General features: G+C 63.6%; 36 protein-coding genes, 2 pseudogenes and 1 riboswitch (1 of these 39 running past the window's edge). Of the genes and pseudogenes, 6 read left to right on the top strand and 32 right to left on the bottom strand.

Annotation, left to right across the window (positions count from 1 at the left end; genetic code table 11):
• Positions 1–46 precede the first annotated feature (46 nt).
• From erpA to ACYVOC_RS05470, 9 genes are all read right to left on the bottom strand, one after another.
• Positions 47–409, bottom strand: a complete 363-nt coding sequence (gene erpA, locus ACYVOC_RS05510; protein ID WP_116002918.1) for an iron-sulfur cluster insertion protein ErpA — start codon at positions 407–409, stop codon at positions 47–49.
• Between the two features lie 58 nt (positions 410–467).
• Complete coding sequence (locus ACYVOC_RS05505) at positions 468–866, bottom strand: bactofilin family protein (protein WP_116002917.1); 399 nt, start codon at positions 864–866, stop codon at positions 468–470.
• Between the two features lie 52 nt (positions 867–918).
• The gene (locus ACYVOC_RS05500; protein WP_116002916.1) at positions 919–1647 is read right to left on the bottom strand and encodes a DUF6776 family protein; all 729 of its coding nucleotides are present in this window, start codon (positions 1645–1647) and stop codon (positions 919–921) included.
• A 176-nt stretch (positions 1648–1823) separates the two neighbouring features.
• Positions 1824–2216 (bottom strand): 30S ribosomal protein S9, encoded by a 393-nt coding sequence (rpsI, locus tag ACYVOC_RS05495; protein WP_116002915.1) that lies wholly within the window; start codon positions 2214–2216, stop codon positions 1824–1826.
• 11 nt (positions 2217–2227) lie between these two features.
• Positions 2228–2656 (bottom strand): 50S ribosomal protein L13, encoded by a 429-nt coding sequence (rplM, locus tag ACYVOC_RS05490; protein WP_116002914.1) that lies wholly within the window; start codon positions 2654–2656, stop codon positions 2228–2230.
• A gap of 219 nt (positions 2657–2875) precedes the next feature.
• Positions 2876–3517 carry an arylsulfatase gene (locus tag ACYVOC_RS05485; protein ID WP_461161113.1) on the bottom strand — a complete coding sequence of 214 codons (642 nt, stop codon included), beginning with the start codon at positions 3515–3517 and terminating at the stop codon, positions 2876–2878.
• Entirely contained in the window at positions 3514–6117 is a 2604-nt protein-coding gene (locus ACYVOC_RS05480; protein ID WP_461161112.1) for a TRAP transporter permease, read from the bottom strand. Before ACYVOC_RS05480 ends, ACYVOC_RS05485 begins: the two co-directional genes overlap by 4 nt.
• A gap of 92 nt (positions 6118–6209) precedes the next feature.
• A complete protein-coding gene (locus ACYVOC_RS05475; RefSeq protein ID WP_461161111.1) occupies positions 6210–7184 on the bottom strand; it encodes a TAXI family TRAP transporter solute-binding subunit in 975 nt (324 codons plus the stop codon).
• A gap of 38 nt (positions 7185–7222) precedes the next feature.
• Positions 7223–8563, bottom strand: a complete 1341-nt coding sequence (locus ACYVOC_RS05470) for an aspartate aminotransferase family protein (protein WP_461161110.1) — start codon at positions 8561–8563, stop codon at positions 7223–7225.
• A gap of 158 nt (positions 8564–8721) precedes the next feature.
• Here ACYVOC_RS05470 and ACYVOC_RS05465 point away from each other — a divergent pair, with 158 nt between their 5' ends.
• A complete protein-coding gene (locus tag ACYVOC_RS05465) occupies positions 8722–9963 on the top strand; it encodes a D-amino acid dehydrogenase (protein WP_461161109.1) in 1242 nt (413 codons plus the stop codon).
• Here the strand turns inward: ACYVOC_RS05465 and ACYVOC_RS05460 are convergent.
• Together ACYVOC_RS05460 and ACYVOC_RS05455 are read right to left on the bottom strand one after the other, a co-directional pair.
• Positions 9924–10919: a LysR substrate-binding domain-containing protein gene (locus tag ACYVOC_RS05460; RefSeq protein ID WP_461161108.1), complete on the bottom strand. Its 996-nt coding sequence runs from the start codon at positions 10917–10919 to the stop codon at positions 9924–9926. The two genes, ACYVOC_RS05465 and ACYVOC_RS05460, sit on opposite strands and share 40 nt — an antisense overlap.
• On the bottom strand, positions 10916–12892 hold the full coding sequence (locus ACYVOC_RS05455) for a serine/threonine protein kinase (RefSeq protein WP_461161107.1): 1977 nt from the start codon (positions 12890–12892) through the stop codon (positions 10916–10918). The genes ACYVOC_RS05460 and ACYVOC_RS05455 overlap by 4 nt, the downstream gene beginning before the upstream one ends.
• A gap of 229 nt (positions 12893–13121) precedes the next feature.
• Here ACYVOC_RS05455 and ACYVOC_RS05450 point away from each other — a divergent pair, with 229 nt between their 5' ends.
• On the top strand, positions 13122–14015 hold the full coding sequence (locus ACYVOC_RS05450) for a 23S rRNA (adenine(2030)-N(6))-methyltransferase RlmJ (protein WP_461161106.1): 894 nt from the start codon (positions 13122–13124) through the stop codon (positions 14013–14015).
• A gap of 31 nt (positions 14016–14046) precedes the next feature.
• Here the strand turns inward: ACYVOC_RS05450 and ACYVOC_RS05445 are convergent, their stop codons facing one another.
• From ACYVOC_RS05445 to ACYVOC_RS05425, 5 genes are all read right to left on the bottom strand, one after another.
• Positions 14047–14640 carry a hypothetical protein gene (locus ACYVOC_RS05445; RefSeq protein WP_461161105.1) on the bottom strand — a complete coding sequence of 198 codons (594 nt, stop codon included), beginning with the start codon at positions 14638–14640 and terminating at the stop codon, positions 14047–14049.
• A gap of 48 nt (positions 14641–14688) precedes the next feature.
• The gene (gene metF, locus ACYVOC_RS05440; RefSeq protein ID WP_116002908.1) at positions 14689–15546 is read right to left on the bottom strand and encodes a methylenetetrahydrofolate reductase [NAD(P)H]; all 858 of its coding nucleotides are present in this window, start codon (positions 15544–15546) and stop codon (positions 14689–14691) included.
• Positions 15543–16538 (bottom strand): TlyA family RNA methyltransferase, encoded by a 996-nt coding sequence (locus ACYVOC_RS05435; protein ID WP_461161104.1) that lies wholly within the window; start codon positions 16536–16538, stop codon positions 15543–15545. The genes metF and ACYVOC_RS05435 overlap by 4 nt, the downstream gene beginning before the upstream one ends.
• 70 nt (positions 16539–16608) lie before the next feature.
• Positions 16609–18045 (bottom strand): adenosylhomocysteinase, encoded by a 1437-nt coding sequence (ahcY, locus tag ACYVOC_RS05430; protein ID WP_461161103.1) that lies wholly within the window; start codon positions 18043–18045, stop codon positions 16609–16611.
• A gap of 65 nt (positions 18046–18110) precedes the next feature.
• A riboswitch (S-adenosyl-L-homocysteine riboswitch) is annotated at positions 18111–18192 on the bottom strand.
• A gap of 38 nt (positions 18193–18230) precedes the next feature.
• Positions 18231–19466, bottom strand: coding sequence for an MFS transporter (locus ACYVOC_RS05425; protein WP_461161102.1), 1236 nt, complete (start codon positions 19464–19466; stop codon positions 18231–18233).
• 178 nt (positions 19467–19644) lie between these two features.
• On the opposite strand from ACYVOC_RS05425, the gene ACYVOC_RS05420 reads away from it, so the two are divergent.
• A complete protein-coding gene (locus tag ACYVOC_RS05420; RefSeq protein WP_116005901.1) occupies positions 19645–21273 on the top strand; it encodes a peptide chain release factor 3 in 1629 nt (542 codons plus the stop codon).
• 1 nt (position 21274) lies between these two features.
• Complete coding sequence (locus ACYVOC_RS05415) at positions 21275–22111, top strand: HAD-IIB family hydrolase (protein ID WP_461161179.1); 837 nt, start codon at positions 21275–21277, stop codon at positions 22109–22111.
• Positions 22112–22131: 20 nt separating this feature from the next.
• Here ACYVOC_RS05415 and ACYVOC_RS05410 read toward each other — a convergent pair whose 3' ends face one another.
• Positions 22132–23340 (bottom strand): GGDEF domain-containing protein, encoded by a 1209-nt coding sequence (locus ACYVOC_RS05410; protein ID WP_461161101.1) that lies wholly within the window; start codon positions 23338–23340, stop codon positions 22132–22134.
• A 44-nt stretch (positions 23341–23384) separates the two neighbouring features.
• On the bottom strand, positions 23385–23816 hold the full coding sequence (locus ACYVOC_RS05405; protein WP_461161178.1) for an Lrp/AsnC family transcriptional regulator: 432 nt from the start codon (positions 23814–23816) through the stop codon (positions 23385–23387).
• A 135-nt stretch (positions 23817–23951) separates the two neighbouring features.
• Between ACYVOC_RS05405 and ctlX the strand changes: the two genes are divergently transcribed.
• Complete coding sequence (gene ctlX / locus ACYVOC_RS05400; protein WP_461161100.1) at positions 23952–24941, top strand: citrulline utilization hydrolase CtlX; 990 nt, start codon at positions 23952–23954, stop codon at positions 24939–24941.
• A 323-nt stretch (positions 24942–25264) separates the two neighbouring features.
• On the opposite strand, the gene ACYVOC_RS05395 is transcribed toward ctlX, so the two are convergent.
• The 14 genes and pseudogenes from ACYVOC_RS05395 to ACYVOC_RS05330 all read right to left on the bottom strand — a co-directional run bounded on the left by ACYVOC_RS05395 (position 25265) and on the right by ACYVOC_RS05330 (position 45699).
• Positions 25265–25900 (bottom strand): hypothetical protein, encoded by a 636-nt coding sequence (locus tag ACYVOC_RS05395; RefSeq protein ID WP_461161099.1) that lies wholly within the window; start codon positions 25898–25900, stop codon positions 25265–25267.
• Positions 25897–26535 carry an SCO family protein gene (locus ACYVOC_RS05390; RefSeq protein ID WP_461161098.1) on the bottom strand — a complete coding sequence of 213 codons (639 nt, stop codon included), beginning with the start codon at positions 26533–26535 and terminating at the stop codon, positions 25897–25899. Before ACYVOC_RS05390 ends, ACYVOC_RS05395 begins: the two co-directional genes overlap by 4 nt.
• A gap of 7 nt (positions 26536–26542) precedes the next feature.
• Entirely contained in the window at positions 26543–27160 is a 618-nt protein-coding gene (locus tag ACYVOC_RS05385) for a c-type cytochrome (protein WP_461161097.1), read from the bottom strand.
• 16 nt (positions 27161–27176) lie between these two features.
• Positions 27177–27815, bottom strand: coding sequence for a cbb3-type cytochrome c oxidase subunit II (locus tag ACYVOC_RS05380; protein WP_461161096.1), 639 nt, complete (start codon positions 27813–27815; stop codon positions 27177–27179).
• Positions 27805–29460: a cbb3-type cytochrome c oxidase subunit I gene (locus ACYVOC_RS05375; RefSeq protein ID WP_461161095.1), complete on the bottom strand. Its 1656-nt coding sequence runs from the start codon at positions 29458–29460 to the stop codon at positions 27805–27807. The genes ACYVOC_RS05380 and ACYVOC_RS05375 overlap by 11 nt, the downstream gene beginning before the upstream one ends.
• A gap of 270 nt (positions 29461–29730) precedes the next feature.
• The gene (locus ACYVOC_RS05370; protein WP_461161094.1) at positions 29731–30072 is read right to left on the bottom strand and encodes a hypothetical protein; all 342 of its coding nucleotides are present in this window, start codon (positions 30070–30072) and stop codon (positions 29731–29733) included.
• Between the two features lie 162 nt (positions 30073–30234).
• Positions 30235–30738 carry a hypothetical protein gene (locus ACYVOC_RS05365; RefSeq protein ID WP_116002887.1) on the bottom strand — a complete coding sequence of 168 codons (504 nt, stop codon included), beginning with the start codon at positions 30736–30738 and terminating at the stop codon, positions 30235–30237.
• A 156-nt stretch (positions 30739–30894) separates the two neighbouring features.
• A pseudogene (locus ACYVOC_RS05360) lies at positions 30895–31893 on the bottom strand (DUF3387 domain-containing protein); the annotation flags it as partial.
• 66 nt (positions 31894–31959) lie between these two features.
• Positions 31960–34152 (bottom strand): annotated as a pseudogene (locus tag ACYVOC_RS05355) (type I restriction endonuclease subunit R); the annotation flags it as partial.
• Positions 34153–34285: 133 nt separating this feature from the next.
• Positions 34286–36298 carry an RNA-binding domain-containing protein gene (locus ACYVOC_RS05350; RefSeq protein ID WP_461161093.1) on the bottom strand — a complete coding sequence of 671 codons (2013 nt, stop codon included), beginning with the start codon at positions 36296–36298 and terminating at the stop codon, positions 34286–34288.
• A gap of 86 nt (positions 36299–36384) precedes the next feature.
• Positions 36385–37746: a restriction endonuclease subunit S gene (locus ACYVOC_RS05345; RefSeq protein ID WP_461161092.1), complete on the bottom strand. Its 1362-nt coding sequence runs from the start codon at positions 37744–37746 to the stop codon at positions 36385–36387.
• A complete protein-coding gene (locus ACYVOC_RS05340; protein ID WP_461161091.1) occupies positions 37736–39316 on the bottom strand; it encodes a class I SAM-dependent DNA methyltransferase in 1581 nt (526 codons plus the stop codon). The genes ACYVOC_RS05345 and ACYVOC_RS05340 overlap by 11 nt, the downstream gene beginning before the upstream one ends.
• 45 nt (positions 39317–39361) lie before the next feature.
• Positions 39362–39736, bottom strand: coding sequence for a hypothetical protein (locus ACYVOC_RS05335; RefSeq protein WP_461161090.1), 375 nt, complete (start codon positions 39734–39736; stop codon positions 39362–39364).
• Positions 39733–45699 carry an alpha-2-macroglobulin family protein gene (locus tag ACYVOC_RS05330; RefSeq protein WP_461161089.1) on the bottom strand — a complete coding sequence of 1989 codons (5967 nt, stop codon included), beginning with the start codon at positions 45697–45699 and terminating at the stop codon, positions 39733–39735. Before ACYVOC_RS05330 ends, ACYVOC_RS05335 begins: the two co-directional genes overlap by 4 nt.
• 145 nt (positions 45700–45844) lie before the next feature.
• Here ACYVOC_RS05330 and ACYVOC_RS05325 point away from each other — a divergent pair, with 145 nt between their 5' ends.
• Positions 45845–46731 carry the start of an EAL domain-containing protein gene (locus ACYVOC_RS05325; RefSeq protein WP_461161088.1) on the top strand. The gene runs 2953 nt beyond the window's last position, so 887 of the gene's 3840 nt are visible here — the first part of the coding sequence; the start codon lies at positions 45845–45847; the stop codon falls past the right edge of the window.

Raw genomic sequence — 46731 nt, 5'->3', positions numbered from 1 at the left:
GGAGCCTGCGCACCCGGCGGCACGAGCGACCCTGGCAAAGCCAGGCTCAGGAGAAGCTGGAACCGCAGCCGCAGGTCGAGGTGGCACCCGGATTCTTGATAACAAACTGCGCGCCCTGCAGATCTTCCTTGTAGTCGATCTCGGCACCCACCAGGTATTGGAAACTCATGGCGTCGATCAGCAGCGAAACGCCGTTCTTGGTCATCACCGTATCGTCTTCGTTGGTGATTTCGTCAAAGGTAAAGCCATACTGGAAGCCCGAGCAGCCGCCGCCTTGCACAAAAACGCGCAGCTTGAGCTCCGGATTGCCTTCCTCGGCAATCAAATCTGCCACCTTGGCCGCCGCACTTTCGGTGAAGATAATGGGATCAGGCATCTCGGTGGGGATATTTTCGGCAACGGCACTCATGGGCGAACTCCAATTCTGGTTGGGTACGATGCTACTGCAATCTCCCCGTTTCTTCTGTTCACTGCTTGCTTGACGCCAATTTCAGTGTGGGCATTTCTTCCACCACCATATCGGCAGGAATCATCTTCCCGCAGATGGTGGCACCCTGGTGCATTTCCAAGGTTTTGTAGTGCACATCACCAGCAATACGCGCCTTGGGCTGCATCTCCAGCATGGTGCCCGCATGCAACGGGCCATTGATATGACCGTTGACGATCACATGGTCGGCATAGACCGCGCCGTCGACCCGTGCCGAGGCCGAGATGACCAGCAGCCCGGGTTTGTCTGAAGCGGCTCGCACGTCGCCCACCACTTCACCATCAATGCGCAAGCCATCCGTAAAGTGCACATTACCTTCGATGCGGGTGCCTTCGGCGATCAGGCTCTTGATGGGTGGTTGCTTGTTGCGGGAAAACATGGGTCGGACTCCTTGGCGTGCACGGGCACGCATTCGAACAAATCGGTGTGCATCAGTGCGCGGCGGCGGCCTGGCCCAATACTACGGTCTGCGTAGCATGGAGGGTGGCCCCCTCCATGACGCGAGCGGTGACGGTTTTTACCATGGCCCGCAGCGGCAAATCGACCACCCCCTCCAAGCGGCGGTACTGGCGCAACTGCAATACCGCTGCATCGGATACTGTCTGGCTCCAGGGCTTGCCGTCGCGCGTGCCAGACAGCACCAGCTCTAGCCGGCCCTTGAATTCCGGGGCATTCTTGGTTTGGCGCATCACCAGCACCTGCCAGCGCAGATGGGAGTCCGCCCGCATTTCTGCCTGCAATCCCCGAATGGCCATGCTAAGGCTGCCAGTGTTGGCGGGGATGAGCTTCTCAAAAAACCCCAAGTCTTCCCGCAGGGCCATGTTTTCAGCTTCGGCTTGCTTTAGACGGGCCATCAGTTGCTGCATCGCCGTGCGCTCGGCGACCAGCAAGCTGTCCGAGCTGTTAGCCACCGACTGCTGGAGCTGATTGTCTTCACGCAGACGGTCCAGCTCAGAACGCAATCGAATCAGCTCTTCACGGCTCACCGTGTCAATACCGGCAATGGAGCGTCCAAATTCAAAAGCCCACAAGGCCACGGCAGCACAAAGACCGAGTACGACCGCCAGAAACAACCAGCGCAGCGGCCAGGGCATGGCACTGCGCACCGCCATGCGGGGGGCACTGATGGTCAGGCGGCGGCGCAACAATCGCAAACGCATGGGGGCGTCGTTCTCCTGTGCAGTGGTTCGGGCTCGGGCAGTGCACGCCCTGCGAGGCGAGGCATGCGGCGCGTGCCGCAATATACCCTGGCTACTGGGCTCCATCCGCCAGAAAAGAAAAAACCGCAAACGGGATAACCCGGATGCGGTTTGGGGCAAAACAGTAAAAAAGCGGATTAACGCTTGGAGAACTGCTTGGCGCGGCGTGCAGAACGCAGGCCGACTTTCTTACGCTCGACTTCGCGCGCATCGCGCGTCACGAAACCAGCCTGGCTGAGGGCCGACTTGAGCGTTGCGTCATAGTCGATCAGGGCGCGGGTGATGCCGTGGCGGGCCGCGCCGGCCTGGCCGGACTCACCGCCGCCATGCACATTGATCATCACGTCGAAGGTTTCGGCGTGGTTGGTCAGCAGCAGGGGTTGCTTGGCGATCATGATCGAGGTTTCACGGCCGAAGTAGGACTGGATGTCCTTGCCGTTGACTGTGATCTTGCCAGAGCCTTTTTTCAGAAACACGCGGGCGACGCTGGATTTGCGACGGCCGGTTCCATTGTTCCATTCACCAATCATCTCAAGGCTCCTTACAGTTCCAGCACTTTGGGCTGTTGGGCGGTGTGGGGATGCTCAGCACCACCGTACACCTTGAGTTTCTTGATCATCGCGTATCCGAGCGGGCCCTTGGGCAGCATGCCCTTGACAGCCTTCTCCAGCGCGCGGCCGGGGTGCTTGGATTGCATGTCGCGGAAGTTCGTGGCCGTAATACCGCCGGGATAACCCGAATGACGGTAGTACACCTTGTCGATCGACTTGGTGCCGGTGACCTTGATTTTTGCGGCGTTGATGATGACGATGAAATCACCGGTATCAACGTGAGGCGTGTAAATGGCTTTGTGTTTGCCGCGCAGACGGAGGGCAACTTCGCTGGCTACCCGGCCGAGCACCTTATCGGTGGCGTCAATCACAAACCACTCGTGCACGACCTCAGCGGGTTTGGCGCTGAATGTAGACATGAGTTTTCTCTTTCGAGGGCTTGACCGGCCTAAAAAGGGGCCGGTGTCCTTGGCGCTCTTTTCCACGGTCGGCGTTTCTCTGAGCGGAAACCTCTTAGGTGGTACTTGCAAACACGGCCCAAGGACCGCACTCACACTTCGCCGCGGAGCACGCAAGCGCTGCGAAGCCTGTCATTATACAAAGACCGCGCGCTTATGCCAAGTGACTTTCAAAAGCAGTCACGCGAGGCGGGCGCGCAGCGCACGCACAGCGCTTTCTGGCGTTGTCAGAACCGGCAATCCCAGCGCATCGCGCACGGCAGGCGCAGCACGGGCCATGCTGAACTGCGCCAGCGCAATCACCGAGCATCCAGCTGCAGCCAGTTCCCGCGCCACGGCCACGACCGCCCGGTCATGCGCCGCCAGATCACCCTGGTGGAGGGACTCCAGAGCGGCCGCTGCCAGCGCACACCGCAGGTCAAGCTGCGCCGGAAACTCGGGCGGCATGCTGACGAGTGTCGGTGCGAACGACGCGACCAGCCCGACCCGCCCGCCCAGGTCCACAGCCTCCTGCACCATGGCTTCGTTGGGTTTCAGGACAGGAATGCCTGCATGCCTGCGTGCAACACCCTCAATGCACGGCCCAAAGGCTGAACAGGTGAACAAAATCGCCTGCGCGCCCGTACCCACGGCATAGTCTGCGAGCACCTCAAAGCGGCGATGCATCGCCGCATCCAGTCCTTGGCCGCGTTGGGCAAGGTCGCTTGAGAGACTGTCGTCGAGCAGGTTCATACGCTGTGCTTCAGGCCACGCTTGCGCCATCTCGTCATTGATGGGCGCCACCGAATGCGCCAGCGCATGGATGAGGGCAATCCGCGTCATGCCGCGCCCCTTGCCAGCTTGTGGTCCCGCAGCAAAAGTCGACGACGCTGAACAGCAATCACGAGTAACAGCAAGGCCAGCGCGGGCAGAAACATCCACTCTTTGTCAGGCCGATCGGCGGGTACTTCGACAGAGACGATGCGATAACCCTGCTCAATACCCAGCTTTTCTCCCACACTGCGGAACTTCACATTGGTGATGAGCAGTTCGCTGCCCTGGGCGATGGCGCTCACGCCGGTACTGCCCAGGCGCTCGCGCACCGTGCCCGGCGCGCCAAGTGGCAGCAGCACGCCTTTGCGAACATCCTTACCGTCCGTGTTAGTGCCTTCAATCCAGACGCGTTTACTCGCACCAGCAGGCGCTTCTTCAATCATCTGGCCCATCTGCGCCGCAGGCACCTCCTGGAACGGCGGATACACCATGTCCCACCAGAAGCCCGGCCGAAACAGTGTGAACGTAATCAGCAACAGGGCGATGGTCTCCCACCAACGGCTGCGCACCAGGAAGTAGCCCTGCGTGGCGGCAGCAAACACCAGCATCGCCATGACTGCGCTGATCACCGTGAGAGCAAAGTGAACCGGCCCGGTGATGCCGATCATCAGCAATTGGGTATTGAAGATGAACAGGAACGGCAAGATGGCCGTGCGCATGCTGTAGAGGAACGCGGTGATGCCTGTTTTGATTGGGTCGGTGCGCGCAATCGCCGCTGCCGCAAAAGAGGCAAGCCCCACCGGCGGCGTCACATCAGCCATCAACCCGAAATAGAAGACAAACAAATGCACAGCGATCAGCGGAACGATGAGACCGCTTTGCGCCCCCAGCTCAACGACCACCGGAGCCATCAGGGTCGACACTACGATGTAGTTGGCTGTCGTGGGCAAGCCCATGCCCAGAATGAGGCTGATGATGGCTACCAGGAAGAGCATCAGCATCAGGTTGCCACCGGAGAGCAATTCGACGATTTCCGTCATCACCAGGCCAATACCGGTGAGCGAGACCGTGCCCACGATGATGCCGGCCGCTGCCGTCGCCACACCGATGCCGATCATGTTGCGCGCGCCTGCAGCCAGACCTTCGATCAGATCCCTGGCACCCAGCTTGACGGCCGCGCCGAGCGCACCTGTTCCACGGAAATAGGCCAGGATCGGCTTTTGCGTGAGCATCACGAAGATGATGAACATGGTGGCCCAGAACGCCGAAAGGCCAGGCGACATCTGCTCAACCATCAAACACCAGATGAGCACCACCACGGCCAACAGGTAGTGCAGGCCAGACTTCACGGTCGGCGCCGTTTCCGGCAACTCAAAGACCGGTGCATTCGGGTCATCAAGCGGCAATTCTGGCTGACGCGAGCCAAACCACAGCAGCCCGACATAGGTGGCGAGCAGGGCTGCGCCAATGATCCAGATGGCTGCGCTCCCCGCGACATCCTTCACCCAACCGACACCCCAATACACCACCCCACACAGCACGAAGAACCCCGACACGGTGAGCCCCAGCGAGAGCAGACGAGCCCCCCCTGAAGCCGTACTACGCCGTGGCAGACCCACCATGTTGGCTTTGAGTGCCTCGATGTGCACGATGTACAGCAGCGCAATATAAGAAATGATGGCCGGCAGAAAAGCATGCTTCATCACCTCGACGTAAGGAATACCCACGTACTCCACCATCAGGAAGGCCGCAGCCCCCATCACCGGCGGCATCAACTGACCGTTGACCGAGCTGGACACCTCCACCGCACCTGCCTGATCGGGCCGATAGCCCACGCGCTTCATGAGCGGAATAGTGAAGGTACCCGTAGTGACCACATTGGCAATCGACGAGCCCGAAATGATGCCAGTCGCAGCAGACGACAGCACTGCAGCCTTGGCCGGACCGCCGCGCATATGGCCCAGCAGGGCAAATGCAGATTTGATGAAGTAGTTGCCGGCACCTGCCTTATCAAGCAGCGAGCCGAACAGCACAAACAGGAAAATGAAACCACTGGAGACACCCAGTGCGACGCCGAACACACCCTCGGTGGTCAACCACTGGTGGCTCATGGCGCGGTTCAGCGAAAAGCCCCGGTGGGCAATCATGTCGGGCATGTAGCGCCCGCCAAAGGTGTATATCAAGAACACCAGCGCCACGACCACCATCGGCAGACCGAGCACGCGGCGCGTGGCTTCGAGCAACAGCGCCATGCCGACCACGGCGGTATAAATGTCCATCTGGGTCGGGTTGCCGGGCCGGGTGGCAATGTCGCGATAAAACAAAAATAGATAAGAGGCGCAAAAAGCCGCCACCACCCCCAACACCCAATCGGTGAGCGGCACCCGCTCGCGCGGTGATCGCTTGAAGGCCGGGTACGACAGATAAGCCAGAAACACGGCAAAAGCAAGGTGAATGGCGCGGCTTTCCGTGTCGTTGAAAACCAGGACACCGAAAGTAAACGGGAGCGGCGACGCGATCCACAGCTGGAACAGCGACCAGGCGAGCGCGACACAAAGGAGAAAAAACCCGACCGCTGGGCCAGGCGAGCGCCCCCCAAAGTCGTTGTCGACGACGAGTTGCTGCACGTCAACAGCCGGTGGAGCAGAAGTTTCTTTGGCGGGGGTCATGCGTATCCTCGCAGTGCATGGTTGAAACAAAAAAGCCCTGACAGATCAGAGCTTTTTCGCGGCGAATGCCGGCGTTTCTGAAACCGGGCGAATTACATCCAGCCTTTTTCCTTGTAGTACTTCACAGCACCGGGGTGCAGCGGAGCACTCAGACCGTTTTTGATCATTTCCTTGGGATCAAGGTGCGCGAGAGCCGGATGCAGCTTCTTGAAGTCATCGAAATTATCGAAGACGACCTTCACGAGTTCATACACGACGTTGTCGGGCACTTTGCTCGACGTGACAAGCGTAGCGAGCACGCCATACGTCGGGGTCGGCTTCGGATTGCCCGCATACACTGCGGGGATCTCAACCTTGGCGTAATAGGGTGCAGTTGCCACCAGCTTGTCCACGGCCGGGCCCGTCACCGGCACCAGTTGAGCGCCACAGGTCGTAGTCGGATCCTGGATGTTGGCCGAGGGGTGGCCGACGCCATAGAGGAATGCATCGATCTTGTTGTCACACAGCGCCGCGCCGTGTTCGTCGGCCTTGAGCTCTGACGCCAAAGCAAAGTCAGAGTTCTTCCATCCCAGCGCCGCAATCAACTCCTCGGCCGCAGCACGAGTGCCCGAGCCTGGATTGCCAATATTGAAACGCTTGCCTTTCAAATCTTCAATCGACTTGATGTTGGCTTCCTTGCGTGCCAGGATCGTGATCGGTTCGGGGTGCAATGAGAACACCGAGCGCAGTTCCTTGTAGGGACCGTCTTTTTCGAATTGTTTAAGGCCTTTGTCAGCGTTGTATTGCACGTCAGACTGCGCGACACCGAAGTCGAGTTCGCCAGCACGGATGGTATTCACGTTGAATACAGAGCCGCCCGTCGATTCAACAGAGCAACGGATGCCGTGTTTGGACCGATCCTTGTTCATCAGGCGACAGATGGCCCCACCCGCAGCGTAATAGACGCCCGTGACGCCGCCAGTGCCGATGGTCACGAACTTCGGTTGAGCGATGGCCCCGGGCGCCATCATTGAAGCAGCAAGGCCCACGGAAGCGGCCAACATACTCAAGGAAAATTTCATCTTCATCTTTGGTCTCTCCTTCAAAAAAAACGGGGCCGACACCATCAAGGCAGCGATGCGAAAATGGACTCGGCGAGCAGGCCCACTATCTGTGCCAGCTCCGCGTCACTGGCCACAAAAGGTGGCGCCAACAAGATGTGATCACCATCGCATCCATTGACCGTTCCGCCCATGGGGTAAACCATCAAGCCATGCGACATCGCCTGTCTCTTCACCTGCGCGTGCAAACGCAGGGCCGGCTCAAACGGCGTTTTTGATTTCCGGTCACGCACGAGTTCAACGCCCCAAAAAAACCCACGTCCACGGATGTCGCCTACGTTCGGATGCGTGCCCAGCGCCTGGCGCAACAGGCCACCGAAATGGGCGCCCGCACTGGCCACGCGCTGCACCAGGCCATCGCGCTCGATAATGGTTTGCACCGCCAGCGCAGCCGCGCACGCCACCGGGTGGCCCAGATAGGTGTGGCCGTGCTGGAAAAATCCACTACCCTGCCCGATGGCGTCGACGATGCGGTGCTGTGCCAGCACCGCACCAATCGGCTGATAACCACCGCCCAGGCCTTTGGCGATGGCTTCTATGTCCGGCACCACACCTTCCTTAGTGCAGGCATGCAGGCTGCCGGTACGACCCATCCCACACATGACCTCATCAAGAATCAGCAACACGCCGTGGCGGTCACACACCTCACGCACGGCATGAAAATAGCCCGGCACCGGCACAAGCACACCCGCTGTGGCGCCGCCCACGGTTTCAGCCACAAACGCAATCACGCTTTTGGGCCCAAGGCGCACGATGGTTTCGTCTAGCTCACGCGCCAGGCGCAAGCCGTATTGCTCAGGGGTTTCATGGTCCCGTTGTTCCCGATAGGGATAGCAGGGCGACACATGGGTCGCCTCCACCAGCAACGGCGCGAACGGCGCTCTGCGCCATGCATTGCCCCCCACAGCCAACACGCCCAGTGTGTTGCCGTGGTAGCTTTGCCGACGGGCAATGAAATGGCGCCGCTCCGGCTCACCGGTTTCGACGAAATACTGGCGCGCCAGCTTCATAGCGGCCTCCATGGCCTCCGAGCCGCCGCTGACAAAATACGCATGGCTCATACCCGGAGGCGCCGTACGCACCAGTTGATCGGCCAGCGTTTCCGCCACTTCGGTGGTAAAAAAACTCGTATGCGCGTACGCCAATTGGTCAATCTGGCGGTGCATGGCCTCCAGAACTTCCGGGTGTCCATGGCCCAGGCACGACACCGCAGCACCGCCACAAGCATCCAGGTAACGACGCCCCTGTGAATCCACCAAGTACACACCCTCGCCCGACACCGCACGCGGTGGAGTGGTATGCAGATGGCGGTGAAAAACGTGGGTGGAAGCAGCTGGCGAGGGCATGGTAGGCATGCCGACAAGTTTAGGACGTTGCTCGCCCACGACGTATGCCAATTGATCTTCATTCCATAACGAAAGCTCATACCACCCATAAGATCCGGGCATGGATTTCGCTCCGATCGGCATTCGACACGGCGTCGCCCGCGCCCTAGCATGGGCCGATGATTCAAGGAAATTCCCCGCGTTCCGTTGTCGTCCTCGGCGCTGGCATTGTCGGCTTGGCCACTGCATGGGAACTTGCGCACCAGGGCTATGAGGTCACTGTGGTGGACCGAGCAACCAGTGGCGCCGGAGCCAGTCGCGCCAATGGCGCGCAACTAAGTTACTCGTATGTGCAGCCACTGGCCGACGCTTCCATCTGGAGGCAGCTTCCCAAACTGCTGCTCACCAGCGATTCACCACTCAAACTGCGCATCCAGGCCGATCCAGCGCAGTGGGCTTGGGGCTTGCAGTTTTTGGCTGCCTGTCGCGACGATGTGTCGCGTCGCACCACAGAGGCTTTGCTGGCACTGGCGGCGAGCAGCCGTGCCGGTTTCAACGCCATGATGGCGCAAACAGGCCTGGCCTGCGACTTCTCAGCCACCGGCAAACTGGTGCTTTACGCTGATGCGGCCTCGTTTGCCAGCGCACAGCGCCAGATGCTGCTGCAGCGCGCACTCGGCAGTGTGCAGGAGGCTGTGACAGCGGAGCAATGCGTCACCATCGAACCCGCCCTGCAATCCCAGGCGCCGCGCATTGCAGGGGCCATCCATACCCCCAGCGAATGCGCAGCCGACTGCTTCAAGGTGTGTGAAGGGCTAGAAACTGCCCTGCGTGCACGCGGCGTGCGTTTCCTGATGGCCACCGAGGTCACCCGTTTGGTGACCAACGGCGGCCGTGTGTGCGCGGCACAAAGCTCGGTCGGCGCGATTGAAGCCGATGCGTTCGTACTGGCCATGGCAACAGGATCTGTGCGCTTGGCCCGTGACCTGGGCATTCGACTGCCGGTATATCCACTCAAGGGCTACAGCGTCACAGTGCAAGCGGCAGCCGAACGCGCTGCCGCACCGCAGGTCAACGTGACAGATGCTGCGCGCAAAATTGTGTTTGCCCGTCTAGGCGATCGTTTGCGCATTGCAGGCATGGCGGAGCTGGTGGGCAACGACACCCACATCCCGGACGCACGTATCACGGCGCTGCTGGCGGCAGGGCGTGAGATTTTTCCGTATGCCAGCGACTACGGAGCCCTGGACCGCTGGGCCGGATTGCGGCCGGCAACGCCCACAGGTCTGCCCATCGTCGGCACACTGTGCCGCGCACCCGCCAACCTGTTGTTCAACACCGGCCATGGTGCACTGGGTTTTACCCTGGCCTTTGGTACGGCTCAGGCCTTGCTCGCACCCCTGCGCGCTGCGGATCGCTGATTGCTACCTGGTGAAGCGCCTGCTGGAATGGCACGTACGCCAGGCATGTGCGTCAGCGCCTGGCGCATACAGTCGGTAAAGGCGCGCACGAGCTGTGAGTGCGGCCGCGCAGAAGGCCGCAAAGCATGCACAAAGGTCTGCACTGCCGGCTCAAACGCCAGCACCTCGACGCGGTTGCCATCGGCCGATTGGGCGGTACAAGCCTCCACGATGGCTACCCCCACTCCGTGGTGGGCCAGCGCAAGGGCAACATGGTAAGTTTGCACCACCATCACCGGGTGCAGCTCAGGATCAGTGTCCCCCAGCGCATGGGCCAACATCCGCCCCATGGGGTCGCGCGCATCCAGGCCGATCACCGGCAGACCGACAAGATCGCGCACCCCCAGCACACCAGCCACGCTTTGAGCCGGTGACAGCAGACCCTTGGGCACCACGCACACAAGGGTCTGACTGGCCAGGCATTCTTCCGTCAGCGCGGGATGAGACGGTGCACCGAAGAGGAAACCGACATCCGCCTCCTGCAACACCAGGGCATCCACGATTTGCGGCGAATGCAAGGCCGCATGGTGAATGACCACCGAAGGATGCTGCGCCCGAAAACGCTGAACCGCAGCGGGGAATACCTCGTAACTCAAAGCCAGAACAGTCTGCACGCGCAACTCCTTGACACTGTCTGCGGTGCGCAGGCCTTGCGCCAATCGACGGACTTCGCCGAGATCGGTGAACAGCCTATCTACCAGCGGGAACAGGCTGCGCGCCTCAGCCGTGGCCACAAGCCGCCCCCCCACCCGTTCAAACAACGGGAAGCCCAATTGCAACTCGGCGTGCTTGAGAGTGCGGCTGACGGCCGGCTGGGTGATGTTGATCAGACGCGCAGCGCCGCTGACGCTGCCAGTGACCATGACTGCGTTGAAAACTTCAATATGGCGCAGACGCATCGACAGCAGGCGGCTCAATTGGCAAAGTTACTACGCTCCAGAGGTTCCATGGCCTTACGGAACTCAACACAGGCCGCGCGGCCTGCATTGCCCGGCTTGCGACACTCTTCACGCAGACACATGCTGCGGGTGAACACATTGGTGTTCTCGCACAGGGGTGCTGGCGGACGCGGTGCAGGCTTAGGTGCTGGCGGCTCCGGGGGAGGGGCGGGCGCGGGCTCGGGGGCTGGTGCAGGGCTGGACACCGGCGCGGGCTGCTCTTTGACGACTTTGGTTGTTCGGGTCGCTCGCGGCGGCGACTTGGAAACCGCGCGTGGATCGTCCGTGGCCACAAAGGCGGGGGACGGTTCCACAATGACCGCAGGCTCGCTGGCGGCCGCTTGTGCGGCTGTGGGATCAGAGGCCGGCTCAGCGACGTTCTGCTGCACCGCCAGGGGTGGCGATGCTTCTACCGGAGGTTTTAACTCGGTAATGATCGCTTCCACAGGTGCCGGGGCACGGCTGCGCCAGCCATAGGCTGCAGCCGCCGCCACGACGACAAAGACACCGGCCATGACCAGCCACGTCATGCCCAAGGGACGTGCTGCGGTTTTTTCGCGCGTGCGACCTGCCTCCTTGGCCGCCCGTGCGGCCGCCTTTTGCGAGGGGCTATGGGCATGCACTTTCTCCAGGCCTGGCTTTTGCCGTCCCGCCACACCGGCCGCGTGGATACCGTGCGCCGGGTCCGGATCCAGAAAACGGCTGTCGGCAATGTCTTCCATGGCCACCGTATCACCCGCATCCAGGAACACTGTATCGGCTGCGTCAGGGAGAAGGATGGCGTCCTGCACCGGGCTGCACACCTTGGCGGTATCCACCGGTACCGACAGTGGTGCAGCCACCGCTGCGGCAGGAGCCAGGGGCCCAGGAGAGGATGATTGCCGGAGTTTTTCTTTCATCTCCGAGGTCACATCCACCGTAGGCACCACATGGCCCGGGCCTGGCTGGTCGGTGGGTTCGACCCAGATGTCACCCAGATCGGAGCGAAAATCAAAATGTTCCACCCCTTCAGGTGGGGTCGTCATCTCCATGATCTGCAGGAAGGCATCGATGCTCTGCGGACGGTCCCGGGGATTGAGTGCCAGAGACTGGGAGATGGCTGCCACGAAGGCGGGCGAATATTCTTGCCCGAACTGGCGAAAAACTGTTTTGGCTACACGGGAGAACGGCACCATACGGTCTCGGATCGAACGCAGGGTGGAAGGCAGTGGCGTATCGTTGCACAGGCAACCGTGCACTACGGCGGCCAGTGAGTACAGATCACTCCAGGGCCCCTGGGCCAGATCGGCATCGCCATCAGCGTATTGCTCGATGGGCGCGTAGTTCACCTTCAGAACGGCGGTGTGTTTGTGGTCCCGGTCATTGATCGCATGGCGCGCAGCCCCCAGATCAAGCAGCACCGGGGGCCCGATATCCTGCAGAAAAAGGTTGTCAGGCGACACATCGCGGTGCAAAGTTTGCCCATCATGCAGTTCACGCAGCGCCCCCAGCACGCACCACAGCACCTTGCGCAGCCAGGCCTCGGGCGGCGGGGTGCGCATTTGCGCGCGCGCCTGCTTGAAGGTCATGCCGGTGTACAAGGGCATGACCATGTAAGCGGTGTTGTTGGCTTCCCAGAAGCGGAACACCTTGACGAGCGATGGATGATCGAACTGTGCCAGCAGGCGTGCCTCGCCCACAAAAGACTTCAAGCCGGCCATAAATGCCGACTGGTCGGCGGGCGAGCGCGCGAGCAGTGAGCCATCGTCCGTACGGGCGACCAGCGCCGCAGGCATGAACTCCTTGATAGCCACGGCCCGGTGCAGAGAGTGGTCGAACGCCCGGTACACCATGCCGAATCCTCCCACGCCCAGCAGCGCGAGGATCTCGAACTCGCCAAGGCGCGTGCCCACCGGCAGTGCATCAACATGGAGCGCCCCTGGAGCGGGCGCAGAAGTGGAGCGAACATTCATGGCAGAAGGACAAGGGATGGATGGGCAACCCAGAAGATGATTAAGGCGCAATCATCGCCTCACAGAAACCCGCCCGACGCAACAAAACGCATCTTGGCTGCAAAAAAACGTCAGTGACAGCGAAATAGTGCCGATTGTGCCCACCCTTGAGCCTCACACACACAGGGTCATCCCACCCTCAAGATTCGGAGCAAACAGCAAACACCAGCCGCATGGTTACCATTGGAGCATGTTCAGTTACCGCCACGCCTTCCATGCAGGCAACCACGCCGATGTGCTCAAGCACACAATGCTGATTGCCGCCCTGCAATACCTGACCGAGAAGGATGCCGCCTTGACCGTGCTGGACACCCATGCCGGCGCAGGCCTGTACCGACTGGACGGTGACTACGCACGCACCAGTGGCGAGGCCAGAGAGGGCATCCTGCGCCTCACCGCCGCCGACACTCCGGGCGAAGCCTTGGCGCCGATGCTGCAAAACTATGTGGACCTGGTGCGCACATTCAACCAGGGCAGCAGCACCAAAGTCTATCCGGGCTCACCCTTCATCATCCAGCGCCTGCTGCGCGCGCACGACAAGCTCAAGCTGTTTGAACTGCATCCCACCGACTTGCGTGCTCTGGCAGGCAATGTGGCCCAGCTTGACGCGGGGCGCCAGGTGGCCGTGCTGCACGAGGATGGTTTCGAGGGGGTCAAGAAATTTTTACCTCCACCGGCCCGCCGCGCTTTGCTGCTGTGCGATCCCAGCTATGAAATAAAGAGCGACTACAGCAAGGTGCTGGACATGGTGCAAGACGGACTCAAGCGCTTTGCCACAGGCACCTATGCGGTCTGGTACCCCATCATTCCGCGCCCCGAAGCCCACGACCTGCCCCGCAGACTCAAGACCATGGCGCAGAAGGCAGGCAAGAGCTGGCTGCACGCCACGCTCACGGTGAAATCCAGCAAAATCACCGAGAACGCTCAGGGCGAAACGCAGCGCCCGGGCTTACCCGCCAGCGGCATGTTCCTCATCAACCCGCCCCACACCCTGAAAGCGGGTCTGCAACAGGCGCTACCGCAGTTGGTGGAACGGCTGGGGCAGGATCGCAACGCGACCCACACGCTCGAATCAGGCAGCTGATCCGCCCCACAGGCAAGGGCGGGCCTGTCGATCAGCGCTTGCAACGAGCGAGGAAGGCGTCCTCGAAACGGCTGAGCTCATTGCGCTCTCCCGCAGAGAGGTCCGTGCGCGCGCGTTTGGTCGCAATGATGCGACGCGATTCGGCACACTGCTCCGCGAAACGCTGCTCCTGCTCACGCTGGCTCTGGCCGACCAATTGGGCCGTTTTTTCTTCCTCGCGGCGCTGCTTTTTCACCTCTCGCCGTTCATCCGACAGCTGTGAATAAGCCTCCTGCTCCTGCTCACGACAGTCGCGCTTGTATTCGCGCCGCATGCCTTCCACCACATCAGGTTTGATGCCACGCGAATAAGCGGAACGGATGCCGCTGTCCAGCGAACGGCAGCGCGCACTCATGTACTGGTAGTGTTCCGGCTCTTCGGTGGGCACCCGCACCGCGGTGGAGTAGCTATTGCTGCTGCGACCATAGGACGACGGCGCCGACCCGGACACCGCAGCCGTCGTGCGTGCGTTCGGCGGACAGGGGCGGGACAGAACGAAAGTATTTCCGCTGTCATCCCGGCAGTGGTAGCGCGTTTGAGCGGTGACATCAGACGCTGCCAGGCCACCACCAGCGGCCAGCAGCAAAGCAATTACAGATCTCATCGGAGCACGGCAAAAATCAAAACCGGCATGTTACCGGAGCAGACCAAGGCGGCGGCTGATTTCCAGGGTGGCCGCGCTCTGGTTCATGGTGTAAAAATGCAGCGCCGGTGCGCCTTCAGCGCGCAGGCGCTCACACAGGGCCGTGACCACGTCCAGCCCGAACGCACGGATCGAGGCCACATCGTCGCCAAAACCCTGCAGACGCAGACGCACCCAACGTGGGATCTCGGCACCGCAGGCGTCCGAAAACCGCATGAGTTGCGTGGAGCTGGTGATCGGCATGATGCCGGGCACCACGGGCACATCGGCGCCCAGGCGCCGCGCCTCGTCCACAAAGCGCAGGTAGGCATCGCCGCTGTAAAAATACTGGGTAATAGCGGCATCGGCACCCGCCTGCACCTTGGCGGCATAGGCCTTGAGGTCGGCCTCGGGCGAGCGGGCCTGCGGATGTATCTCGGGGTAGGCGGCCACTTCGATGTGGAAGTCGCGCCCCGTTTCTGCCCGGATGAAGGCCACCAGGTCGCTGGCGTAGTGGAACTCTCCACCCATGCCATAGCCGCTGGGCAAATCACCGCGCAGCGCCACCAGGCGCCGCACACCCATGGCTTTGAGTGTCGCCAGCTGTTCCCGCACCGAGGCGCGCGTGGCACCAATGCAAGAGAAATGCGAAGCTGCGTCGACGCCCTCCTGCAAAATGGCCTGCACCGTGTCAAAAGTGCCCTGCTGGGTGGAGCCACCCGCGCCGTAGGTGACGGAGCAGAACTGGGGCTGCAGCGCATAAAGCTGCTGGCGCACGGTGCGCAGCTTGTCGGCGCCTTCGGGTGTCTTGGGGGGGAAAAACTCCACGCTCACCGGCAGGCCGGGGCGTGCTGCATTGGTGGCGGTCATGCGGCCTTCCTTGCAAAAACAAAAAATTCTCGGTTGCCGTCGCCGCCCGCAATCGGGCTATCAAACCAGTCCTGTACGGCAAGACCCACATCGGCACAGCAGGCGCGCAGGCGCTGCTCCACCACCGTATACAGCGCGGCATCCCGCACGATCCCCCCTTTGCCCACTTGGCCCGGCTGCAGTTCAAACTGTGGTTTGACCAGCATCAGCACATGGCCGTCCGGGGCCAGCAGCGGCACCAGCGCAGGCAGTACCAGCGTGAGCGAGATAAAGGACAGGTCACCCGTAATCAGTTCAAACAACGGCGTAATGCCGTGGCCTGCCAAGGCAGCTTGGCGGCGGGAAGCCTCTGCCGCCACAGGGCTTTCCTGCGGGGCTTGGCCACGGGCCAGCGCGACCTCGACATCCTCGTCACGCACATCATCGCTGTCGTCGTAGTCCGACACCTCGCCATCGCCCGACATCCAGCGATAGGGGTTATCGGGCGGTGTGTCGTCTTCTTTTTCCGCTGGCGCCACCGTATCGGATCCTGCTGCCTCCCAGGCCTCTTGCAGTGAGGCCGGTGTCAGCGCCCGCGCATTAAGCCCTTCGAGGCACACCACGCGCGGGTCCTGGCGCAGTTGCGCATGCAACTGGCCATGGCCCACATCGACGCCCACCACCCGGTGTGCACCGTGCTCCAGCAGGCAATGCGTAAACCCCCCGGTGGACTGGCCCACATCCAGGCACTGAAAATCCTGCACCGCCAGCCCGACGTGCCGCAGTGCGGCTTCGAGCTTGAGCCCGCCACGCGAGACAAACCGCGCCTCGGCCTCGGCCTCCTGCAGCAGGCACACCTCGGCTCCGGCCGGAATCTCGTCGCCATTTTTGACCACGCGGTTCCAGGGTGCGGACGCAGCCAGGCGCCACTGCACCCCGCTGGCGATCAGGCGCTGGGCCTGCGAGCGGGTACTGGCCAGCCCGCTCTCCACCAAAAAGACATCAGCACGCATAATATTTTGAGAAAAATTCGACTCAACCGCTTGCACAGCAAGCGGTTGCAGCTATTACATCAATAGCAAATCAATAACGGTAAGTATCGGGCTTGTAGGGGCCTTGCTTGGGCACGCCGATATAAGCAGCCTGCTCGTCGCTCAACTCGCTCAGCATGGCGCCCACTTTCTTCAGGTGCAGGCGTGCCACCTTTTCATCCAGATGCTTGGGCAGCACGTAGACCTTGCCGCTTTCGTAGAAGTCGTTGTGCGTGAACAGCTCGATCTGAGCGATGGTCTGGTTGGCAAAGCTCGACGACATCACGAAGCTCGGATGGCCTGTGCCGCAGCCCAGGTTCACCAGGCGGCCCTTGGCCAGCAGGATGATGCGTTTGCCATCGGGGAAGATGACGTGATCGACCTGGGGCTTGACCTCTTCCCATTCGCATTTTTCTTCGAGCTTTGCAACCTGGATTTCGTTGTCGAAGTGGCCAATGTTGCAGACGATAGCCTGGTCCTTCATGGCGGTCATGTGCTCGAAGGTGATCACATCGCGGTTGCCGGTGGTGGTCACAAAAATGTCGGCCTTGTCGGCGGCGTATTCCATGGTCACGACCTTGTAGCCTTCCATCGCGGCCTGCAGCGCGTTGATGGGGTCAATCTCGGTCACCCAGACCTGGGCCGACAGCGCACGCAGCGCCTGGGCGCTGCCCTTGCCCACGTCGCCGTAACCCGCAACGCAGGCCACTTTGCCCGCAATCATCACATCGGTAGCGCGCTTGATGCCGTCCACCAGCGACTCGCGGCAGCCGTACAGGTTGTCAAACTTGCTCTTGGTGACCGAATCGTTCACGTTGATGGCGCGGAACATCAGGCTGCCCTTGGCGGACATTTCCTTGAGGCGGTGCACGCCGGTGGTGGTTTCTTCGGTGACGCCGATGATCTCCGCACTCTTGCGGCTGTACCAGGTGGGGTCCACGGCCAGCTTGGCCTTGATGGAGGCAAACAGGCAGGTTTCTTCTTCGCTGGTAGGGTTGGCAATGAGGGATGCGTCTTTTTCAGCACGCTTGCCCAGGTGCATGAGCAGCGTGGCGTCGCCGCCGTCGTCCAGAATCAGGTTCGGGCCTTCGCCGGGCGTGCCTGCAGCGCCGAAGTCAAAAATACGGTGCGTGTAATCCCAGTAGTCGGCCAGCGACTCGCCCTTGATGGCGAACACCGGTGTGCCGCCCGCAGCAATGGCGGCGGCGGCATGGTCTTGCGTCGAGAAAATGTTGCACGAAGCCCAGCGCACCTGCGCGCCCAGCGCCTGCAGCGTCTCGATGAGCACGGCGGTCTGGATAGTCATGTGCAGGCTGCCGGTGATGCGCGCGCCCTTGAGCGACTGCTTGGCAGCGAATTCTTCGCGGATGGCCATCAGGCCGGGCATCTCGGTTTCGGCGATGCGGATTTCTTTGCGGCCCCAGGCGGCCAGGCCAATGTCGGTAATGGCGCAGTCGGTGAGGACGGGGGCGTTGACGCGTGCGTTCATGGTTTGCTCCAAAGCATGTTTGAAAAACCACTCGCCGGGGGAAGGTACAGGCTCACCACACGGAAAGTGGATGAGCGTCGTTGCGGGATGACTCCGAGCCTCACGTCCCGCATACACAATGGGGCCGCTGCAACGCTCCTCGGAGGAAGGGGCGATTATATCGGCACCGCAGGCGGCGCGCTGCCTCACCCCTTGGCGGCATCGGCCCTGCTGCGCAGGCGCAGCGCGAGCCACAGCGCGCCCGCCAGCAAGACCAGCGAAAAGACCACCAGCGCCGGCCACTGGCCATGCTCCCAGAACCAGCCCCCGGCCGACCCCAGCAGGCTCGACCCCAGGTAGTACGCCAGCAGGTACAGCGACGAGGCATGCCCCTTGGACTGCAGCGCCAGCCTCCCTACCCAACCGCTGGCCACGGCGTGCGCCACAAAGAACCCGAAGGTCAGCACCGCAATGCCCGCGATCACCCCCGCCAGGGGCGCCACCAGGGTCAGCAACACGCCCGCCGACATCAGCACCACACCGCCGACAAGCACCGGCGCACGGCCCAGACGGTCTGCCAGCGCGCCCGCTGTGGGCGAGGCCACCATGCCGAACAGGTAGACACTGAAGATCAGCCCGATCTGCGTCTGGCTCAGGCCATAGGGCGGCAGGGCAAGCCGGAAACCGGCGTAGTTGAACAGCGAGACAAACACCCCCATCAGCGCAAAGCCCGAGGCAAACAGCAGCGGCAGGCCCGGCGTTTGCAGATGGGCGCGCCAGGCGCCCAGGTGGTACCGCAAACCCAGGGCCCTGCGCACCGCCGGGGCGCCCGGCCTGTCGGCGCGCGGCAGCAGCAGCACAAAACCGACCGCAGCCACCAGGCCCAGCACCCCCATGGTGGCCAGGGCCACGCGCCAACCAAAGTGGTCTGCCAGCGCGCTCATGCCAATGCGCCCCGCCATGCCGCCAAAGGCCGTGCCACCGATATACAAGCCCATGGAAAACCCCAGCCCGCGCGGGTGGATGTGGTTTGACAGGTATGCCATCGCGACGGCAGGCACGCCGCCCAGCAACAGACCTTCCAGCGCCCGCGCCGCCAGCAGCGCGCCCCAGGTGGGCGCCACGGCGGCCAGAATGTTGCACAGGGCCGCCAGCGCCATCGATACGAACATCAGGCGGCGCTGGTCGCGCCCCTCGGACAGCGCCCCCGCGACAAAGATCGCCACCGCCAGGCAGCCCGTGGCCACCGAAAGCGCCAGCGAACTGCCCGCCGCGCCCAGGCCGAAATGCGCGGCCAGCTCTGGCAGCACCGGCTGCACGCAGTACAGCAGTGAGAAAGTGGCAAAACCTGCCAGAAAAAGCGCCAGGCTGATGCGCCGGTAAGCCGGCGTGCCCGCCTGCACCCAGGTCGATGCAGGAGAGGCAACAGAGTCGGAATGCATAACCGCCACTGTGACATGTTTGGGGCACAAACACAGCAAAGGCCTGCCTGGTCTGCGACGGCGGAAGGCCCGATGGTCCCTCTTTCCGGCCCCACCCGTAAAATCCCGCCTTTCACCACCCCCCCGCCCCCACAGGGTGCGGGGGTGCCAACGCTTTCCCCTGTTGCTGGATTACCCCTTGTCCTACGCCTCTGAGACCCGGCGCCGCCGCACCTTTGCCATCATTTCCCACCCCGACGCTGGTAAAACCACGCTGACGGAAAAGCTGCTGCTGTTCTCGGGCGCCATCCAGATCGCGGGCGCCGTCAAGGGCCGCAAGGCCAGCCGCCACGCCACGTCCGACTGGATGGAGATCGAGAAGCAGCGCGGCATTTCGGTCGCGTCCAGCGTGATGCAGATGGCCTACCGCGACCACGTGGTCAACCTGCTCGACACCCCCGGCCACAAGGACTTCTCGGAAGACACCTACCGCGTACTGACCGCCGTCGATTCGGCCTTGATGGTGATTGACGCCGCGAACGGCGTGGAAGCACAGACGCGCCGCCTGATCGAGGTCTGCCGCCAGCGCGACACGCCCATCATCACCTTCGTCAACAAGATGGACCGCGAAGTGCGCGACCCGCTGGACATCCTCGACGAGGTGGAGCGCGAGCTGGGCATGCCCTGCTGCCCCATCACCTGGCCGGTGGGCCAGGGCAAGAGCTTTGGCGGCATCATCAACCTGCGCACGCAGACCATGACGGTGTTCACCCCCGGCAGCGACCGCGGGCCGAAAGACTTTGAAGTGGTGCCGCTGGCCGAGGCCGAGCGGCTGCGCAAACGCTTTGGCAAATCGTTTGACGACGCACTGGAGAGCATGGAACTGGCCGTGGGCGCCTCGGCCGCCTGGAACCATGCAGATTTCCTGGCAGGCAAGCTCACGCCCGTGTTTTTCGGCTCCGGTGTGAACAACTTCGGTGTGATGGAGGTGCTCGACGCCGTGGTCGACATGTCGCCCCCGCCCGGTCCGCGCATCAGCACGCTGCAGGTCAACAAGCAGCCGGTGGTCAAAACCATCCAGCCCGAGGACGAGGGCTTTTCCGGCGTGGTGTTCAAGGTGCAGGCCAACATGGATGCCAACCACCGCGACCGCATCGCCTTCGTGCGCGTGGCCTCGGGCAAATACACGCCGGGCATGAAGCTCAAGGTGCAGCGCACCGGCAAAGAGCTGCGGCCCACCAGCGTGGTCACCTTCATGAGCCAGCGGCGCGAGGCGGTCGAGGAGGCCTACGCCGGCGACATCATTGGCTTTACCACGCACGGCGGCGTGCAGCTGGGCGACACCATCACCGACGGTGCCAACCTGCAATTTACCGGCCTGCCCTTCTTCGCGCCCGAACTGTTCATGACCGTGGTGCTCAAGAACCCGCTGCGCACCAAGCAGCTGCAGCAAGGCCTGGCCCAGCTGGGCGAAGAAGGCGCGATCCAGGTCTTCAAACCCGACACCGGGGGCAACATGCTGCTGGGCGCCGTGGGCCAGTTGCAGTTCGAGGTGGTGCAGCACCGTCTGAAAGCCGAATACGACGCTGATATCCGCCTGGAAGGCTGCCAGTACACGGGCGCGCGCTGGATCACCGCCGACACCCCCGCCGAGTTGCGCGAGTTTGAAAACGCCTACCCGCTGCGCATGGCGCACGACGCGGCCGAGACGCTGGCGTATTTGTGCACATCGCCCTACGACGTGCGGCTGGCGCAAGAGCGCTTCCCCAAGATCCACTTTCACCCGCTGCGCGAGCATGCGGGCCTGGCCCTGGGCCATGCCAGCTGACATGGCGCCTTTGGCGACCTGGTCCGTGCCCCGCGGCGCGGGCCTGGTGGGCGTGTTGACCGACATCGATGACACCCTCACCACCGAAGGCGCCATCACACCCGATGCACTGCAAGCCCTGGGTGCGCTGAAGGCGGCGGGCCTGCATGTCGTCCCCATCACCGGGCGCCCGGTCGGCTGGAGTGCGCCCTTTGCCGCCACCTGGCCGGTCGATGCCATCGTGGCGGAAAACGGTGCGGCGGCCCTGCTGAATACGACAGAAAATTTAGATCAAAATGGCTTGCAGCGCTTATCTGGCAAGCGCGAAAAGCTATCAAAAATATACCAACAGGATGCCGCCACCCGCGCCGCCAACTTCCGCGCCATGCAGCAGGTGCTGGCGCAGATCGAGGCCGAGGTGCCGGGTGCACGCCGGGCCACCGATTCCCCAGGGCGCGAGACCGACATCGCCATCGACCACAGCGAGTTCAGCCACCTGCCGCAAGAGGCCATCGACCATGCGGTGCGCATCATGCGTGCGGCAGGCATGACGGCCACGGTCAGCAGCATCCACATCAACGGTTGGTTTGGCGCGCACAACAAGTGGGAAGGTGCGCGCTGGATCGTGCAGCAACTCTTCGGGCGCACGCTGGAGAGTGAAATCGACCGTTGGGTCTATGTGGGCGACTCGACCAACGACCAGATCATGTTCCAGCACTTTACGCACAGCGTAGGCGTAGCGAACATTGCACGCTTTGTACCCCAGCTTGTTCATCTGCCGCGCCATGTGACAGCGGGCGAACGCGGCGCCGGGTTCGCCGAGCTGGCGCGCCACCTGCTCGCCGCACGCGCAGGCTGACCCGAAACGATTGCACCGCTTCAACCCGGCGCGGGCGCCAGCACCACGCGGTTGCGCCCCGCCTGTTTGCCGGCATACAGGGCGACATCGGCCCGGGCCATGAGCGCATCCAGCGACTCACTGTCCTGCAGCTGCGCCACACCCGCCGTGGTGCTAATGCGCAGGCTCTGGGTACCGATTTCAATATCCATACCGGCCAGGGTGTTGATAAAACGCTCCATGACCACGCCCGCCTGCCGCACAGAAGCGCCAGGCAACAGCACCGCGAACTCCTCGCCCCCCACCCGCGCCACCATGTCCACGCCGCGAAAACTGTGGGAGCACAATTGGCCCACACCGCGCAGTACGGCGTCCCCAGCGGCGTGGCCGTAACGGTCGTTCACCTGCTTGAAATGGTCCAGGTCAAACATGACCAGCGAAAGCGCTTCACCGGTGCGCTGCGCACGTGCCGCCTCGATCGGAAAGCGCTCCGCCAAGGCGCGCCGATTGGGCAGCCCGGTCAGCAAGTCGGTGGCGGCCTGGCGTTCGAGTTCGACCTGCAGGGCCACACGGCGCGCTACTTCGCCCTGCAGTTCGCGGTTGGCATCCTGCAGTTGCTGGCGCAGCGAGAACTCCTGTCTTTCGGTTTTTTGCTGGCGCAGCGCAGCCACATAGCCCATGACCGCAGGCATCGTGACCAGCAAAACGGTGGCCGCCTTGGTGGCTGCATCTGCAGGGCTGGTCCACCAGTAGCTCACGGTGGTCCCGACAGCCCCAAACAACGCGACGGGTATGGTCAGCTTCACCCGTGAAGGGATGAAAAGAAACATGGTGAGCTGCACCACCATGATGACGCCGGTATTGATCGCACGCACGTCCGGCCGCACGGCGTAAAACAGAAAAAAGAAGGGATAGGCCAGCAGGCCCAGCCACATCAGGATATGGTTGTGAAGAGCCAGTGTCGGCACACGCCCCAGCGCGTGCATATATCCCAGCAGCAGCACAGCCATGCCCGCTCGATAGCCCATCAGAACCCAGAACCACGGCACGGGACCCATCGCGAGATAGTCGGGCACGGCAAACAGCAAAAGCAGGATCGCCCAGACCAACAGGCTGGTGCGCTGTTGCGACACCACCTGCTGCAACGTGCTCTCGCGAAAGGATTGCTCTAGCGCGGCGTCAACAAACTCACCCCGTAGCGGCCAGATACGGTCAGGAGGCATTGCGGGCGACAGGGGCGTGGTCGGCATGGTGGTTCTATCCTAGATGAACGACAGGCGCCGTACTGCCAACATCAAGCCTTGTAGGTGGAGAGCAGGATGCTGGTCTCCGTGTTGGCGATACCTGGCGTGAGACGGATGCGGCCCAGGGCGCTGTCGAACGCCTCCAGGCTCTGGGCGCGCACCTCGGCCACGATGTCCCATCGGCCGTTGGTGGTGTGCAGCGTGCCCACCATGGGCTCGCCGCGCAGCGCACGAATCACCTCGGGTGCGGCATTGCCTTCCACGGCGATGCTCATCCAGGCGCGAATGCGGTGCGGCTCCGAGTTGGGCCGCAGGCGCACGGTGTAGCCCACGATCACCCCGCCCTCCTCCATCTTGCGCAGGCGGTTTTGCACCGTGCCACGCGAGACGCGCAGTTTTTGCGCCAACGTGGCCACAGGCGTACGGGCATCGGCACGCAGAATGCTGAGGATTTCGCGATCGGTGTCGTCCAGTTTGGTCATAGTGTTTTTCATGGCTGGCAATGCGCTAATTTTCAGCGCATTTTGGTCAGTTTTGGGGCTTTTTGTTAGCAATAGCCTTGCGCAAAATCAGCTTGCACCGCCCTTCTGCACTCCACTTCCCCCCCGCCCGCAAAAATGCCCTCCATATCCCTCCAGTCCCCCGCCGCCGTGGTGATGGTGCGCCCGCAGCGCTTCCATCCCAACCCCGAAACTGCCGCCGACAACGCCTTCCAGGCGCGCACCAGCGGTCAGCCGCCCGACGCAACGGCCCGCAGCGCCCACGCCGAGGTCAGCGCAGCCGCCGCCCGGCTGGAGGCCGCCGGGGTGCGCGTGCACCTGTTCGACGACGATGGCGCGCAGGACACGCCCGACAGCGTGTTTCCGAACAACTGGTTCTCCACCCACGCCGGGGGCCATGTGGCGCTCTACCCCATGTTTGCACCCAACCGTCGGCGCGAGCGGCGCAGCGACATCATCGAGATGCTCAAACGCGAGTACCGCGTGCAGGACGTCATCGACTATTCGGGTTTGGAACACGACAACATGTTTCTCGAAGGCACGGGTGCCATGGTGCTGGACCACATAGCCCGCATCGCCTACACGGCGCAGTCGAACCGCGCCAACCCGGTCGCGCTGGAACGCTTTTGCACGCATTTCAACTTTGAACCCATGGTCTTCGCCACCGCAGACGCGCAAGGCCAGCCCTGCTACCACACCAACGTGATGCTTTGCGTGGGCACCGACTTTGCGCTCGGGGGCTTTGGCCTGATTGCCGACCCACGGCGGCGCGAGGCCGTGCGCGCACGCCTGCGCGAAAGCGGGCGTGTGCTCATCGAACTGGACGCCCGGCAGATTGGCGAATTTGCCGGCAACGCGCTCGAACTCACCGGCCGGGACGGGCAGCGCCTGCTGGCTTTGTCCGAACGTGCTTGCGCCAGTCTGAGCACCGCACAAAAAGCCGTCATCGAACGCAGCGCCACGCTGCTGCCGCTGCGCGTGCCCACCATTGAGCTGGCTGGTGGCTCGGTGCGCTGCATGCTGGCGGGTATTCACCTGGCGCGGCGGCCTTCTGTGCCAGCGCAAGCCATGGCGGGGCGGGATCACGTGCTGGCATGCGCGGTGTAACGCTGCTTTGGGACTTGTGTTTTGTGCTGCCGACGGAGGCCGGGATGTGCGCCCGGCGGCGCGTTAGGGCCGAGCGGGCGTCAACCCCCTTCTGGCTGCGCCGAGGAGCGCAGGGGATGGCGGATCAGGGATCGCGATTGTTTGAGCGCCGCAGGCGCGAGTTCGAGCGAGACCCCGCCAGCACCGAGCACCGCTGCCTGCGACCCCGGCCTCCGCCTTCAGCACAAGCGGCGCGGCCCAAGGCACAGAGCGCACAAAAACCCAACAAAAAACCCATCTAACGCCCGTGGAACAAGCGCAACAAGCTATAAATTAAATAGCAATCAACCCTTGTCAGACACCCACACCGCCGACGCCCCCTCACGCCGCGCCACCCACCAGGCCACCTGCGCCAGCCAGCCCACCGCCACCAGCGCTGCCGCGCCCACCAGCCACTGGCCCAGGCGGGCCTGGTCGTCCAGCAGGTAGGCGTTGCACAGGCGCAGAGGGCTGTCGATGTACAGCTGCCCGACCACTGCGGTCATGGGCAGCATGTTGCCCAGAAAAAACCCCTGGACCACCAGCCCTGCAGCGCGCCACGACAGCCGCAACGCCGCACCAGCCACCACCAGCGCTGCGCACTTGGCCGCCTCGATGGGCGCAGACACCAACGCCAGGTCGAGCACACGCGGCACCATCAGCACGGCCAGAACGGTGCCGGTGGCAACCAAGCCGCTGATGCCGTGCGCATTCCAGCGAGCCACGCGGGCGCGTACGGCGGGCGGCAGGCCTGCCGCCAGCAATACACCCGCCAACATCCACCACGGAAACTGCAGCGCCATGTGCCGCCACATGCTGGCCGTGAGCCACTGGCGCACCGCAGGCACAAGCAACAACGCCATCCATGCAAGCGCCACCAGCACCTGGCGCCGGGGTGTGCGCCCGATGGCCACCGAAGCGCGCAGGTGGTACCGGTTCACAGCCGCCCCCCTTTTGCCAGGTGGCGCGCAGAGTCCAGCGCCAACTGCTGCTCGGCCAGGTCAAACACCCGCACCATGCGGCCCTGCGCGTCCAGCACCAGAAAGGCCGCGTTGTGCTCGTAGTCGCCGCGCCCATCGGGCACCACCACCACACCCAGGCGCTGCAGCAGCGCTTGCTGCTCTGCTGCGTCGGGCACGCGCACCCAGTGCCACAGCGCCGGGTCGGCCTGCAGTGAGCGCGCATAGGCCTGCAACACCGCAGGCGTGTCATGCGCGCCATCAAAACTGATGGACAGCAGGCGCACCTTGGGTGTGGCCCCTGCGTTGCGGTCGGCCTGCAGGGCCGCCTGCAACTGCTGGAAGCTGCTGCCCAGCGACAGGCACACCGTCTGGCAGCGGGTGTAAACGAAGTCGACCAGGGTGACACCGCCGCCCTGCGCCAGCAGCGTGGGCAGGCTCTGCGCCGCGATGCCCGGGCCTTCCACCGTGACCGGCGGCACGGGCACGGGGTGCTGCGCCACCTCCAGGCGGCGCGCGCCTTCGGCCGTCCAGACCTGGAAGTCGTGCGTCAGCCAGGCGGCGCTGGTATAGCCTGCCAGCACCAGCAGGGCGCTGAGCAAGGCGGTGCGCAGCATGGCGTGCTCAGGCCGGTTTGCCCGCCAGCGCCTTGAGCGCCGCGCCGCCCTCAAAGGGCGTAGTGCGGGCGCTGCCGGCCTGGCGTTCTTGTTCAAACAGCGTGGTCGGCAGGGCCTCGGCCTTGTTCGACCAGGCGCTGCGGATGTAGCTGGCCACGGCGGCCAGCTCGGCGTCGCTCAGTTGCTGGAAGGCGGGCATGGCGCCGCTGTAAGTCACGCCCGCCACGCTGATCTCTCCGGTAATGCCGTGCAGCAGGATGTTGGCCAGGATGCGCGTGTCGCCCTGCACCCATTCCGACCCATCGAGCGGCGGAAACACGCCGGGCAGCCCTTTGCCCGTGGCCTGGTGGCACGCGGCGCACTGCGCGGCAAACACCGCCTTGCCGTCCACTGCAGCCCCCGCCGCCGCAGGCACCGGGCCTGACAAGTCGGCCACCGTGCGGCGGTCACCCAGGCTGGCGTTGCCGAAGGGATCGGAGATGAAAATGTAGACCACGCCAAACAGCACCATGGCCAGGGTGATGGCGGCGGCGACCAGGGGCACGGGACGGATGCGCTCCTCGGGTTCGGCGTTTTCGCGCTCCTGCGCCCGGTGGTCGATGTCAGTGTCAGTCTCTTGGGTCATGGGAGCCTCGCAGGGTTCAGGAAGCGGGTGGTGCAGCCGTTGCAGAGGGTGCTGCCGCTGCCGGGGCCGCCTGCACGGCGGGCGGCAGCACCGGGTAGGTGTGGTTCAGACCCTGCAGGTACTTCACCAGATCCAGTGCCTCGGGCCGTGCCACCACCACCTGCCCGGCAGGGGTCTGGCCGGGCGGAAGCTTGACCACCTCGTCGCCCGGCTCCGCTGCGGCCTTGGTCTCGAACAGATAGGGGTACGACGGCATGATCGATCCCGGCACGTAGGCCCGGGGCTGGTACAGGTGCCCCAGTTGCCAGTCTTTGCTGGGCTGGCGTGCGCCGATGTTGAACAGGTCAGGCCCGGTGCGCATGCTGCCCAGCAGGTGCGGCTTGTCGTAAAAATAGTCGCCCGGCACCGATGCCCGCCCCCAGCCGCGCTCGGCATCGGGTCCCAGGTTGCGGTCGCGCGGTTGCTGTGTATGGCAGTACACGCAGCCATTGGCGATGTACACCTGCCGCCCGCGCAGCTCGGCGCTGCTGTAGGGCTTGAGGCCTTCGGGCGGCGTGATGTCGCGCACCTGCATATAGGGCATGACGACCAGTGCAGCCGTGGCGACAGCCAGCGCCACCATGGCACCGGCGGCGAGTTTGACTTCATTCTCCATGTGCGAACTCCAGGCCCTTGGCAGGCGGCGTGAACAGGGCCGCACCGGTACGTGTGGGGCCAAAGCGCAGCGCCATGGCCAGGAAGTGGCCCACAAAAATGAGGTGGCTCAGCACCATCAGCGAGCCGCCCACGCTGCGCCACTGCAGGTAAGGCACGGTGAGCGCCACCGACTCCATGAACGGCCGCGTGGCATCGAGCATGGCCAGGCCCTGCAGCCAGCCACCGATGGACAGGCCCACGAAATAGATACTGATGCCCACCACCGCCAGCCAAAACTGCAGCGTGATCAGGCGTGGATACGGCCACTCCCAGTTCAACACGCGCGGCAGCATGAAGTAGATGGCACCAAACAGCACCATGGTGACGAAGGCATAGGCGCCCAGGTGGGCGTGTGCCACGGTGAAATGCGTGAAATGCGCCACCTGGTTCACGCTGCGCAGCGCCTCCAGCGAGCCCTGCAGCGACGACAGCATGTACATGAAGCCGCCAAACATCATGAAGCGCAGCGTGGGCGAATAGCGCGCCAGGTGCATGCGCCCCCACATCGTGCCGGCCATGTTGATGGTGAAGGCCGCCACGGGAATGATCATCATCATGCTCTGCACAATGGACAAGGTGGTCAGCCAACCCGGAATGGGCCCGCCGATCAGGTGGTGGCCGCCCACCTGGCCATAAAAGAAGGCCAGCGTCCAGAACCCGAGGATGGACAGGTTGTACGAACGCACCGGCCGCCCGATGATTTTGGGCAAAAAGTAGTAAATAGCCCCCACGCTCACCGGCGTAAACCACAGGCCCAGCACGTTGTGGCCGTACCACCAGTTGGTGGTGGCCTGCTGCACGCCGGTGTGCACGCCGGGCAGCTTGGCAACGATGAACAGCAGCGCAATCCAGAGCAGCGCCGCGACGTGGTACCAGACCGTGACATAGAGCGACTCGACCTTGCGGTTGACCAGGGTGTAGAGCACCGGGCCGATGATGCAGACGAACCCCGCGACGATGAAGAGCCCGATCTGCCATGGGATCTCCAGGTATTCCATGCCGTCCGTCCAGCCCGAGCCGATGGCGCCAATGGCGCTGGCAATGCCGGTATTGATGAGCGCACCGCCCAGCATCACCCACATGGCGCCCACCAAATGCGTGCGCAGCAGGCGCGGCAGCAGCCAGATGATGACGGCCAGCGCGGCATTGGTGATCCAGCCATACAGCACGGCGGTGAGGTGCACCGTGCGGATGCGCCCAAAGGTTTGCCACGCCTCGCCCACCATCCAGTCGGGCATGTGCAGCTTGAGCGACGCGGTGAGCCCCGCCAGGGAGCCGAGCACCAGCCAGAAGCAGGCAAACGCAATGAACATGAACACCGGGAACGCGGTGGAGTGGTCGGCCTCGATGCGGTGGCGCAGCTCGTCCGGGTCGGCAACGTGGTCGCTCTCGCCCGGGGCAGCGGCAGCGCCCTGCAGGCGCTCTTGCGCCCCACCCTGCAGCGCCGGATCGTCGACCTTGCCCAACTCACCCGGCGCAAAGATGACCGATGCCGCCCGGGGATTCTCGACCAGCAAGCCCTTGCGCATCGACCAGATGAAGACAAACAGCCCCATGATCGAGAGCAGAAAAGCCCCCAGCAAACTCAGTATCGCGCTGTCCATGGGTGGGTTTCCTTTCCGCTGGCGTGCGCCGGTTTTTGTTGATGTACTTCAAACCTCCATAACGGCGCATGTGCTAAGAGGCTGTGCGCCGGATTCTAAGATTCATTAGAAATGGATATTCAATACCGCCATCAAACCCCTGCCCGCACCAGTGTTACCCACCGGGCAACGACTTGAGGCACCATTCAAAATTTATGTAAAAAGCAGGCATTACGCAATACCAACAAGCGCTGACAGCTATTATTAATATAGCAATCAAGAAGTATTGCGCTATTCGGGCAACTGCGCCCACAGCTGCGCATCGCAGCCTACGCCTGCGGCAATCGACCGCCGGGCCAGCGCAGCCAGGGCACGCACTGCCCAGGGATGGGTCAGCCCGGTCACGCCGCCGGGGTCTGACAGCATGCCGCACAGGTAGCGCTGCTGCGCATCGCTCCAGCGCAGGGCCACGCAGGCCCCGCGCCTGCGCCGCGAGACCAGCATGCCCAGCGGGCACGGCTCGGTCAGACAGCACAGGCCGCAGCCGTTGCACGGCGCGCCTTCGGGCGGTTTGGGTGGGGCGCCGGGGTGCAGCCAGACCACGGTGTGTTCAGCGGAAAGGGGCGGGGGCATGGGTGTCAGCGGTCAGCAAGAGCCACATGCCATTGTGACGGTGCGCAGGCCGCGCACCACAAAAACAGCCCCGCTGCCGGGGCAGCGGGGCCCAGTCCGGCCAGGGAAAAGGCCAGAACGGAGGAGATGATCCCGACAACGGGAGAGAGCGCAGGACCGCGATCAGCAGCCCAGAGGGCGGTTCGGCCGCATGGGCACGATGCCGGTCACGCGCAGCGTAGCAGCCGAGCCATCGGTGGCGGTCAGCGTCTTGCCGCTGAAGCGCACCTGGTCGCTCTCGCGCAGCACAGACGAGTCGGTGGCCTCGGTGCTGGCGTACTCCTTGCCATCAAAGGTCAGAAAGGCCTGGTAGATGCCGTCGACTGCACCGGAGCGATAACGGATGTCACCAAACGCCGTGGCCGGAGAGCCCACCTTGTTGGCCCCGTCAAAACGGAAGGTGCACAACTCGGGCACCGAGCCAATCGGGTTGACCTGGTCCACGGCGGTGAGGTTCAACGCACCATTGCCATAAATACCGTTGAGGCCGGAGAGCGTGGCGTTGGTCACGGTCAGCACGCCGGGTTCGTTGCTGGGGGTAGGGTCGTCGTCATTGCCACCGCCGCAGGCGACGAGCAGAACGGAGGCCGCGGCGAGGGCCGCACAGGTCTTGAGCATGGATTTCATGGTGATAGGTGTCCATAGAGTGTTGAAAGGGCCGGAGGCCCCGGCGCCGAAGCGCAGAACCCCTGCTCACCATGCTAAGAACACCCCCGAGCGCCGCGTGTGCGGCATCGTCCGTTCTGCACGTAGGACTGGGGGCCGGCAGCGGTGTGCCTTGTGTCAAGCGGCCCAGCTCTCACCCAGCACCGCGGCCTGCTGCAACACCAACTCCACGGCCGCGTCCTGCAAATCTGGCGGGTATTTGTATTTGCGCAAGATACGCTTGACCATCAGGCGCAGGCTGGCACGCACGCTCTCGCGCTGGCTCCAGTCGACGGTGATGTTCTTGCGCAGGTTGTCGGTCAGTTCATGGGCGATCTTTTTCAGGGTTTCGTCGGTCAGCTCTTTCACGGCCGACTCGTTGTTGGCCAGGGCGTCGTAAAAGCGCACCTCGTCTTCAGACAGGCCCAGCGCCTCGCCCCGGCCCGCCGCCTGGCGAAACTTTTTGGCCATGTCCACCAGCTCTTCCATCACCTGCGCCGTTTCGATGCTGCGGTTCTGGTAACGCGCGATCACACTGGTCAGCAAGTCTGAGAACTTGCGCTGCTGCACCACGTTGGTGGCAAATTTGGCCTTGATTTCACCTTCTAGCAGGCGCTCCAGCAGCTCCACGGCCAGGTTGCGCTCGGGCAGGTTTTTCACCTGGGCCAGAAATTCATCGTCGAGCAGGCCGATGTTGGGCTTATCCAGCCCCACGGCGTCAAAAATATCCACCACGCGCTCGCTCACCACCGCCTGGCTGATGATCTGGCGGATGGCTGCGTCGCGCTGCGCATCGGTCCGTTTCTGCGCCGTCACATCGCGCTTGGTCAAAATCACTTTCACCGCCTGGAAGAATGCCACCTCTTCGCGCAGCGCCTTGGCTTCGTCCAGCGTGCAGCACAGGCTGAATGCCTGGCCCATGGCCACCGCCGCGTCGGCAAAGCGGCGCTTTCCGTCTTGCTGGCTGTCTTTGTTGGCTGACCGAATCCCCAGCACATGGTTGGCCGCCCCGGCCAGGGCCTTGTGTCCGCCCGTCAAAAAACCTGACCAGTCGTAGCCGTGCAGCAGGCTGCGCAGCACGTCCATTTTTTCGAACAACAAGGAGAGCGCCTCGTGTGCGTCCACCGTGGGTTTGCCTCGGCCCTGGCTCGCGGTGTATTCCTTCATCGCGGCCTTGAGCTCGTTGCCGATGCCGATGTAGTCCACCACCAGGCCGCCCTGCTTGTCCTTGAACACACGGTTCACGCGGGCAATGGCCTGCATCAGGTTGTGGCCCTTCATGGGCTTGTCCACGTACATGGTGTGCACGCAGGGCGCGTCAAACCCCGTGAGCCACATGTCGCGCACGATGACCATCCGCAGCGGATCCAACGGGTCCTTGAAGCGTTTTTCCAGCCGCTTCTTGACCTGCCCGCTGTAGATGTGCGCTCGCAATAAAGCCTTGTCGCTGGCGCTGCCGGTCATCACCACCTTGATGGCGCCCTGCTCCGGGTCTGCGCTGTGCCAGTCGGGGCGCAGGCGCACGATTTCATCGTACAGGTGCACGCAGATGTCGCGGCTCATCGCTACCACCATGGCTTTGCCGTCCTGGGCTTTGCTCCGCTCTTCAAAATGCGCCACCAGGTCGGCCGCCACGCTGGCAATGCGCGGCGTGGCGCCCACCACTTTTTCCAATGCGGCCCAGCGGCTTTTGAGCTGGGCCTGGGTGCTTTCTTCTTCGTCCTCGGCCAGCTCGTCCACTTCTGCGTCGAGCAGGGCCAGGTCGTCGTCTTTGAGTCGCAGCTTGGCGAGACGGCTTTCGTAATAGATGGCCACCGTGGCGCCGTCTTCCTTGGCCTGCTGCATGTCGTAGACATGGATGTAGTCGCCAAACACGGCGCGCGTATCGCGGTCCTGGCTGCTGACCGGCGTGCCGGTGAACGCGACAAAGGTAGCGTTGGGCAGCGCATCGCGCAGGTGCTGGGCGTAACCCGCCTGGTAATGAACTTGATACTCAGGCGGTGCGAACTCGGCATGCACCGCACTGCTGCCCGCATCGCTGGTCACTATGCTTTTGGTAGCTGCCTGCGCTTGACCAGTAAGCGCTAGAGGCTGATTTGGCTTCAAACCCAGCTTGCGCGTCTTGAGCTTGGCCTCAAACCCGTACTGCGTGCGGTGCGCCTCGTCGGCAATCACCACGATGTTGTGGCGGTCGGAGAGCACCGGAAACACATCCTCGTCCTCGCCCGGCATGAACTTCTGGATGGTCGCAAACACAATGCCGCCCGACGGCCGATTGGCCAGCAGCTGGCGCAAGGCAGGGCGCGTGCTGGCCTGCACCGGCTGCTCGCGCAGCAGGTCGGCGCCCAAGCTGAACACGCCAAACAGCTGGCCATCGAGGTCGTTGCGGTCGGTGATGACGACGATGGTGGGGTTCTGCATCGCTGGCTCCTGCATCACCCGGGCGGCAAAGCAGGTCATGGTGATGCTTTTGCCGCTGCCCTGGGTGTGCCACACCACGCCGCCTTTGCCACGCTGATTGGTTGCAAGCCCCTCGCGCGAGGCGGCTACTACATGCCCAATGGCGGCGCGCACCGCGTGGAATTGGTGGTAGCCGGCAATCTTCTTGATGAGCTGGCCGTCGTCCTCGAACAGTACAAAAAAGCGCAGGTAGTCCAATAAGTATTGCGGCGCCAGCACGCCGCGCACCAGCGTTTCCAGCTCGTTGAACTGGCCCAACGGGTCGAGCTGCACGCCGTCAATCGTGCGCCACTGCATGAAGCGCTCGGCATTGGCCGAGAGCGAGCCCAGCCGCGCCTCGCTGCCATCGGCAATCACCAGCACCTCGTTGAACTGGAACAGGTCGGGGATTTGCTCTTTGTAGGTCTGAATCTGGTCGTAAGCCTTCCAGATGCTGGCCTCCTGGTCGGCCGGGTTTTTCAACTCCAGCAGCACCAGCGGCAGGCCGTTGACGAACAACACAATGTCGGGCCGGCGCGTGTGGTGCGGGCCTTTGAGGGTGAACTGGTTGACCGCCCAGAACTCGTTGCCTGATCCGTTGCTTGTGGCATCCGCCCAATCCACCAGCCGCACAAAGTCGCCCCGCGTTTCACCGCCCTGCTGGTACTGCACCGGCACTCCCCCCACCAGCAGCTTGTGAAACGCCCGGTTGGCCGCGAGTTGCGCGGGGAGCCCCAGGTTTTGCACCTGCTGCACCGCGTCTTCCCGCGCAGCGGCGGGAATGCCGGGGTTGAGCCGCGCAATGGCTTCGCGCAGGCAGCCCAGCAGCAGCACCTCGCGGTAATTCGCCCGCTGTGGGTTCGGGCCATCGGGGGCGATGTCGAAGCCGCTGCGCACCGCGTAGCCCAGGTCCTGCAGCCAGGCCAGGGTTTCTTGTTCGAGTTGGTCTTCGGTCATGGCGCCCTTCCCTCATGTCGACGCCATCGACATGAGGCCCTTGATATGTTTATTTTTACGCAAAAAATCGACACATTTCTCGCACATGTCGATTTCATGGTCATTTCACCAACTCGGCAAACAGCGCGTCGTTTCACAGTTTTCCCGTCTTGTAAGCCTGTTGTTCATGGGTGGGCTTGGATGGGAAGGCTAGCTGCAACATACCGCTGCGAACCATCGGGCTGATGTGCGTCTGACGCAAGGCATCGGGGCTGCGGTCGAGCAATCGAGCCAGCACCGCACGCGTGACATAGTGTCCTTCGCACACGGCGCAGATCACCGCCTGCATCTGGTCCATGCCCAAGCGCCCTGATCGCGCAGGCGCTGCCAGAGCTTGCAGCTGCGCCAGAAAACCAGGAGCCAGCACACCCAGATCGTCCAGCACGGGCCTGTCCAGCAGAGGCGACAGCAGCCGCCCCTCAGCATCGCGCAGGTCCTGGCGTGCCTTCGAATATTCGGAGCTGGGCTGCGAATGTTCGGAGCTGAGCTGCGAATGTTCGGAGCCCCCCACAGGCAAGCGCCCCGGAAGCGAGTCCGCACTGTCAATGGTTGAGGCAATGCCTTCTGCCGGAAGCAGTGGCCCACTGAACACATCCTCCGGCGTGGGCAGCGCAGCGCCCGCCAAGTAGTAAACCGTGCCCCTGGCACGCCCATCTGACACCAGCATGCCCTGGCGCACAAGGCGGGCCAGCAATACGCTCAGATCGTGGGAATGTGCATCGCAAAGCTCCAATAAACGGCTGTGGCTTACGGTGCGCTCCATGGCGGCTGTGGCCAAAATCAAGCGGGAATACGCATCCAGTGCTTCAAAACGCGCGCCCCACCGGGCTCGCAGCGCCTGGACCACCTCGTCTGGCAGCAAATCCGCCATGTGCAGGGCCAGCAAAGTCTGTTCAGGCTCGGCCTTCTCTGAAAGCAAAGGCGGCCGCCAGTGTTGGCTGCGCCAGCCGCCATAAATGCGCGGCATGCCCGAGCCGCCCCGTTCGCCCAGGCCGATGAGCAAAAACATCTGGTGAAGGATGCGGTTACGGCAATCGCTTTCGCCCCCGCGAATCACCTGCTCGATGGGCAAACGCAGGCCACCGGGGTTGCGAAAACCAAACATGTCTGGGCGCTTCACCACCAGCACCGATACGCGCCCCGTGTAGTCGGCATGCACCAGCGCATTCACCAGCGCCTCGCGCAAGGCCTTGTGCACCGGCGTATCGTCCTGCCGTTGCCCATCTTTCACCGCAAAAGGCACCTTCAAGTCCGCCACCAGCTTGCGGTAAACCCTGCGGTAAAACTCGAACAGATTGCCCGTCCATGAGCCATCAGGTACCAGCCGGTCGATCCAGGTCGGCTCGGCCCGGGCTTCGGGACGCTCTTGGTAATCCACAAAGTAGTGCGGTGCGGCCTCCTGGATGGCCGCCCAGGTGCCAAACATCAGCAGGCCCGCCAACGTCAATCCCTCCTGGCCTGTATGGCGGTCGCGCCGCCAGCCGCGCAGACTGGTCATAAAGTCGAAATCATCCTGCTCCAGGTATGGATGCCCGGGCCGCTCGTCCTTGAGCATCTGGCGGTAGATGCGCAGGCTCTCGCCATCAATGTCCCCCATGCCAAAACCGGGCAGGATGCGGGCATCGCGCTCATCCTCCACCTGCTCGGCCAGCATGCGCTTGACCGTTTCTTCATCACACGGCCGGTCGCCGTCGTTCAGCCGCTTGTACGTATGGCCGAGCGGCTGGCCGTTGAGGAAAACCGGCCTTTGCTTACGCGTAGCCTGCGGAATGCGCACCAGCAACATCGTCTGGCCTTGCAGCGCCAACTCCTGCACATCGGCATCGGTCAGCAGATTGGCGCTGACCTTGCCCGGGTTGTTCAGGTTGTTGAACAGATCGGCACGCACCTTGGCTGGGTTGGGAATGCCTGCAATGGAAAACACCCCATCCTTCTCGCGCACTCCCAGCAGCACCACACCCCCATGGGCGTTGGCCATAGCCGAATAGGTGGGCCAGAAATCCTTGGGCACCTCGCCCTGGCCGCTTTGGCCCTGGGCCAGCTTGCATTCCAGCTCTACCGTTTCGCGCAGCAGGGCCAGGTCTTCGAGGGAGGTGGGTGAGAACATCACACGGGTCCTGGAGCAGAGTTTTAAGCCAAATTGAACGCTAGCGCTTTATGGATAAGCGCAAGCAGCTACAAAAAAAAGAGCAATCATGTCTGCAGCACCCCGCCCAGGGCGGCTTCGGTGGCGGTCTGGGCTTCGGGCAAGCGCAACTGGCCGGAGATCAGACGCGGGAGCAGGGTGTCGCGGAGGGTGGAGAGGGTTTCGGCGGTTGATGAGTTGTGACTGCGCTTCAGTTCCGTTGCCGAGACTACGTCCTCGAAGGCAGAAAGCAGCGCATCTGGCGGCAGGAGCACGGGAACCGAGCCAAGGATGCCGGTGTTGATATTTGGCATGGTGGCGCCCACCGCATGCTGTACCAGCCAAGTGCGGGCCTGAGCCGCGTCCAGTGCCATGGACAAAAAGGTTGAAGAGCGCCAACTTTTGCCTGGGCGAAGCAAAAGGCAACCTGTGCCGCACAGCCAACCAGCTTCTCTTTGGGTGATGAGCGCGTGGCGCTCGACGTCACCGCGGCGACTGAAAACAATATCGCCCGCGATCAGTTGGTGTCTTGAAAGGCGATCAGCGTTTTCCTGGCTCACTCGTGCAACCGAGTCGGTCGTGACCCGGCGGTCCTTGATGTCTTTTGGCATGACCACCGGCACGCCGGAGTCCACGTAGTCCGACGCATGGAGTTGGCTGCCAAAGGGCCCTGTTTGGATGCTCCCATGGTGTGTGGAAGTCAAGTCGGCCAAGTGGCTCATTCGCCACCCCTTCGGCACCCACCCCAACTCCGACTCCTCCAGCGCATCGGGAAACAGCGCGGCGGTGGCCTCGTCCATGCCTTCGGGGGCGCGGCCTTCCATCTTGGCGCGCACGGGGTCGAAATCGACAAACCACGACTTGAACAGTGCCTGGGCAATGGCTTCGAGTGTGGCGTTGGTTTCGCGCAGGAGGGTGATGCGGTCGTCGAGGGCGCCAAGCGTAGTCGCAATTTCTCGCTGCGATTCGAGAGATGGCGTTGGAACGCGCAGGGCTTCAAGGACGGGAATCCGCAAATTGCTGACCGTCGAGCCAGTGCCTTCGTTCCAGCCGATCTGGTGTTGCAGATAGGGTGATTGCAGCGCGTATAGCAAGAACCGGCTATCTACCTTGACTGGATTCGGTCGCAGCAGCACTTGCCGTTGACCAAGGCAGCATTTCAGGCCTGCAGGAATTTGGCAAACATCCCCCATGGGTGCTTCCCGGGTAATAACGATGTCACCTTGTTGAGGAGCAGCACGCCTGATGCGCCCCAAGTAATGGGCCTCGTCGGTGTAGCTCGGGCTGCTCAGGTCAAGCCGTCCTTCTTTGATGTTCTGGTTCCGCAAAACAATAATGCCGCTGTCCGTCCACTTCGGGGTCGCGTGGGGGCAATCGACCACCAAAAGGCACAACGATTCAAGGGTGTGTTCGCTAACCTCAGAACTCATACCCCAGCCCCCCCAGTTTCTGCCGAATCACCGCATCCAGCTCCGCGCCTTTGGCCATCTGCTCGCCCAGCTTCTCCGTGAGCTTCTGCATCTTGTCGGCAAAGGCTTCGTCGTCGTCTTCCACCGCCTCAGCGCCCACGTAGCGGCCGGGGGTGAGCACATGGCCGTGCTGGGCGATCTCTGCCAGCGGAACTGAACGGCAAAAACCCGGAATATCCACGTAATCATTGCGCGAACAGCTATCATTTTCAGAGTTTCCATCGACCGCCTCGCCACGCCACGCGGCCACGGTGGCGGCAATCCGTTCAATCACCTCGTCGGTGAACTCGCCCTGCACGCGGCTGATCATGGTGGCGAGCTTGCGGGCGTCGATGAACAGCACTTCGCCTTTGCGCTGCTTTTGCTTGGACAAGAACCACAGGCAGGCGGGGATTTGGGTGTTGAAGAACAGCTGGCCGGGCAAGGCGATCATCACTTCGACCACGTCGGCCTCGACCATGGCGGTGCGGATTTGGCCCTCGCTGTTCTGGCTGCTGCTCATGCTGCCGTTGGCCAGCACGATGCCGGCGCGCCCGCTGGGTTTGAGGTGGTGCAGCATGTGCTGCAGCCAGGCGTAGTTGGCGTTGCCCTGGGGTGGGTCGCCATACACCCAGCGCGGGTCGCCCTCCAGGCTGCCGTGCCACCAGTCGCTCACGTTGAAGGGCGGGTTGGCCAGAATGAAGTCGGCGCGCAAGTCAGGGTGCTGGTTGCGCACAAAGGTGTCGGCGGGTTCGCGCCCCAGGTTGAAGTCGATGCCGCGAATGGCCAGGTTCATGGCGGCCAGGCGCCAGGTGGTGGGGTTGCTTTCTTGCCCGTAGATGGACACGTCGTTGATCTTGCCGCCGTGCGCTTCGATGAACTTCTCAGACTGCACAAACATGCCGCCCGAGCCGCAGCAGGGGTCGTACACCTTGCCGGTGTGGGGGTTGAGCACGGCGACCAGGGTTTTGACGATGCTGGCGGGCGTGTAGAACTGCCCGCCGCGCTTGCCTTCGGCGCTGGCGAACATGCCCAGAAAATATTCGTACACCTGGCCCAGGGTGTCGCGCGCCACGTCGGGCGTGGCGCCAAAGCCGATGGTGGATACCAAATCCACCAGCTCGCCCAGCTTGCCGTCGGGCAGTTGCGCGCGGGCAAAACGCTTGTCCAGAATGCCTTTGAGCTTGGGGTTGTCGCCCTCAATCAGGGCCAGCGCGTCGTCGATGTGTTTGCCAATGCCCGGCTGCTTGGCCTGGGCGCGCAGTTGCTCCCAGCGGGCGCCTTCGGGCACCCAGAACACGTTGCCCGAGGTGTAGTAGTCGCGGTCGTCCAGCTCGGCGGCCAGGTCTTCCGGGGCGGCCTCGCCGTAGTAGTACTCGTCGTGCGGGTCGGCCAGGCGCACGGCCACTTCGGCGCGGCGGGCGGCAAAGGTGTCGCTGATGTATTTGACGAAGATGAGGCCGAGCACCAGGTGCTTGTATTCGGCAGCGTCCATGTTGGCGCGCAGCTTGTCGGCGGTGGCCCAGAGGGTTTTTTTGATGTCGTCGAGCATGGAGAAATTGCTTGCAATCAGGATGTGCGCCGGGCGCGGCACGGCTCAGCGGTGTTCACGGTCGAAGCGTTCTTCGGCCTCGCTCAGGTGGCGCAGCAGCACATGGGACACCAGGTTGACGCCGATGCCGCCGAACATGACGGGGAAGATGTAGAGCGCGATGGACAGCTCAGAGATGAACACCGCATCATCGGCCAGCGACGGCGTGATGCGGGCCAGCTTGGCCAGACCTTGGAGCAGGTACACATCCAACCCGGCAATGAGCACCAGCACCAGGCCGAACAGCACGACCGTGGTGCGCGAGATGGCGCGGCGCACCAGCAGCGCCGCGTAGATGGCAGTCGGCAGCACCACCGAGAGCGCCACCAGCAGCCAGAAGCGCACTTCGACAAAAACGCTGGGGGCGGGTAACGGTGTCACGGCGCAGCCACCACCCGTGCGCGTGCGTTGGGCGCCTCGCCAAACATTTCGGGCGCGTACAGGGCCTCGACGCGGCTGGGGGGCAACGCGAAGTCGCCCACGTTGTTCAGGCGCACGGTGTATTCCATTTTGACGGTGCCCTTGGGCAGGTATTCGTAGTAGCTGCGGAAGGCCTCGAAGCTGCGCTCTTCAAACGCGGGCCAGCCCAGCCCACTGCGCTTTTCGCCCTGGGTGGCGATCTCGGAGTCGCGCCCCAGGCCGCTGCCCAGAATGGTGGCGCCGCCCGGAATGGGGTCGGTGATGGCCACCCAGGTCATGTCGGCCTGGCCTGTGACTTCCAGCGTGATGCGCAGCACGTCGCCGCGCGTGTACTGGCCTGCGGGCAAGGCCTTGTTGGCCTGCTCGATGGGTGTGACGGTTTTCTGGATGCTGTAGCCCGCGCTGAACGGCGCCTTGAGCTGCACCGCAGCCACCGACTGCAGCGTGAGCCAGGGCTTGCCCGGCCCCTGGTGCGTGACGGACAGGCCTTCTTTACCGCCCGCAGCGCCCCAGGGCAGGAACATGGCGTTGCCCCGCAGCATGCCGGGCGCCGCAGGGGCACCAAACGCGCTGGCTTGGTGGGCTGCACCTTCCGCATCGGTGGGCTTGATGCGCTCGACCTTGCTCCAGTCCACGCTGTCCGTGTGGCTGCCCATGGCCGCCTTGGTGGTGCCCGAGACGGGCGTGGCCTCGAACTTGGCCGAGAATTTTTCGAGCGCCAGGCCGCCCCACAGGTTGGCGGTGGTGGTGTGCCAGGCACCGCCCTGCTGGCGGGCGATGAAGCCATTGGCCAGGCGGCCCATGTCGTCCTTCCAGTCGGGGTTGTCCATCACGGCGAGCAGGAGGCGCGCAAGGTTCACGTCGCCGTTCTGCATCAGCCACCACCAGTAGTCGTCGCGCTCGGTGCTCAGCAGCAGCTTGGTGCCCTGGTAGCTCAGGCGGGCGCGCAGGATTTGCGTGGCCTCTTGCAGGCGTTTGTCGCGCTCGGGGATGTCCTGCACGCGCCGCAGGATGTTCATCCAGTCGATCACGCTGTGCGTGGGCCACTGGTTGGGCGCGATGGTGACACTGGCCAGCATGCGGCCCTGGGCCTTGCCGTAGCGCGAGAGCGCTTCGATGGCGGCGAGCTTGCGCATGTCCAGGTCTTTGCGCGGGCTCCAGAAATTGCGCTCGATGCGCCCTTCCACAAAGGCGATGAGGCCGCGCTCCATGGGCGCGCGCACCTCGCCCGGCAGGGCAAAGGCGGGGTTGATGCTGGCGGCCTCGTGCGCGCTCGCCAGCAGGTAGGCGGTCAGGGTGTCGCTCCCCCGGTGGGTGTCGCCCTCGCGCGGCGGGAAGTAGTTGGCCAGGCCATCGCCGTCCAAATAGGTGGGCAGTTGCGCCACGACGGTCTGCCAAAGCTTGCCGTCGCGCAAGCCCACGGCCTTGCTGGTTTTTTGCTCCAGGCAGGCAAACGGGTAGTTGGCCCACCAGTCGCGCACGCCGGGCAGGCCCTCGGCCAGTTTGGGCTGCAGCGCCAGGCGCAGGCCCCCCCGCCCGGGCAGCGCATCGGCGGGGAGTGCAGCGTCCAGGGTGTAGCTGCCGTCCAACTGCACCAGCGTGGCCTGCTGCACCGTGAGCGGCACAGCCGGTATCAGGCGCTGGCTGGCCTTGAGCGCATCGCGCGCGCCGCCTAGCTGGTCTTTCGCTTCGATCTCCCACAGCAGGGCCTGAACGCGGGTCTGCGCTAGCTGGGCCGGGGCTTTTACGCTCCAGGCCACTTCACGCGCCTCACCGGCGGGGATGTCCACGGTCTCAGTCTTCAAGCTCAGCAGCGTCGCGCGGGGCGTCACCTCCACCTTCATGGCGGCCTTGGTGGTGTTGCGCAGGGTGAACTGGGCGCGGAACTGGTCGTCCTCGCGCACCAGGGGCGGCAGGCCGCTGATGATTTGCAGGTCTTGCGTGGCGCTGATCTGGGTGCTGCCCGTGCCGAACAGGCCGGTGGCGGCATCGGCCACGGCCACGATTTTGAAGGTAGTGAGCGCGTCGTTCAGCGGCACCGTCACCTGGGCCTGGCCATTGGCGTCGAGCTGCACCTGCGGGTTCCACAGCAGCAGGGTGTCGAGCAGTTCGCGGGTGGGGCTGCGCCCCCCGCCGCCGCCTGCTGCCACGGCTTTGCGGCCGTAGTGGCGCCGCCCGATGATTTCCATCTGCGCGGTCGAGGTGGCAACGCCCCAGCTGCGCCGCTGCAACATGGCGTCCAGCACATTCCAGCTGGTGTTGGGCATGAGCTCGAGCAGCGCCTGGTCGACGGCGGCCAACGCCACCTCGGCGTGGGCGGCGGGCTTGCCATTGGGCAAGGTCGCGGTAATAGTGACCTGCGCCTTGCCGCGCACGGGGTAGCTGGCTTTGTCGGCCACCACTTTCACGTTGATCTGGTGCGCCTTGCTGCCCACCTTGATCTCGGCCATGCCCAGGCGGAAGGCCGGTTTGCTCAGATCGACCAGCGCCGTGGGCGCCACGTATTCCTTGCCCTCGTACCAGAAGGCGGTCCACCACTCGCGCGGCGCCTTGAAGCCCCAGGTGAAGAAGCTGTACCAGGGCACCTCGCGCAGGCGCCCGCGCAGCGCCAGCACGCTCACATACACGTTGGGGCCCCAGCCCTCTTGCACCTGCAGGCTGACCGTGGGGTCCTTGCCGTTGAGCTGCACCACCTGGGTGTCGATGATGCCTTCGCGCTCCACCGTGACCAGCGCCGTGGCAAAGCGGAAGGGCATGCGCACCTGGAACTTGGCGGTGTCGCCCGGCTGGTAGCTCTTCTTCTCGGGCAGCAGGTCCATGCGGTCGTGGTTTTCGCCGCCAAACCACAGCTCGCCCTGGCGCGTGACCCACACGGACGAGGCCGCATCAAAGGTGTTGCCGTCCTTGTCGCGTGCGGTGGCGACCAGTTCCACCTCGCCGGGCTCATCGAGTTTGGTCTCGCACAGCAGCAAGCCGCGTGCGTCGCTCTTGCCGGTGCACACCGTGCCCAGGTCTTTGGTTTCGGTCTTGTTGTCGTAGCTGTAAAAGCCCCCCACCATGCGCTTGCGGCTGCTGGTGGTGATGCGGGCAATGGCCTGCACCTGCAGCGGCACGTCGGCGGCGGGCTTGCCGTCGGGCGTGAGCGCCAGTGCCTGGAAACGGATTTTCTGGCTGGCCGAGACCCAGCCTTCGGTCTTGATACCAGCCAGCACCCCGGCTGGCCACAGGCTGCTGGTGCTGCGCAGGGTCTGCACTTCGCCGTTGGGGTCGGCATAGGTGGCTTCGATCAGCAGGTCTTGCGCCGTGCTGGCGCGGGGCACGTTCTCCAGCGCGATGCGGCCTGTGCCGTTGCGGTCCAGGGTGAGCGGCAGCTTATCGGCAATCACGCGCGGCGCCTGGCGGGCGGTTTCTTCCTCTTCTCCCTCTGTGCTGCCTTGCTGGCGACCCCGGGGCGGGTTGAAGCTGAAGGCGTCGTAGTCGTCAAAGTGCAGGTATTTGCTGCGCACCAGGGCCGACACGCGCACGGGCAACTGCGCGGCAGCACCACCGGCCACGTAGTTGACCTGCACACTCGCGGGCACGGTGCGCACATTGACCAGCGGTGCCTTGTCGGCCGGGCCCACGCGGCCCTCGAACACGGGCAGGCGGAATTCTTCGACCCGGAACTGGCCCGACGTAAAACTGCGCCCATCGCTGCGGCTGCTGTGCAATGCAACTTCGTACACGCCCAGCTTCGCTGCGGGTGGCACCGCAAACTCGCTGTGCGCACTGCGCCCGCCGGTGGCTGTCTTGCGCCAGGCCAGGGGCTGGGTGAATTGCTGGCCGCTGCCCACATGGGTGATGACCAGGGAGTCAGGCTCCTGCGCAGGCAGGCCAAAGCCGCCCCGTGTCTCGGTGCGCAGCAGGTGCTTCATGGACACCGTTTCGCCAGCGCGCAGCAGTGTGCGGTCGAAGATCGTGTGCGCCCGCTCGTCGGGGCTCGCGTCGTTGCTGGTGGGCACGTTGAAGCGCCAAGGCTCAATGCCACGCTGCCAGTCGCTCCAGGTGAAGGCCATGTCCGGCACACCGTCACTCCCCTGGTGGCGCGCACTGATGAAGTAGGCATCGCCCCCGTCGCCCTGCCCACGGCACAGCGGCGGGTCGGACGACAGGCCCTCGAAGCGCGCCACGCCTTGTGCATCCGTGGTGCCCGAAGCCAGTTCGCGGCCATTGCAGTCGGACACGCGCACGCGGGCGCCCTCCACGCTCTGCCCTTTATCGAGCGTGGTCACCCAGGCCATGGCGTTCTCGCGGCCCAGCTTGAAATGCACTCCCAGGTTGGTGACCAGCGCCGAGGTGCGCACAACCATGGCGCGCGCTGCGCCGTGCCGCGCATCGAGCAGCGATGCGCCCAGCAGCGGCGACGCAACCTCCACCACATGGAAACCCGGCGCCAGCGGAATGCCCACCACCTCAAACGGGCGGGGGTCGGTACTGACCGGCTTGGGCAGGTCCAACGCACGCACACCCGGCTGGCCCGAGAGCAGCGAGAGCATGCGCGACTGCACGTAGTGTTTGTCGCCGTCCAGCACCTGAGGCAACGTCCCCTTGACGTCACGCCGCGCCTGCTTGCGCTCCACCATGTAGTTGTTGTACTGCTGCACCTTGCGGAACCAGGCAATGATGTCGGCGTCGTTCTCGGGGCGCAGTGTGCTGACCTGGCCCGCAGGCGCGGCATCACCCCCGGGTTGCAGGCCTTGCACGCGCAAGGCGGCCTCGACCTTGCGCAGCGTGACCGGCAGCAGCGCCGGGGTCTGCGGCCCCTCGGCCAGGCGCTCGACAATGCCAAACGGCGCAGCGGCAAACTTGGCCAGCGGCGGCATGCCGCCCGTGGCCACCCTCAAAGGAAAGCTGTCGGCGTTGGACAGGGCACGGCCCGCGGCATCCTTCAAACCCTTGGGCAATTCCAGCTGGAACTCGGTGCTCTCGGCCAGGGGCGCGGCAAACTGCACGCTGCTGACCAAGCCCTCGGCGGCTGTGCCCTCATCCTCGCCGCCCGTCTGGGGTTTGATCGACTCCAGGGGCGACTTCAGGCGAATCGCCGCCGCCAGCTTGCGCGGCACGGGTGCGTTGAAAGACAGCGTCATCGGCCGGATCGGCAGGCAGGCCGCCTGGGCGTTTTCACGCTCGCAGGTAAATTCAGCCAAAAACGGTGCACGCACCTCGAAGGTAAAGCGTTTTTCCACGTTACCGGCCACCCCGCTGGGCGTGACGACACCTTTGCCCCACACCAGTTGCACCCGCGACGAAGGCGTGAGCCGCCGGTTGCACGCCAGCGTGACGATGGACAGCGGATCGCGCGCGGCTTGCTTGTCCAGGCCCTGGGCCTGGAGCAGCGCGGCACGGTCCTTGCCATCGATCAGGCGCACAGGCACACGCTCGCCCACGCCATCGGCGGCGCACCACACATTCGCCTGCACGCTGGCCAGCTGCGCGGGGCCATTGAGCTGCAGTACAAAGAACTGCTCTTCGTCGATGTGCTCGTAGGTGCCGGGCCGTACGTTCTGCACATAGGGCCCTCCACTATTGAATTGATAGCTGGCAGCGCTCTTCAGTGGGGCGCCAGAGGCCGATTTGAAGTCAATTTTTGGCAGCACGGTGCAGCGCACACCGGGCGGCATGTCGCGGGCCAGGTCAAACACCCATTCGCGCTCGCTCGTCCAGCGCCCGGTGCCTTTGCTGGCTTCGGCGTCGGTGCAGTTGACGGCAAAGGGCGCTGGAGCCTTGGGGTCACCAAAGGTGGTGGCTGCGCTGTCAAACTTGACCACGACCTGGCGCACGCGGGCCACTTCACCCTGGGGCGATACGCTGGTCACTTGCAGGGCCTGGGCGCTGGCGGCGACCAACGCAAAACCCAATACGGCGGCAATTTCTCTGGTATTCACCCTGGACTCCTCGGCAGAACGGGTAAGCGTAGCGGAAAATACGGCGTTTCAGGCACGGCGCACAGGGATGACGCACTTCCCGGGACGGCTCCCGGCAGGGTTTGCCGCGAGGCACACCCACACCATCCTGCCCGCACAATACGGCATGCCCACGCGATTCGATCTCTCCTTCAGCCAAGAACTCTGTGACGTCCTGCATGCAGAGTTGGGCCTGGTCTGTAGCTTCATGGGCGAAGCCGGGCAGATCGTGGCATCGAGCGAGCGTGAACGCATTGGCCAAGCGCATGAGATAGCGCAGCGCATCATGCAGGGTGCGCTGGAGGAATACAGCATCACCCCGCAAGAAGCCGCCCGCTCGACCACCATGCGCGAGGGCATCAACATGGGGATCGACCTGGGTGGTCAGCGCGTCGCCTGCTTTGCCATCGCCGGTCCGCTGGACATGGTGCGCCCCCTGGCCCGGTTCGTACGCTTTTGCGTGGTCTCACTGCTACAAGTGCGTCCAGAAGTGGACACACCTTCTGCACCCGCCCTTGCTGCCCTCGCACATCCTGCTGGAGACAATCCCTCTAACGCACGCCTGACCGATCTGCTGGGCCATGCCAGCCAGGCCGTGGCATTCAGCCTGCGCCGCCTGCACGACGCAGTCCACCACATCGACCAGGGCATCACCTTGTTCGACAGCAGCCTGCGGTTGGTCGTATGGAACCGCCGATTTGTGGATCTGATCGGCGCGCCCGCCGCCTCGGTCCAACCCGGCCAGCCGCTGGAAGACTTGTTGCAGCGCTATGCAAAGAGCGCCGGCCTTGCTGCGGCAGAACTGCAGGCCCTGGTGGCCCGCAGAGTGGCCCGCGTGCGCGCGGGTCAGCCCAGCGCGTTCGAGCATGTCAGCCCCCAAGGAACCGTCCTGGCCATCGTAGACCGGCCTCTGCCCGACGGCAGCCTGGTCTCTACTTACACCGACATCACGGAAAAGCACCGGGCCGACGCAGCCCTGCGCGCAGCCTACGAAAACGCCGAACGGCAGGTTGA

This window comes from Simplicispira piscis (genome assembly GCF_054783455.1).
This window is presented reverse-complemented; position numbering and strand designations above follow the sequence as displayed.

Excerpts from the sequence above, each read along its gene's own strand:
- erpA (WP_116002918.1), bottom strand. The coding sequence starts at position 409 with ATGAGTGCCGTTGCCGAAAATATCCCCACCGAGATGCCTGATCCCATT.
- ACYVOC_RS05505 (WP_116002917.1), bottom strand. The coding sequence starts at position 866 with ATGTTTTCCCGCAACAAGCAACCACCCATCAAGAGCCTGATCGCCGAA.
- ACYVOC_RS05500 (WP_116002916.1), bottom strand. The coding sequence starts at position 1,647 with ATGCGTTTGCGATTGTTGCGCCGCCGCCTGACCATCAGTGCCCCCCGC.
- rpsI (WP_116002915.1), bottom strand. The coding sequence starts at position 2,216 with ATGATTGGTGAATGGAACAATGGAACCGGCCGTCGCAAATCCAGCGTC.
- rplM (WP_116002914.1), bottom strand. The coding sequence starts at position 2,656 with ATGTCTACATTCAGCGCCAAACCCGCTGAGGTCGTGCACGAGTGGTTT.
- ACYVOC_RS05485 (WP_461161113.1), bottom strand. The coding sequence starts at position 3,517 with ATGACGCGGATTGCCCTCATCCATGCGCTGGCGCATTCGGTGGCGCCC.
- ACYVOC_RS05480 (WP_461161112.1), bottom strand. The coding sequence starts at position 6,117 with ATGACCCCCGCCAAAGAAACTTCTGCTCCACCGGCTGTTGACGTGCAG.
- ACYVOC_RS05475 (WP_461161111.1), bottom strand. The coding sequence starts at position 7,184 with ATGAAGATGAAATTTTCCTTGAGTATGTTGGCCGCTTCCGTGGGCCTT.
- ACYVOC_RS05470 (WP_461161110.1), bottom strand. The coding sequence starts at position 8,563 with ATGCCCTCGCCAGCTGCTTCCACCCACGTTTTTCACCGCCATCTGCAT.
- ACYVOC_RS05465 (WP_461161109.1), top strand. The coding sequence starts at position 8,722 with ATGATTCAAGGAAATTCCCCGCGTTCCGTTGTCGTCCTCGGCGCTGGC.
- ACYVOC_RS05455 (WP_461161107.1), bottom strand. The coding sequence starts at position 12,892 with ATGAATGTTCGCTCCACTTCTGCGCCCGCTCCAGGGGCGCTCCATGTT.
- ACYVOC_RS05450 (WP_461161106.1), top strand. The coding sequence starts at position 13,122 with ATGTTCAGTTACCGCCACGCCTTCCATGCAGGCAACCACGCCGATGTG.
- metF (WP_116002908.1), bottom strand. The coding sequence starts at position 15,546 with ATGACCGCCACCAATGCAGCACGCCCCGGCCTGCCGGTGAGCGTGGAG.
- ACYVOC_RS05435 (WP_461161104.1), bottom strand. The coding sequence starts at position 16,538 with ATGCGTGCTGATGTCTTTTTGGTGGAGAGCGGGCTGGCCAGTACCCGC.
- ahcY (WP_461161103.1), bottom strand. The coding sequence starts at position 18,045 with ATGAACGCACGCGTCAACGCCCCCGTCCTCACCGACTGCGCCATTACC.
- ACYVOC_RS05425 (WP_461161102.1), bottom strand. The coding sequence starts at position 19,466 with ATGCATTCCGACTCTGTTGCCTCTCCTGCATCGACCTGGGTGCAGGCG.
- ACYVOC_RS05415 (WP_461161179.1), top strand. The coding sequence starts at position 21,275 with ATGGCGCCTTTGGCGACCTGGTCCGTGCCCCGCGGCGCGGGCCTGGTG.
- ACYVOC_RS05410 (WP_461161101.1), bottom strand. The coding sequence starts at position 23,340 with ATGCCGACCACGCCCCTGTCGCCCGCAATGCCTCCTGACCGTATCTGG.
- ACYVOC_RS05405 (WP_461161178.1), bottom strand. The coding sequence starts at position 23,816 with ATGACCAAACTGGACGACACCGATCGCGAAATCCTCAGCATTCTGCGT.
- ctlX (WP_461161100.1), top strand. The coding sequence starts at position 23,952 with ATGCCCTCCATATCCCTCCAGTCCCCCGCCGCCGTGGTGATGGTGCGC.
- ACYVOC_RS05390 (WP_461161098.1), bottom strand. The coding sequence starts at position 26,535 with ATGCTGCGCACCGCCTTGCTCAGCGCCCTGCTGGTGCTGGCAGGCTAT.
- ACYVOC_RS05385 (WP_461161097.1), bottom strand. The coding sequence starts at position 27,160 with ATGACCCAAGAGACTGACACTGACATCGACCACCGGGCGCAGGAGCGC.
- ACYVOC_RS05380 (WP_461161096.1), bottom strand. The coding sequence starts at position 27,815 with ATGGAGAATGAAGTCAAACTCGCCGCCGGTGCCATGGTGGCGCTGGCT.
- ACYVOC_RS05375 (WP_461161095.1), bottom strand. The coding sequence starts at position 29,460 with ATGGACAGCGCGATACTGAGTTTGCTGGGGGCTTTTCTGCTCTCGATC.
- ACYVOC_RS05370 (WP_461161094.1), bottom strand. The coding sequence starts at position 30,072 with ATGCCCCCGCCCCTTTCCGCTGAACACACCGTGGTCTGGCTGCACCCC.
- ACYVOC_RS05365 (WP_116002887.1), bottom strand. The coding sequence starts at position 30,738 with ATGAAATCCATGCTCAAGACCTGTGCGGCCCTCGCCGCGGCCTCCGTT.
- ACYVOC_RS05350 (WP_461161093.1), bottom strand. The coding sequence starts at position 36,298 with ATGTTCTCACCCACCTCCCTCGAAGACCTGGCCCTGCTGCGCGAAACG.
- ACYVOC_RS05345 (WP_461161092.1), bottom strand. The coding sequence starts at position 37,746 with ATGAGTTCTGAGGTTAGCGAACACACCCTTGAATCGTTGTGCCTTTTG.
- ACYVOC_RS05340 (WP_461161091.1), bottom strand. The coding sequence starts at position 39,316 with ATGCTCGACGACATCAAAAAAACCCTCTGGGCCACCGCCGACAAGCTG.